This is a genomic window from Candidatus Mesenet endosymbiont of Agriotes lineatus (assembly GCF_964019585.1).
In the GTDB taxonomy this organism is placed as follows: domain Bacteria; phylum Pseudomonadota; class Alphaproteobacteria; order Rickettsiales; family Anaplasmataceae; genus Mesenet.
In genome coordinates this window covers 1,268,775-1,324,358 of the sequence record NZ_OZ026454.1, presented here as the reverse complement: position 1 = coordinate 1,324,358, position 55,584 = coordinate 1,268,775, and the positions used below count along the sequence as shown (strand labels likewise).

71 protein-coding genes, 3 tRNA genes, 1 other RNA gene and 3 pseudogenes (2 of these 78 running past the window's edge) are annotated in these 55,584 nt (G+C 32.6%); 58 read left to right on the top strand and 20 right to left on the bottom strand.

Annotated elements, in window-relative coordinates:
* Together purC and AACL19_RS06230 are read left to right on the top strand one after the other, a co-directional pair.
* On the top strand, positions 1-586 hold the 3' portion of the coding sequence (purC, locus tag AACL19_RS06235; protein WP_339045621.1) for a phosphoribosylaminoimidazolesuccinocarboxamide synthase. The gene continues 143 nt to the left of window position 1, outside the view; only the last 586 of its 729 coding nucleotides appear in the window; its start codon lies off the left edge, out of view; the stop codon is at positions 584-586.
* Between the two features lie 87 nt (positions 587-673).
* Complete coding sequence (locus AACL19_RS06230; RefSeq protein WP_339045620.1) at positions 674-1,576, top strand: P44/Msp2 family outer membrane protein; 903 nt, start codon at positions 674-676, stop codon at positions 1,574-1,576.
* A 221-nt stretch (positions 1,577-1,797) separates the two neighbouring features.
* Here the strand turns inward: AACL19_RS06230 and AACL19_RS06225 are convergent, their stop codons facing one another.
* The 3 genes from AACL19_RS06225 to AACL19_RS06215 form a co-directional block, all read right to left on the bottom strand.
* On the bottom strand, positions 1,798-2,262 hold the full coding sequence (locus tag AACL19_RS06225) for a ClpXP protease specificity-enhancing factor SspB (RefSeq protein WP_339045619.1): 465 nt from the start codon (positions 2,260-2,262) through the stop codon (positions 1,798-1,800).
* 22 nt (positions 2,263-2,284) lie between these two features.
* Positions 2,285-2,616: a transfer-messenger RNA gene (gene ssrA / locus AACL19_RS06220) on the bottom strand.
* Between the two features lie 301 nt (positions 2,617-2,917).
* The gene (locus AACL19_RS06215; RefSeq protein ID WP_410519856.1) at positions 2,918-3,928 is read right to left on the bottom strand and encodes a class I SAM-dependent methyltransferase; all 1,011 of its coding nucleotides are present in this window, start codon (positions 3,926-3,928) and stop codon (positions 2,918-2,920) included.
* Between the two features lie 118 nt (positions 3,929-4,046).
* On the opposite strand from AACL19_RS06215, the gene AACL19_RS06210 reads away from it, so the two are divergent.
* The 8 genes from AACL19_RS06210 to AACL19_RS06175 all read left to right on the top strand — a co-directional run bounded on the left by AACL19_RS06210 (position 4,047) and on the right by AACL19_RS06175 (position 9,428).
* Complete coding sequence (locus AACL19_RS06210) at positions 4,047-4,433, top strand: hypothetical protein (RefSeq protein WP_339045618.1); 387 nt, start codon at positions 4,047-4,049, stop codon at positions 4,431-4,433.
* Positions 4,405-4,731: a DUF2610 domain-containing protein gene (locus AACL19_RS06205; RefSeq protein WP_339045617.1), complete on the top strand. Its 327-nt coding sequence runs from the start codon at positions 4,405-4,407 to the stop codon at positions 4,729-4,731. Before AACL19_RS06210 ends, AACL19_RS06205 begins: the two co-directional genes overlap by 29 nt.
* A 74-nt stretch (positions 4,732-4,805) precedes the next feature.
* Positions 4,806-5,399, top strand: a complete 594-nt coding sequence (locus AACL19_RS06200) for a riboflavin synthase (RefSeq protein WP_339045616.1) — start codon at positions 4,806-4,808, stop codon at positions 5,397-5,399.
* A 77-nt stretch (positions 5,400-5,476) separates the two neighbouring features.
* On the top strand, positions 5,477-6,016 hold the full coding sequence (locus tag AACL19_RS06195; RefSeq protein ID WP_339045615.1) for a hypothetical protein: 540 nt from the start codon (positions 5,477-5,479) through the stop codon (positions 6,014-6,016).
* Between the two features lie 122 nt (positions 6,017-6,138).
* Entirely contained in the window at positions 6,139-7,155 is a 1,017-nt protein-coding gene (locus AACL19_RS06190) for a glycosyltransferase (protein WP_339045614.1), read from the top strand.
* A 54-nt stretch (positions 7,156-7,209) separates the two neighbouring features.
* Positions 7,210-7,677, top strand: coding sequence for a thioredoxin-dependent thiol peroxidase (gene bcp, locus AACL19_RS06185; protein ID WP_339045613.1), 468 nt, complete (start codon positions 7,210-7,212; stop codon positions 7,675-7,677).
* Complete coding sequence (locus AACL19_RS06180) at positions 7,670-8,362, top strand: 16S rRNA (uracil(1498)-N(3))-methyltransferase (protein WP_339045612.1); 693 nt, start codon at positions 7,670-7,672, stop codon at positions 8,360-8,362. The genes bcp and AACL19_RS06180 overlap by 8 nt, the downstream gene beginning before the upstream one ends.
* A 100-nt stretch (positions 8,363-8,462) precedes the next feature.
* Positions 8,463-9,428 (top strand): hypothetical protein, encoded by a 966-nt coding sequence (locus AACL19_RS06175; RefSeq protein ID WP_339045611.1) that lies wholly within the window; start codon positions 8,463-8,465, stop codon positions 9,426-9,428.
* A 234-nt stretch (positions 9,429-9,662) separates the two neighbouring features.
* Here the strand turns inward: AACL19_RS06175 and AACL19_RS06170 are convergent, their stop codons facing one another.
* The 3 genes from AACL19_RS06170 to AACL19_RS06160 form a co-directional block, all read right to left on the bottom strand.
* Positions 9,663-9,827 carry a hypothetical protein gene (locus AACL19_RS06170; RefSeq protein ID WP_339045610.1) on the bottom strand — a complete coding sequence of 55 codons (165 nt, stop codon included), beginning with the start codon at positions 9,825-9,827 and terminating at the stop codon, positions 9,663-9,665.
* A 5-nt stretch (positions 9,828-9,832) separates the two neighbouring features.
* Positions 9,833-10,669: an ankyrin repeat domain-containing protein gene (locus AACL19_RS06165; protein ID WP_339045609.1), complete on the bottom strand. Its 837-nt coding sequence runs from the start codon at positions 10,667-10,669 to the stop codon at positions 9,833-9,835.
* 360 nt (positions 10,670-11,029) lie between these two features.
* Entirely contained in the window at positions 11,030-11,356 is a 327-nt protein-coding gene (locus AACL19_RS06160) for a hypothetical protein (protein ID WP_339045608.1), read from the bottom strand.
* Between the two features lie 275 nt (positions 11,357-11,631).
* Between AACL19_RS06160 and AACL19_RS06155 the strand changes: the two genes are divergently transcribed.
* From AACL19_RS06155 to AACL19_RS06145, 3 genes are all read left to right on the top strand, one after another.
* A complete protein-coding gene (locus AACL19_RS06155) occupies positions 11,632-14,907 on the top strand; it encodes a glycoside hydrolase TIM-barrel-like domain-containing protein (protein WP_339045607.1) in 3,276 nt (1,091 codons plus the stop codon).
* A 73-nt stretch (positions 14,908-14,980) separates the two neighbouring features.
* Positions 14,981-15,136, top strand: coding sequence for a hypothetical protein (locus AACL19_RS06150; protein WP_339045606.1), 156 nt, complete (start codon positions 14,981-14,983; stop codon positions 15,134-15,136).
* 8 nt (positions 15,137-15,144) lie between these two features.
* On the top strand, positions 15,145-15,534 hold the full coding sequence (locus AACL19_RS06145; protein ID WP_339045605.1) for an ankyrin repeat domain-containing protein: 390 nt from the start codon (positions 15,145-15,147) through the stop codon (positions 15,532-15,534).
* On the opposite strand, the pseudogene AACL19_RS06140 reads toward AACL19_RS06145, so the two are convergent.
* The 3 genes and pseudogenes from AACL19_RS06140 to AACL19_RS06130 form a co-directional block, all read right to left on the bottom strand.
* Positions 15,503-16,721, bottom strand: a pseudogene (locus AACL19_RS06140) (IS256 family transposase). The gene AACL19_RS06145 and the pseudogene AACL19_RS06140 overlap by 32 nt on opposite strands.
* A 226-nt stretch (positions 16,722-16,947) precedes the next feature.
* A pseudogene (locus AACL19_RS06135) lies at positions 16,948-17,607 on the bottom strand (phage terminase large subunit family protein); the annotation flags it as partial.
* A complete protein-coding gene (locus AACL19_RS06130) occupies positions 17,604-17,945 on the bottom strand; it encodes a hypothetical protein (RefSeq protein ID WP_339045604.1) in 342 nt (113 codons plus the stop codon). The gene AACL19_RS06130 and the pseudogene AACL19_RS06135, both read right to left, overlap by 4 nt.
* A gap of 307 nt (positions 17,946-18,252) precedes the next feature.
* On the opposite strand from AACL19_RS06130, the gene AACL19_RS06125 reads away from it, so the two are divergent.
* The 3 genes from AACL19_RS06125 (at position 18,253) to AACL19_RS06115 (ending at position 20,381) form a co-directional block, all read left to right on the top strand.
* Positions 18,253-19,179: a hypothetical protein gene (locus AACL19_RS06125; protein WP_339045603.1), complete on the top strand. Its 927-nt coding sequence runs from the start codon at positions 18,253-18,255 to the stop codon at positions 19,177-19,179.
* A 114-nt stretch (positions 19,180-19,293) separates the two neighbouring features.
* The gene (gene rpmE / locus AACL19_RS06120; protein WP_339045602.1) at positions 19,294-19,509 is read left to right on the top strand and encodes a 50S ribosomal protein L31; all 216 of its coding nucleotides are present in this window, start codon (positions 19,294-19,296) and stop codon (positions 19,507-19,509) included.
* 50 nt (positions 19,510-19,559) lie between these two features.
* A complete protein-coding gene (locus AACL19_RS06115; protein WP_339045601.1) occupies positions 19,560-20,381 on the top strand; it encodes an NAD kinase in 822 nt (273 codons plus the stop codon).
* Positions 20,382-20,408: 27 nt separating this feature from the next.
* Here AACL19_RS06115 and AACL19_RS06110 read toward each other — a convergent pair.
* The 4 genes and pseudogenes from AACL19_RS06110 to rlmB all read right to left on the bottom strand — a co-directional run.
* Positions 20,409-20,627: pseudogene (locus tag AACL19_RS06110) on the bottom strand (HU family DNA-binding protein); the annotation flags it as partial.
* Between the two features lie 104 nt (positions 20,628-20,731).
* Positions 20,732-22,423, bottom strand: coding sequence for a 30S ribosomal protein S1 (locus AACL19_RS06105; RefSeq protein ID WP_339045599.1), 1,692 nt, complete (start codon positions 22,421-22,423; stop codon positions 20,732-20,734).
* Positions 22,424-22,462: 39 nt separating this feature from the next.
* Positions 22,463-23,107, bottom strand: a complete 645-nt coding sequence (gene cmk / locus AACL19_RS06100; RefSeq protein WP_339045598.1) for a (d)CMP kinase — start codon at positions 23,105-23,107, stop codon at positions 22,463-22,465.
* A complete protein-coding gene (rlmB, locus tag AACL19_RS06095; RefSeq protein WP_339045597.1) occupies positions 23,104-23,826 on the bottom strand; it encodes a 23S rRNA (guanosine(2251)-2'-O)-methyltransferase RlmB in 723 nt (240 codons plus the stop codon). Before rlmB ends, cmk begins: the two co-directional genes overlap by 4 nt.
* Positions 23,827-23,965: 139 nt before the next feature.
* Here rlmB and AACL19_RS06090 point away from each other — a divergent pair.
* From AACL19_RS06090 to AACL19_RS05905, 38 genes are all read left to right on the top strand, one after another.
* Positions 23,966-24,048 (top strand) — tRNA-Tyr (locus tag AACL19_RS06090).
* An 8-nt stretch (positions 24,049-24,056) separates the two neighbouring features.
* Positions 24,057-24,127: transfer RNA gene (locus AACL19_RS06085), tRNA-Gly, on the top strand.
* 53 nt (positions 24,128-24,180) lie between these two features.
* Positions 24,181-25,365, top strand: coding sequence for an elongation factor Tu (gene tuf / locus AACL19_RS06080; protein ID WP_339045596.1), 1,185 nt, complete (start codon positions 24,181-24,183; stop codon positions 25,363-25,365).
* A gap of 7 nt (positions 25,366-25,372) precedes the next feature.
* A complete protein-coding gene (rpsJ, locus tag AACL19_RS06075) occupies positions 25,373-25,705 on the top strand; it encodes a 30S ribosomal protein S10 (protein ID WP_339045595.1) in 333 nt (110 codons plus the stop codon).
* The gene (rplC, locus tag AACL19_RS06070; RefSeq protein ID WP_339045594.1) at positions 25,705-26,376 is read left to right on the top strand and encodes a 50S ribosomal protein L3; all 672 of its coding nucleotides are present in this window, start codon (positions 25,705-25,707) and stop codon (positions 26,374-26,376) included. Before rpsJ ends, rplC begins: the two co-directional genes overlap by 1 nt.
* 21 nt (positions 26,377-26,397) lie before the next feature.
* Positions 26,398-27,027, top strand: coding sequence for a 50S ribosomal protein L4 (gene rplD / locus AACL19_RS06065; protein WP_339045593.1), 630 nt, complete (start codon positions 26,398-26,400; stop codon positions 27,025-27,027).
* Positions 27,024-27,311 carry a 50S ribosomal protein L23 gene (locus AACL19_RS06060; protein ID WP_339045592.1) on the top strand — a complete coding sequence of 96 codons (288 nt, stop codon included), beginning with the start codon at positions 27,024-27,026 and terminating at the stop codon, positions 27,309-27,311. The genes rplD and AACL19_RS06060 overlap by 4 nt, the downstream gene beginning before the upstream one ends.
* Positions 27,311-28,126, top strand: coding sequence for a 50S ribosomal protein L2 (gene rplB, locus AACL19_RS06055; protein WP_339045591.1), 816 nt, complete (start codon positions 27,311-27,313; stop codon positions 28,124-28,126). Before AACL19_RS06060 ends, rplB begins: the two co-directional genes overlap by 1 nt.
* Before the next feature lie 7 nt (positions 28,127-28,133).
* Positions 28,134-28,433: a 30S ribosomal protein S19 gene (gene rpsS / locus AACL19_RS06050; protein ID WP_339045590.1), complete on the top strand. Its 300-nt coding sequence runs from the start codon at positions 28,134-28,136 to the stop codon at positions 28,431-28,433.
* A 17-nt stretch (positions 28,434-28,450) separates the two neighbouring features.
* Positions 28,451-28,801, top strand: coding sequence for a 50S ribosomal protein L22 (rplV, locus tag AACL19_RS06045; RefSeq protein ID WP_410519883.1), 351 nt, complete (start codon positions 28,451-28,453; stop codon positions 28,799-28,801).
* Positions 28,802-28,805: 4 nt separating this feature from the next.
* Positions 28,806-29,429 (top strand): 30S ribosomal protein S3, encoded by a 624-nt coding sequence (gene rpsC, locus AACL19_RS06040; protein ID WP_339045588.1) that lies wholly within the window; start codon positions 28,806-28,808, stop codon positions 29,427-29,429.
* Between the two features lie 23 nt (positions 29,430-29,452).
* Entirely contained in the window at positions 29,453-29,878 is a 426-nt protein-coding gene (gene rplP / locus AACL19_RS06035) for a 50S ribosomal protein L16 (protein WP_339045587.1), read from the top strand.
* Positions 29,879-29,894: 16 nt separating this feature from the next.
* Entirely contained in the window at positions 29,895-30,095 is a 201-nt protein-coding gene (gene rpmC / locus AACL19_RS06030; protein WP_339045586.1) for a 50S ribosomal protein L29, read from the top strand.
* Positions 30,088-30,342: a 30S ribosomal protein S17 gene (rpsQ, locus tag AACL19_RS06025; protein ID WP_339045585.1), complete on the top strand. Its 255-nt coding sequence runs from the start codon at positions 30,088-30,090 to the stop codon at positions 30,340-30,342. Before rpmC ends, rpsQ begins: the two co-directional genes overlap by 8 nt.
* 11 nt (positions 30,343-30,353) lie before the next feature.
* Positions 30,354-30,713, top strand: a complete 360-nt coding sequence (gene rplN, locus AACL19_RS06020) for a 50S ribosomal protein L14 (RefSeq protein ID WP_339045584.1) — start codon at positions 30,354-30,356, stop codon at positions 30,711-30,713.
* A complete protein-coding gene (rplX, locus tag AACL19_RS06015; RefSeq protein ID WP_339045583.1) occupies positions 30,713-31,027 on the top strand; it encodes a 50S ribosomal protein L24 in 315 nt (104 codons plus the stop codon). Before rplN ends, rplX begins: the two co-directional genes overlap by 1 nt.
* Positions 31,028-31,037: 10 nt before the next feature.
* Positions 31,038-31,568, top strand: a complete 531-nt coding sequence (rplE, locus tag AACL19_RS06010) for a 50S ribosomal protein L5 (RefSeq protein ID WP_339046706.1) — start codon at positions 31,038-31,040, stop codon at positions 31,566-31,568.
* Between the two features lie 13 nt (positions 31,569-31,581).
* Positions 31,582-31,887, top strand: coding sequence for a 30S ribosomal protein S14 (gene rpsN, locus AACL19_RS06005; protein ID WP_339045582.1), 306 nt, complete (start codon positions 31,582-31,584; stop codon positions 31,885-31,887).
* Between the two features lie 23 nt (positions 31,888-31,910).
* A complete protein-coding gene (rpsH, locus tag AACL19_RS06000; RefSeq protein ID WP_339045581.1) occupies positions 31,911-32,300 on the top strand; it encodes a 30S ribosomal protein S8 in 390 nt (129 codons plus the stop codon).
* Positions 32,301-32,313: 13 nt separating this feature from the next.
* Positions 32,314-32,853 carry a 50S ribosomal protein L6 gene (gene rplF, locus AACL19_RS05995; protein ID WP_339045580.1) on the top strand — a complete coding sequence of 180 codons (540 nt, stop codon included), beginning with the start codon at positions 32,314-32,316 and terminating at the stop codon, positions 32,851-32,853.
* A gap of 21 nt (positions 32,854-32,874) precedes the next feature.
* On the top strand, positions 32,875-33,264 hold the full coding sequence (locus tag AACL19_RS05990) for a 50S ribosomal protein L18 (RefSeq protein ID WP_339045579.1): 390 nt from the start codon (positions 32,875-32,877) through the stop codon (positions 33,262-33,264).
* A gap of 8 nt (positions 33,265-33,272) precedes the next feature.
* Entirely contained in the window at positions 33,273-33,788 is a 516-nt protein-coding gene (gene rpsE, locus AACL19_RS05985) for a 30S ribosomal protein S5 (RefSeq protein WP_339045578.1), read from the top strand.
* Positions 33,785-34,246, top strand: a complete 462-nt coding sequence (rplO, locus tag AACL19_RS05980) for a 50S ribosomal protein L15 (protein WP_339046704.1) — start codon at positions 33,785-33,787, stop codon at positions 34,244-34,246. The genes rpsE and rplO overlap by 4 nt, the downstream gene beginning before the upstream one ends.
* 7 nt (positions 34,247-34,253) lie before the next feature.
* Positions 34,254-35,576, top strand: a complete 1,323-nt coding sequence (gene secY / locus AACL19_RS05975; protein WP_339045577.1) for a preprotein translocase subunit SecY — start codon at positions 34,254-34,256, stop codon at positions 35,574-35,576.
* Positions 35,576-36,202 carry an adenylate kinase family protein gene (locus AACL19_RS05970; RefSeq protein ID WP_339045576.1) on the top strand — a complete coding sequence of 209 codons (627 nt, stop codon included), beginning with the start codon at positions 35,576-35,578 and terminating at the stop codon, positions 36,200-36,202. Before secY ends, AACL19_RS05970 begins: the two co-directional genes overlap by 1 nt.
* Before the next feature lie 67 nt (positions 36,203-36,269).
* Positions 36,270-36,638 (top strand): 30S ribosomal protein S13, encoded by a 369-nt coding sequence (gene rpsM, locus AACL19_RS05965; RefSeq protein WP_339045575.1) that lies wholly within the window; start codon positions 36,270-36,272, stop codon positions 36,636-36,638.
* Between the two features lie 17 nt (positions 36,639-36,655).
* The gene (rpsK, locus tag AACL19_RS05960) at positions 36,656-37,063 is read left to right on the top strand and encodes a 30S ribosomal protein S11 (RefSeq protein ID WP_339045574.1); all 408 of its coding nucleotides are present in this window, start codon (positions 36,656-36,658) and stop codon (positions 37,061-37,063) included.
* A gap of 28 nt (positions 37,064-37,091) precedes the next feature.
* Positions 37,092-38,189 (top strand): DNA-directed RNA polymerase subunit alpha, encoded by a 1,098-nt coding sequence (locus AACL19_RS05955; protein ID WP_339045573.1) that lies wholly within the window; start codon positions 37,092-37,094, stop codon positions 38,187-38,189.
* Between the two features lie 7 nt (positions 38,190-38,196).
* The gene (gene rplQ / locus AACL19_RS05950) at positions 38,197-38,580 is read left to right on the top strand and encodes a 50S ribosomal protein L17 (RefSeq protein WP_339045572.1); all 384 of its coding nucleotides are present in this window, start codon (positions 38,197-38,199) and stop codon (positions 38,578-38,580) included.
* A gap of 33 nt (positions 38,581-38,613) precedes the next feature.
* Positions 38,614-38,964, top strand: coding sequence for a YraN family protein (locus AACL19_RS05945; protein ID WP_410519855.1), 351 nt, complete (start codon positions 38,614-38,616; stop codon positions 38,962-38,964).
* 37 nt (positions 38,965-39,001) lie between these two features.
* Positions 39,002-39,556, top strand: a complete 555-nt coding sequence (gene atpH / locus AACL19_RS05940) for an ATP synthase F1 subunit delta (RefSeq protein WP_339045570.1) — start codon at positions 39,002-39,004, stop codon at positions 39,554-39,556.
* 1 nt (position 39,557) lies between these two features.
* Positions 39,558-41,081 carry a F0F1 ATP synthase subunit alpha gene (atpA, locus tag AACL19_RS05935; RefSeq protein ID WP_339045569.1) on the top strand — a complete coding sequence of 508 codons (1,524 nt, stop codon included), beginning with the start codon at positions 39,558-39,560 and terminating at the stop codon, positions 41,079-41,081.
* Between the two features lie 25 nt (positions 41,082-41,106).
* Positions 41,107-41,586 (top strand): transcription elongation factor GreA, encoded by a 480-nt coding sequence (greA, locus tag AACL19_RS05930; RefSeq protein WP_339045568.1) that lies wholly within the window; start codon positions 41,107-41,109, stop codon positions 41,584-41,586.
* A gap of 64 nt (positions 41,587-41,650) precedes the next feature.
* Positions 41,651-42,271, top strand: a complete 621-nt coding sequence (gene ribB, locus AACL19_RS05925) for a 3,4-dihydroxy-2-butanone-4-phosphate synthase (protein WP_339045567.1) — start codon at positions 41,651-41,653, stop codon at positions 42,269-42,271.
* A 9-nt stretch (positions 42,272-42,280) separates the two neighbouring features.
* A complete protein-coding gene (gene gap / locus AACL19_RS05920; protein WP_339045566.1) occupies positions 42,281-43,294 on the top strand; it encodes a type I glyceraldehyde-3-phosphate dehydrogenase in 1,014 nt (337 codons plus the stop codon).
* Positions 43,291-44,049, top strand: a complete 759-nt coding sequence (tatC, locus tag AACL19_RS05915; RefSeq protein WP_410519854.1) for a twin-arginine translocase subunit TatC — start codon at positions 43,291-43,293, stop codon at positions 44,047-44,049. The genes gap and tatC overlap by 4 nt, the downstream gene beginning before the upstream one ends.
* A gap of 126 nt (positions 44,050-44,175) precedes the next feature.
* Entirely contained in the window at positions 44,176-44,676 is a 501-nt protein-coding gene (locus AACL19_RS05910) for a hypothetical protein (protein WP_339045565.1), read from the top strand.
* Positions 44,677-44,853: 177 nt separating this feature from the next.
* Positions 44,854-45,195, top strand: coding sequence for a hypothetical protein (locus AACL19_RS05905; protein WP_339045564.1), 342 nt, complete (start codon positions 44,854-44,856; stop codon positions 45,193-45,195).
* Here AACL19_RS05905 and AACL19_RS05900 read toward each other — a convergent pair.
* Both AACL19_RS05900 and AACL19_RS05895 read right to left on the bottom strand, forming a co-directional pair.
* Positions 45,128-45,802 carry a CADD family putative folate metabolism protein gene (locus tag AACL19_RS05900; RefSeq protein ID WP_339045563.1) on the bottom strand — a complete coding sequence of 225 codons (675 nt, stop codon included), beginning with the start codon at positions 45,800-45,802 and terminating at the stop codon, positions 45,128-45,130. The two genes, AACL19_RS05905 and AACL19_RS05900, sit on opposite strands and share 68 nt — an antisense overlap.
* A gap of 60 nt (positions 45,803-45,862) precedes the next feature.
* Positions 45,863-46,510, bottom strand: a complete 648-nt coding sequence (locus tag AACL19_RS05895) for a Tim44/TimA family putative adaptor protein (RefSeq protein ID WP_339045562.1) — start codon at positions 46,508-46,510, stop codon at positions 45,863-45,865.
* A gap of 132 nt (positions 46,511-46,642) precedes the next feature.
* Here AACL19_RS05895 and secB point away from each other — a divergent pair, with 132 nt between their 5' ends.
* Complete coding sequence (gene secB, locus AACL19_RS05890) at positions 46,643-47,119, top strand: protein-export chaperone SecB (RefSeq protein WP_339045561.1); 477 nt, start codon at positions 46,643-46,645, stop codon at positions 47,117-47,119.
* Between the two features lie 14 nt (positions 47,120-47,133).
* Positions 47,134-49,746 carry an aconitate hydratase AcnA gene (acnA, locus tag AACL19_RS05885; RefSeq protein ID WP_339045560.1) on the top strand — a complete coding sequence of 871 codons (2,613 nt, stop codon included), beginning with the start codon at positions 47,134-47,136 and terminating at the stop codon, positions 49,744-49,746.
* Between the two features lie 41 nt (positions 49,747-49,787).
* Here acnA and AACL19_RS05880 read toward each other — a convergent pair whose 3' ends face one another.
* The 4 genes from AACL19_RS05880 to AACL19_RS05865 all read right to left on the bottom strand — a co-directional run bounded on the left by AACL19_RS05880 (position 49,788) and on the right by AACL19_RS05865 (position 52,994).
* A complete protein-coding gene (locus AACL19_RS05880) occupies positions 49,788-50,987 on the bottom strand; it encodes an ankyrin repeat domain-containing protein (RefSeq protein ID WP_339045559.1) in 1,200 nt (399 codons plus the stop codon).
* A 185-nt stretch (positions 50,988-51,172) separates the two neighbouring features.
* Positions 51,173-51,760: a tRNA (adenosine(37)-N6)-threonylcarbamoyltransferase complex dimerization subunit type 1 TsaB gene (tsaB, locus tag AACL19_RS05875; RefSeq protein WP_339045558.1), complete on the bottom strand. Its 588-nt coding sequence runs from the start codon at positions 51,758-51,760 to the stop codon at positions 51,173-51,175.
* Positions 51,757-52,899: a cation:dicarboxylate symporter family transporter gene (locus tag AACL19_RS05870; RefSeq protein WP_339045557.1), complete on the bottom strand. Its 1,143-nt coding sequence runs from the start codon at positions 52,897-52,899 to the stop codon at positions 51,757-51,759. The genes tsaB and AACL19_RS05870 overlap by 4 nt, the downstream gene beginning before the upstream one ends.
* A 21-nt stretch (positions 52,900-52,920) precedes the next feature.
* Positions 52,921-52,994, bottom strand: a tRNA-Arg gene (locus AACL19_RS05865).
* 111 nt (positions 52,995-53,105) lie between these two features.
* On the opposite strand from AACL19_RS05865, the gene AACL19_RS05860 reads away from it, so the two are divergent.
* Together AACL19_RS05860 and nuoG are read left to right on the top strand one after the other, a co-directional pair.
* The gene (locus AACL19_RS05860) at positions 53,106-53,321 is read left to right on the top strand and encodes a hypothetical protein (RefSeq protein ID WP_339045556.1); all 216 of its coding nucleotides are present in this window, start codon (positions 53,106-53,108) and stop codon (positions 53,319-53,321) included.
* 10 nt (positions 53,322-53,331) lie between these two features.
* Positions 53,332-55,377 carry an NADH-quinone oxidoreductase subunit NuoG gene (gene nuoG / locus AACL19_RS05855; protein ID WP_339045555.1) on the top strand — a complete coding sequence of 682 codons (2,046 nt, stop codon included), beginning with the start codon at positions 53,332-53,334 and terminating at the stop codon, positions 55,375-55,377.
* Positions 55,378-55,411: 34 nt separating this feature from the next.
* Here the strand turns inward: nuoG and AACL19_RS05850 are convergent, their stop codons facing one another.
* On the bottom strand, positions 55,412-55,584 hold the end of the coding sequence (locus AACL19_RS05850) for an RluA family pseudouridine synthase (RefSeq protein ID WP_410519853.1). 730 nt of this gene lie beyond the right edge of the window; only the last 173 of its 903 coding nucleotides appear in the window; the start codon falls outside the window, past its right edge — the gene reads right to left on this strand; the stop codon is at positions 55,412-55,414.

Below are 55,584 nucleotides of genomic sequence, written 5' to 3'. Positions count from 1 at the left end.
CAATAATCATATCAGTGCAGCTTTAATGCAAAAGCTTGAGATAGCTGGAGTTAATACGCATTTTGTCAAGATATTAAATGAAAGAGAACAGTTAGTAAAAAAAGTTAAGATTATTCCACTGGAAGTAGTAATACGCAATTTTACTGCTGGAAGTTTTTGCAAGCGTTTTAACACTTCAGAAGGAATGCGGTTTTCATCACCAATAATTGAATTTTTTTATAAGAATGATAGCGTATCTGATCCCTTAGTGAATGAAGATCACATTTTATATTTTAAGTGGCTAACTAAGGAAGAAATAAATGAGATAAAATCTTTAGCGTTATGTGTAAACAGTTATCTTGCAAATTTATTTTTTGCAATCGACATTAAACTTGTTGATTTAAAGTTAGAGTTTGGTAAATTGATGGCCGGTGATAAGGATAGTAAAATTCTTCTTGCTGATGAGATAAGCCCTGACAATTGTCGCTTGTGGGATATACAAACCAATAAAAAGCTTGATAAGGATTGTTATCGTTTAGAACTTGGTGAAGTGATAGAGATGTATGAAGAAGTGGCAAAAAGATTAGGTGTAATATTTCATAAATAGAGTTATAAACTTTTAGATATTTATTGACATGGAGATGTTAGTTAATTATAAAGTAAAAAAACTATGAAAACTAATGGAAGTAAAATTATGAATATTTCTTATAAAGATTTTTTATCGAAGGGTTTGGTGGTAACTCTTCTTACATTTATTCCCACCCATTCTTTCTCTGCACCTGTTACTCTTTCAAAGTATTTTAGTGCTCATTATCATGGTGAGTTCTTCAATAGCATAGGGGAGTTTGATGGTAAGGAAGACGCAGCTGGGGCTAAGACAGAAAAAATTATTGGTTATTATAATAAAAGTGGTGAAGTAGGTGTGTATAGGCCTGAATATAAACCAGGGCTTGCAGCTAGTATTGCACATGGCTATTCAATAGAACATTCAGATGTTTTTGGAAGTTTTAGGGTTGAAGGTGAGATGCTTTATTCTCAAATTAACGTTAAAGATGATGGTTACGTAGAGAAGGATGATAAGGATAATGCAAAAAGGGAAATGACTAATCAGGTTGAGCTAATACGTGATCTAGCAACTTCAGATGGTGCCGATGGTAATCAAACTGCAAATTGGGTTACCAATGTTAGTAATGATGTAAATAATCGTGAGTATAGAGCTGCATTTAAAATGAAAAATGAAGGTTTTAATAACGTTGCTGCTATGGCTAATGTTTACTATGACTGGCCTTTACAAGGCAATTCTAAAGTTGCCCCATATTTTGGTATTGGTGGTGGAATAACCAGAATTGAGCATTTAAAAGTAGCAGAGTATGCTTTTGCTTATCAAGGCAAAGTTGGCGTCAATTACACTATAGCCCCTAATGCGAAGTTTTTTGTTGGCTATCGTTTCTTCAATAGGCTTGGTGATAAATTTAATAAGGTCAAACCGTTGTATGAAATTCCTGCCGATCCTAGGCGTATGGAATCAACCACTGCAACAATTAAAAATAAATTTGCTGTAGCTGGTGTTGAAGCTGGTTTAATACTTCATTTCTAAAATTAAATTAATCCATTAGTTTTTTGGCAAGGTCACTTAAGTGAGTGTTCTTGCCATTTTTGTTTTTTAATATATCTATAGCATATTTTAAATTAGTGTTTTTTATGGGCAAGGCAATGGTAATTTGTGCTCTGTTGGTAATGTTAAATACTATGCCTAATGATATGTTTTTTCTTTCTGTAACTTCAAGGAAATATGTAGGAAATAAAAATCCTAAAATATTAACTATCTTTTAAAAAGTTATTTAAAAAGATAACATTCTGTGAGCTATTTTGTTTTGCAGTGTTTTGTATTTGTGAGAATAAGAAATGATTTTTTCTCAAAAATATCTCCGCTTCATCTGACAAATTTTTATTAAAATCTACTGAAAAACCGCAGTTCACATCACAATATTTAGTGATTGCTACAAAAGGTACTGCTATTCTTTCTTTTTTACCATGGAATCTTAGAACTACGCTAAAGTTGCAATCACTCACTACTAAATCATCAAATTGATGTTGAAGGACAATGGGCATTTCACTGGGATATTCCTTCTTTAAATAATCTGGTATTACAACGTTGTTTGCATTTGTCAGAAAAGACATCCTAATATGACAGCTTTCTGATTTACTTTGTGACATGATATTAAGTGCATCCCTAATGACCATATACATCATAATATTAATTAATTTATTATATTTACTCATTGAGCATTTACTTAATACAAGTAGGAGAAGACTTCTGTTACCCGGTGCTTCCCCCAAAACCGTGCAAAGTAATAAGTTTATTGTGCTGAATTATGCAGCAGCTGCAAACTCACTTCCTTCACTTGCAAAATTATCGTTTGCACTTAAAAATGAATTCTTTCGGAGATGTCTTCCCGAGCAATGGCTACTTTTTTTACTATGCATGTCGATCCTACTTCGCTCCCATATAAAAATGGTGGAAACGCCGAGAACTGCCCTCGGGTCCATTACACCTATTATAAAGTGCTTTTATCGCTATAGTATTTTTTAAAATACGGTTTTATTATATCTTATTTAGCTCTTTATGTCAATATATGACCCCTTTTATTTTTTCTACTTACAAGATTAGTATAAATGATATGGAGTTTTAGCAACAACTGCCTCTCATTATATACTTTATCACATTAATCTGATACTGTGCTCCCTTCTATTGCTTCTTATGCAACGGTTCGGTTTCCATTCTTTTGATATGCTCTTATTTTTCCCTTCTTTTTAAGATAAGCTCTAGCAACGTTATTGCTTCATATTCTATATAATTTTAGCTCATATATATTAACGCAATAAATATTTTAACATCAGAAGAAATTTATTTTTAACTCATATTGAACTTACTTTTCTAAAAAACCTTGTTTTCGTTAATAGGATAAATAATCATCACTTTAAATAATGTACCCATATTTTCGGTAATTCTTAAAAATCCTTTTAAAATTTGATCTCTTTTTTCATTAGTAACATTCTGCATCAGCATGTTCGTTCTCTCCATTATTCCCAAAGAATACAAAAATTCTCTTTGGGTCATTATTGTTGCTTCTGTGTTTTGCAGGTAACCTTGTAGAGCTTTAAAGTTCACGTGTGCTGTAATATCTGCATCTCCTATATTTTTAAGAAAATCATTATATTTATGTTCTTTTATAGATTGTATAGTACTTCTATATGGTGGGTTTAAATAACCATAATCTATTATTAATGCTGAACCTTTATTTTTTTTTATTTTTCTTTCTATTTCTTTTATTATCTCCATTCCTGTTGGGCATACTTCTACCACTGCACTGTCAGGCAATTCTTCTTTTTGTTCTTTAACTTTCTGTTTTGTAACTTTAAAAACTTCATTTTCGACTGTAATTTTATTTTCATACCACTTACCTTGACTATAAACAAATTGCTTAATAGGTAGAGAATCAAAAAATTCATTGGCAATAAGAAGCGTTGGTTTTTCCGGCAAAGTATGAATGCTATCATGCCAATGCACCTGAAAATTTTTTAAGTTCTGTTTTTGAATGTGCCCTAAAGTTGGGCTAATTTCTACTAAATGTACCGACATAGAATTATAAAACTCTGTGAATTTCTGTGTAACTCTTAGTATGTCATTTACTAGCGTTCCTCTACCAGGACCAAGTTCAACTAAAATGAAATCACCTTTTATTTTTTTCCATGACACCATAAGCCATATTGATATCATTTCGCTAAACAACTGACTAATTTCAGGTGCGGTGATAAAATCGTTGCCAAACGGTACCTTCTTCATGTAATACCCATACTTGTTATGATATAAAGCTATATTCATAAATTCATACATTGATATGGCTCCTTTTTCTTTTATCAGATTTTTAAGGTATGTGTTTATCATGAGCATTAATTATTTTATAAGCATTACGCAGTAGAATAAAATGATAGACTAATTTCATTGTAAGTTTTATAATAAACTATACCAGCCTATTTTATAAACAGAACATTGTATGGTTATTATGTTAAAAGTTAAAGATCCCGTTTATCACGATAGCCTTAAAGGTGGTGTGAATGATAGTATAAACAAGGTAACTATAGAAAATGGTCATCAAGTCATCAACGCTGATGATGGTTTAACTCTGCAAGAGGCATATGATGCACTTGTTGCAATGCTCAATGGTGATTTAGATTTGGTGAAAAAAGTATTATTTTATGCTCAAGAAATAGTTGCTTATGGTGTACACATAGCTCAAGAATCGCAATTGAGTAAACATGATGTCTATAAAATGAGAGATAACCTTAAAAATCTGTCAACACCTACTAATGGAATTGAATTACTGTCCAATGTGCAAAAAGATAATACTGGGCTTAAGAAAAATGGAAAGCGAGCTAGGGGAAGAGGATAATATGTCTCTACCAGATTTTATAAAGAAATTTACAGTACCATGTGATTTTGGTAACCAGAGTGTACCTTTTTCAATATATATAGGTGAACCAAAACCTGATGTTCACCCTATTTATCATCAAGATAGTTGGTTAGCAAGGGAACGTGGAGGAAATATACCAACTAAGATTAAAAATAGCTTGGAAAAGCTGTATGATCTAGCTCAAAAAAATGGTGTACTTTTTTCTGATCTTTGTGTTTATGCTATAACTGTATCAAAGCATGATAACACAAAGCCTAACGACTCAAGCGGTAAATAGATTTTAAGATTGTTGATTTTTCAACAATCTTATGATACGAGGCATTATAACTATATAATCCTCAAAGGTTTCATGTGTTTAAAGGCATAATATATAACATAGGTATTATCACTAGCATTTTTGCAAGAGATAATCTAGATAAACAATTTTGTATTGAATCACCAACTTTAATAGATCTCAAAGTTGGTGATTCAATAGCATGCTCTGGAGTTTGTCTTACAGTTGTTGATATTACGGATAATAAGAGCTTCTTTGTAGATGTGTCAGAGGCTACGCTTAAAGTCACTAATATTAGCAGTTGGCACGTAGGTAAAAGAGTTAACCTAGAGCAGGCAATGAGATTAAGTGATAGGGTTGATGGTCATCTTGTTCAAGGTCATGTGGATGATGTTGCTACTATTTTGGCAGTAGAAGAAAAATTAAATTCTCATGTTATAATATTTAATTATCCTGAAAGATTATCAAGATTCATAATAGAAAAGGGCTCTGTTGCACTCGATGGTGTTTCGCTTACAATTAATTCACTAAAAGAGCATGAATTTTCCGTAAATATTATTCCATACACATGGAATAACACTACATTTAAGTATAATAATATTAATGATAAGGTAAATCTAGAGATAGATTTAGCTGCCAAGTATATCAATAAATATTTAAAAAGTAGATAATAAAGTAAATTTTTCTATAGCTTTATTAGAAAGTATATGTTAGTTATAAAATAATTATAACATAGGGGGGTCTAATAATGAAGGTACAAAAACAACAAGTTTACTCTGAAAATCTTTTAAATAACCTTTTAAATCAAACGGATTTAAAGCGTAAAATTAAAGAAAAGATTAAAAAAACCGAAAAAAAATTGCATAAGTTACTTTCAAATGAACAGCTGCTCAATACTCATATTAATGTTCTTGAAACTCTTCTTATAGCAGAAATAATTGGAGTAGAAAAAAAACAAGAAAAGAGATTACACACATTGCCTTCAGAACAACAGTTGCATGATAAAAAGTATACAGGTATAAGTACAAGTCAAGAAATGGAAGCATTAACTGCAGAGGAAGTTGCAGGTGAAATGATGGAGTGCATAGATATGAGTGTGAACTCAGGGACGATAGATCAAGTGCTACGTGAAGGAAATCATGAGATAATCAGTGCAAACGAGCAAGTACTGAATAAAGAAAATATAGATCCAAAAGAAAAACCTACAGTTCTATATAAACTAAAAATTAGAGATCTAATTAAAAAAAGGATTGATCATATATACAATAGTAACGTTGTTAATGTTTAAATTGACATTATATATACTGAGTTAAGAAAGGTTAGAAGATAGGTATATATTTAAATAAATCTTAATTTTACCTTTTCTTTAATTTTAAATGTATAGCTATACTTTAGTAAAAATACATAGCTATGTTGAATATACTAAGTATAGCAATTCTATTGCTTACTACTGATATAACTATTTTAAAGAACAATGATCATGTTGTTTCAGATGATTTGCCAATATATTTTGTTTGGCTTGGTAGTGATATTCCGTCGAAGTTCTTTTACAACCTTAAGAGAACTGCGGATACAAACAAAACTAGAGATATAATTCTAGTTTATAGCGAAAAGTACTTACTAAAAAATAATAGAAAGAATATTAATAGTATAAAAGCTATCAGTATTGATGATATTAAGGCAAGAGTTGAGTTAGTTAGAAATGATAACACAGAAAATCTCTGGAAGATTGATGTGTATGATATGGAATTGGATAAGCAATATGAACGTATCTACAATCTACTTGATCAAATATTTACAGCAAATTTTTTTGATTATGGTGAAAGAACACGTAGGTATTGCCTGGCTGCTGATTTAACAAAACTTCCACTGATCAATATTACAGGAGGTATTTATTTCGATATTGACACTAAAATTATTGGGCCAATAGGAGATATAAAGAGTAAGAAAGGGTTCAATATTTATTATTACAATGATAATGCTCGTGCATTAGGTAATTTTTTTGTTAAAACCAACAGTAAAAATAGTTATTTTGATAAACTAATGAAAGGATTTTTGATTGATAAAGTAGAAGGCATTGTAACTGGCAAACTAGACATTGCTATAGATCCAGATCCAGTTGATTATCTACGCACTCGTATTTTGCAGAGTTATATGATAGATTACATGAATTCTTATTTAATGTGGGAATTTCTTATGCAAACAAAACTTGTTTGGCACGCTAAACAAAAAGAAGATCATATAGAATGGGAAATGAGAGGAGAAATTTCCAGTGAAAGGTTACATTCAAAAATCTATAAGCCAATGATTTCTGACTACGGTATTGAAGTGCCACCAACTATAAAGCTTTGGATGAAACACGGAGATCGATTTCATATTGATTACAACGATCCAGAACAATTAAGAAAATTAACTAATTTGCCATAAAGTAGTAAAAAAGGTATATACTGTAGAAATTAAAAAATATAAACGAAGTTTGATATGATATTAAAAATAGGAGATAAAGCGCCGGAATTTGAGTTACCTGCAGATAATGGTAAGATTATATCACTTGGTGAATTTTATGATCAAAGGAATTTGGTTTTATATTTTTATCCTAAAGATGATACGCCAGGTTGCACTATAGAAGCTAAAGATTTTAGAGATAATATAGAAGTATTCTCTAGGTTGAATACGGTTGTAATTGGTGCATCAAAAGATAGTATTAGGTCTCATATTAACTTTAAAACAAAATACTCGTTGCCGTTTTGTCTAATTTCCGATGAAAGTACTGAAGTTCTGCAAAAATATGGGGTTTGGGTAGAGAAGAGTATGTTTGGTAAGAAGTACATGGGGATAGAAAGAGCTACATTTTTGATTGATAAATTAGGTGCAATTAAGCAGATTTGGAGAAATGTAAAAGTCAATGGACATGTGCTAGAAATTCTCAAAGAAATAAAAAATGAGTAAAATCAGGCTCTATGTTGATGAAAAATTAGGTCAAGATTTTAGTATATTTTTAAACCCTGCACAAAACCATTATCTCATAAATGTAATGCGTGTTAAAAAGCATAGCAACGTTTTACTCTTTAATGGCAAAGATGGCCTATGGCTAGGTGAGGTGGATATCATAAATAATAAATCTATAGTAAAGCTGAAAGAAACTATTGCTAATCAAGAATATGAGCAAGATTTATCTTTATATTTTGCACCTGTAAAAAGTACTGCTTTGCATAACATATTAAGACAAGCTACAGAGATGGGAGTGACTTCCTTACATCCAGTATATACAGAACACACAGTGGTTAGAAAAATTAACATTGAAAGAATAAAACTGCAGCTGATTGAGGCTGCAGAGCAATGTGAACGTCTAACTGTTCCCAAAATATTTCCTCCTATTTCTTTTACTGAACTTAAATCTATAAATGATAAATATTTTGTACTTTGTGATGAAACTGGTGGGGGACAAAATCCGCATGAGATCTTAAAAGATAAGAAAAACATTGCCTTAATTATTGGTCCAGAGGGAGGATTCTCACCAAAAGAGCTTAGTTTTGCTGAGAGTTTCTGCACTAAAATGAGTTTAGGTAAAAGGATTTTAAGAGTAGATACAGCTGTTGTTGCAGCTTTAGCATATGTTAATTACCATTTTTAAAAGAAAATGCTGCTTAATTCATACTAAATTATAAATTTTTAAAAGATTGATATTTAGTTTTTTTATGTTATTATCAATATAATATTTAAGTTGGGGGAATATGTTAGCAAGAAAAACTTCTGAGTCAGAAAGTGATTTTGAAATATTACAAGAATGTCTTTCTCCTAATACTCTTGAAGAATTAGAAGAATCTTTAGATGCAAGCTCACCTACAGTTCAAGAATACAGTCTTACTGTAGAATTTAAAAAAGTAGTATGCGAAAAAATAAGAGCAATAGGTGAGAAAGGTGAACAGATCAAGCAGCTTTGGCATGATGTTGCTGCAGATAAAAAAGTAAAAAAGGAAGGAAGCGATGGAGAAAATAGACCATTGTTCGTAAGTCTGCAAGCAATTATTGAAAGTACAATTACTTCATTTTTAGAAAAAAAAAGAATTGAGTGTTCCATTGGTGTTATTCACACTCCTACTCCTGCTACGCCTTTAAGAGTTAATCCTGCTCCTAAAGTAGAGGAGGGACTGGTTAAGGAAGAAATAGCCAATGACCCAAAATGCCTACAGACAGTAACTGATAGAGCAATAATAATACGTGAGTATCTCAATGAGGAAGGAGAGTTGTTTTCTGTATATGAAACAGATGTTGATAATCAAGGTAATAAAATAACAGGTATGGATATCTTTTATCATTACGAAGCAGAATATGAAAATCTTCATGGTATAAAATTGAAGACTTTTGAGCAAAAATTTACAGGAGCAACATATGTTTTCGGTAACAGAGAAGGAGATAGTTTAGTATTTTCTTTAAAGGCTTATCAAGCTAATCAAGAACTGAGCGATAAAAAGTGGTGTATTTGGTTTGGATCTATAGATCTAAGTAAAACTAAAACTAGACCTGAAGCCATCGATAAAACAGATAAGGTTGCAAGACGCCTCACAAAAATAAATAACTTTTTACAAGAGAATGCTAAAATTAATATAGTACAAGAATATAAGCAAAAGGTAAGTACAAGTTTAGAGCAAGTGCAAGTGGTAGAACCTTTCAAAGAAGGTGGCCTTGATATTGCTTAATTTTAAATAGCTTCAGAAAATTTGATATACAATCTTGAGGTAGTGTTAACAAAAATTAGTGGTTATTTTTTTATATTAAGTGTTTATTGAAAAAGCTGAATTTAACGTAAGGAAAAAGGTGTTTTACCATAGCAATTGAATGACCTATGTCGATTTTTCTAAGTTTCTGAAAAGAATATTGTAGCCTATTAGAAAAACCTATAAGTTTTATTATTTAATTTTAAAGATTATAGCTCACATCAATCTTGCCTTTTTAACACTTTGTATAGTAGGTGAACCAGGTGAATCAGGAAAATCACGTTCAGAGGAATTTATGTTTAATGTATTAGTAAAAAATCTTCTACACCGAGACATATAAGATACTTCAGAGACATCAGAACCAAATGGGCTAATTGACATTAACATCATATCATGTTAGGAGAATTGCTACATTTATACTGAGGGCTAGATAAAGTTGACCTAGGTAAACTATCTAATAAGTTTGAAGACTCACTTGATGTGCTTGAGTGTCTTTTGCGCTTGCATGTTGAAGATTTAAGAATAGGCAAGCCTACATCTACTGATATATTTGAGGATTTATCGTACTTACAAACTATATTTTTCATTTCCTCCGTAGCTGCAAATGCATTGAATGTTTGCCCGGCATAATTTGTGCGATTATAATCAGCTCCACGTTGTAATAAAAACCTAACTAATGGTGTATGATTATTTTTAGTTGCTATAATGAGAGCAGTATTTCCTTTTTTATCTTGTTTATCAATATTAGCTCCACTACCATATAGTATTTTAGCTACTTCTATATGCCCTTTTATTGCCGCTAAATGCAAAGGAGTAGACCCAAAGAAGTTTATTGCATTTACAGTATTCTTGTCACATAAAACTCCAGTTATCTCTAAATACCCCAGCTCTGCAGCCAGGTGAATAGGAAGATTACCATCTTCATCTTTTTTACATTTAGGTGTACGTAATTCTAATAGAGTAGAAACCATTTCAAGATTATGGGTCAAAACTGCTGAATGTAAAGGAGTCCACCCATAAACACCCTTTGTATTAACTTTAGCTCCTAGTTCTATTAGTACTCTTATTAAATTACAGTGCTGGTATAAAACAGCCTTGTGCAGGGGTGTATGTCCTTTATCATCTTTAATATTAACATCACCACATATTAACTTTAATAGTTCTGTAACTGAAGCCTCATAACCATAGCGTACAGCATAAAAAATCATATCTTTTAGCGTCATTCCCCCTACCCAAGTCTATACTACCCTAAAGATGATGCTATTTTTACAATAGATTCAAGCCTAAAATAATTAAATTTAGATTTGACATAGATAAAAACTATCTACTAAAACACCACATCAAGGTAACAATTTCCATTAATCTTGACAGATTCTAATTTCTCCTTCATTCAAAACTTCCATTACTTTTTTCCTAATGTTGGTATGCTTACCTTATTTATGTAGTAAAGTAAAAAATAGGATTTGAGTAGGTTTTATATTCTATTACCTTTCCTTCACTTCTCTTAAATATTTGTTTGTGTTTCATGTTTTTCTTCAATTTTATTACTCATTTCTTCTCCTTTTTTAAAAGGGGATCTAGGATTACAAGTTAACTCCTTGTACAAAAATCATAGGTCTTTTTTTGTTGTAATAGAAATCTAAAAGTAAATCAAACAGTAAAATCCAAATTCCTCTGGCAACCTGAGTTTTAGGGCTTGTAAAAAAATTTTTAAACTCTTCAGTGCTTTCAGGATTAATTCCATCAATGATGTTTTGTATACCTTCTTTTATAGAATTTCCCTGTTTATGTACGGTATTGTTACTGGATTTACTGATGTTATTTTTAGTAGAAACTTTAGATCTAAAAAAGGCTAAAACTTTTGATATAGCGTTTTTAAGCCATTGCCAGATGCGTTTTAAATAATGCATATAACATTACCCCTCAAATTATATATCATGACTAAAAAGCTTACTTTTCTTGAGCTAAATTAGATTTTAAAATTAATCTTATTTTATCATTAAAATATTAATAAGTAAGCAATATCAAACATCATTCTGTTCTTTATCTTATTGTTATGCATAAAGATTATTTTTTGTTTCCTACCTACTTAATTCTTACTTAAACTTTCAGTAATTTTAACTAAAGGTATTTTTAAACGCCTTTAGTTAATTCACAGAATTTTCATACTACAAATTTCATATTTATGTCTACAGTCATATTATCTGCAATTGGCAGCAGTGTTGGCAGTTCCTTGATGGAAATGATAGGTCAATTTATCGGTGCAGAGCTTGGAGCTGCACTTAGCTCGAAGATAGATAGTGCATTATTTGGTCTTGATAATACAAAATATGGGCCAAGACTCAAAAATTTAAACATTCAAACCTCAACTTATGGAAAGATGATTCCAATCATCTACGGAACTGTACGTGTTGCAGGAAATATGATATGGGCACAACCAATTAAGGAAGTAAGTTCTGAAGATGCAAAAATTGCCAGCATACTTGGGATTGGAAAAACAGGTAGTTACGTAAGCTATAGTTATTTTGCAACTCTCGCAATTGGTATATGTGAAGGAGAAATAGAGGATGTAACTAAAATCTGGGCTAATGATAAACTTTTAACTGCAGATGAGATAAATTTTAAGCTTTATAAGGGTACAGAAGATCAAGAGCCTGATCCGCTTATTGAAGCTACCGAAGGTAGTACACCAGCTTATAGAGGCTTAGCTTATATTGTTATAGAGGACTTTCCTTTGGCAGATTATGGCAACCGCGTACCAAATTTTACGTTTGAAGTTACGTCATTGCCAAAAGTTAACAATTCTTCGGTTGCAGCACGAATAAAAAATGTAAACCTCATACCAGGTTCTGGGGAGTTTGTCTATGATACTAAAATACAGATGAAAATAGCTCAAGAAGACGTAGGCGATAAAAGTATGACTCATGGACCAGCTCAAAGGGTGAATCATCATAACTATAGTAGCGAGACAGATTTTATGCTTTCCTTAAAGCAGCTAAGGATGACCTTGCCAAATGTTGAATGGGTATCAGTAGTTGTAAATTGGTTCGCCAGCAGTCTAGATATAAAAGATTGTAAAATATATCCTGCAGTTGAGTTTCAGTATGATTCTGTAACAATTCCAGATGATTGGCAAGTTGGAGAAACAACAAGAAGTAAAGCCAAGCTTGTCTCAAAAGATAGCCAAGGCAATCTAAGATATGGTGGTACTATTAGCGATGTAGCACTACTTAGGTGTGTAGAGGAATTACACAGTAGAGGTTATAAGGTTATGCTTTACCCAATGCTACTTATGGATACTCCAACTAAACCTTGGCGAGGATATTTAACTGGTCTATCTGAAGATGTGAGTAGCTTTTTTGTAGAGTATAATAAGCTCATATCACATTACTTGACGCTCTTCCAAGATCAAATAGACGGATTTATCATTGGTTCTGAATTTATTGGTTTAACCAAGATAAAAGATAACAGCGGTGATTATCCTGCTGCTATAGAATTTGTAAAACTTGCAGAGCAAGTGAAACAAAAGTTGGGGCGCAATACAATAGTTACGTACGCTGCAGATTGGACTGAGTATCACTCATCAGATGGATGGTATAACATGGATGAGCTGTGGTCTTCGAGATACATAGATGTTATTGGTATTGATGCCTACTTCCCGCTCACTGATGGACGTCAGCCAACCTTCAGTTATACAAAACATGATATAGAGAGAGGGTGGACAAGAGGTGAAGGTTATGACTATTTTTATTTAGATTCAAAAAATAGAGCTGGCAAAACAGATTATACTGATAGCCGCTTTGCTTTGAAGAACATTGAAGAATGGTGGAGCAAGCATCATATAAATCCAGATGGTAAAACAACCAAATGGCAACCAAAAATGAAAAAGATATGGTTTACTGAATATGGCTTTCCTAGCGTTGATGGCTGCAGCAATCAGCCAAATGCGTTCATAGATCAAAGCAGTATTGACAGTAAATATCCGTATTATTCAAAAGGAAACGTAGATTTTTATGCACAAAGAACAGCTATAGATGGCACTTTGGCAAAATGGCATAACTCGGAGATGGTAGAAAAAATGTTCTTATGGGCATGGGATGCAAGACCATATCCTTACTTTCCTGATTTGTGTAAAGTTTGGGCTGATTGTGGCAATTGGCAGACTGGGCACTGGATACAGGGTAAAATTTCATTATTAGGAATAGATACTGTCATAGCAGATATATTACAAAGATCAGGAATAGATCAATTTGATGTAAGTATGCTGAGAGGATTTTTACATGGATATGTCATAAACCATAAGCAACCTCTGCGTTCAATAATTCAAGTTTTGCAAAATGCATACTTTTTTGACATTATCCAGCAAAACCATAAGCTACTCTTTCTTCATATAGGTAGGGAAGCTGACACATTTATTACCATGGGTGATATTGTACCGGATGTGCGCTATAGTGGGCAAAATTTGATTAGTATTGAACGAATAAGTGATCTAGAACTTAACAGTAAAGTTAATGTTATGTATATCAGTAGAATATTTGATTATCAAGTTAATGTAAAATATGCACAACTTCCAAATAGTGGTGGTTTTAATAATGCTACCGCGGTAGAAATACCCTTAATTCTTGAGGAAAATCAAGCACAGAATATAGCTGAAGTTATGCTTTATAATCTTCAGCAGGAAAGGAATATATATAATTTTACTTTGCCAATAAGATACTTATGGCTTTCGCCAAGTGATATTATCAAGATCACAAACGACAAAGAAGAGCATGTTTTAAGGATAACTAAAATAAAAATGGGTAGCTTATCTCTGCAGATTGAAGGAGTAAGCTACAGTAGCTCAATATATCAATTCTCCTTTCCTGCAGTAAAAGGAGAAACAACTAATGTAAATTTGCCTAAGTATTTAAGCGACACTTACTTGAAAATATTGTATCTACCATACGATAAAGATCACATAAAACTAGTAGTTGGTGGAGCAGAAGATAATTGGCGTGGTGCAGTCATATTTATGTCAGAAAATAATGGGCAAAATTATAGAGCTATTGCAAACACTAATCAACCTTCGATCTATGGGTTTGTCATAAACCATTTGGATGAAGGACAGGCTGGAGCTCTTGATGAAAAGAATAAGATAGAGATAGTATTAAGCCATGGAGCTGTTTTAAATGAAGCTAATTTGGCACTTGTAGATGATGAGATTATTGAATTCTATAATGCTGAGCTTATCAGTAAGAACAGGTATAGACTAAGTAAATTGCTTAGAGGAAAATTTGGGACAGAAAAATATATAAAAAGTCACCAAAAAGGCGAAAGATTCGTTTTACTCAATGAACTGATTGTAAGCATAAAAATCAGTCCATCAATGATAGGAAGAGCATGTCTATACAAGGCAGTTACCTATGGAGCATCAGTAGATAATGCTAAAGCATTAGAATTCAAGTTACCAGATAAAATCTGATATACGCATGTTTATATTTGACATGTATAATATGCTTGTTTAGGTATTATTATGAATAATGGAGGGGTGGTTTATGTTAATTGTTTTATTTAATGAAATATCTAGGCTTTTTGTTAATGACGTAGGTCAACCACGGTTTGATCATAAGTCAAAGTATAAAATGAGCTTAGACACAGATGTGCTTGAAGGTGACATTGAGGAAGCTGAGCGAACATTAAGAATGTGCTGAAGAAAAGTATGGTAAGCTTAATGGGTAAGTCAAGGCTAAAAAGGGATATAGTCACTAATGCGCCAAGTGTTATTGAAAATCACACAAGTCAAACATATGAAAATATAGTTCAGGCTCTAAAAAATAACGTTAATAATCAGACCTTATCAAGCCTTAGTGTAGGAGGGTTAAGTGAAGAGGAATTGAATGATAAGGAATATGCTTTTCAACTTTTTGTTAATTATTGCATTAAAAACCATAATCTTGATGCAGTTAAGTTACTTGTGGCAAAGGGGATAGGTGTTAATGTTAGAGGTGGAGATAATAATACTACCATACTACACCATGCTGCTAAGGAAGGAAATTGGGAGTGTTCAACAAACTGTGTCAAAAACTCAACTGAATTTTCAATCTGTTAGGAAAGAAGATATCAAGTTGAGAGATGGTTAAAGCCCAATTTGATATAGGCATAGTCCATTTCTGTTCTATCTTTTTTATAGCACAATATAATTGCTTATACAAGGCATTTGTGCTGGTAAAAGAGCCCTTGGTTTTAGTGAATTTCCTGATTTGTCTGTGCAGTCCCTATATGGGATTGGTAGTATAAACTAGCTTTCTCACCGGATCAGAATACTTAAAATAGCCATTTCCCAATTATTTTGCCAGGATTTCACTACCATAGGATATTTTGCTCCCCACTTTTCTTCCAACTCAAGTAAATAATTTTCAGCTATTTCTCTATTTGAAGCTTGATATATTTTCTTCAAATCACTCATGAAAACTTTTACATCTTTGCTAGCCACATACTTCAATGAGTTGCGTATTTGATGCACTATACACAATTGCACTTCTGCGTTGGGAAATACACTGTTTATGGCTGCAGGAAAGCTTTTAAGCCCATCAACACATGCAATCATGATATCTTCCACACCCCTTTCTTTGAGATCATTCAATACTCCTAACCAAAAATTAGCACCTTCGCTTTCAGCTAGATAAAAGCCTAATACCTCTTTTTTACCCTCTTGATCTATGCCAAGTATATTATATATGCACTTGCTTACGCACCTACCATCCTCTTTAACTTTGAAAAATATTCCATCCATAAAAATTATTGGGTAAATAGCCTGTAATGACCGACTGCGCCACTCATTTATTATTGGTAATAATTTATCTGTAATGTTAGATATTGCTGCTGCTGATATCTTATGGTCGTAAATTTCTTCGATATGCGATGTTATATCTTTATAACTCATACCACTGGCAAACATACTAAGAATTTTTGCTTCAAGCTCAGGATGTAAATTAGTCTGTCTTTTTCTAACTACCTGGGGCTCAAAACTTCCATCTCTATCCCGAGGCGTTATAAGCTCAAATGAGTCTGAATCTGTATTTTGAACTTTTGCCATTTCTGCGATTATTTTCTTCATTCTCATTTGATAGGTGATTTTCTATTTCACCTTCTAAACTTGCTTCTATTGATCAGAGGCGTTAAAGCTCCTCCTTTCCCAGTTAAAGACCTACCTTCTCGTATAGATGATAATATATTGTTCTCCAACTCTTTATAGTCTACTAACCCTGTGTTTTTATTCGATGTTTTTTCGTTCATATGTCAACTCCATGTTTTATATTAATATTACTATTTTTTTTTGTTTGACACAGTTTGTTGAACGTTCTCAGGAAATTTAGAAATTACTAAATATTTAGTACAGCTATACTTTTCTATCACTTCCCATTCTCTATCTTTTTAATCTGTTGGATACTTTCTTCTCATCCTTACTCCATGTTGAATGCAGTATTAAAATACACATTCCTTGGTTTGTGGATAAGCTCTAATTGCGATGTGGGCAAGGCACAAAGAAATAACGTTTATCGGAAGCCTCAAACTCTTTTTCAATTCTGCTAATTCCATGCACTGTTGATCTAAAAAGATCTTTCTCCTCGTAAAAGTGTTAGTACGAGCAATGCTTAAGGATCACCTTCACCCCCCCAGAGTCTCCTGATCAATCTCATCTAAGAATAAGTATTTAACTGGCATAGATCTCAAACCGACACTACTGTTAGCTCCAGTTATTACCACCATGCCTCCTGGGAACTCTTTACTTTGTACTGTATTACCTGAATCTCTTGCTCTTGGATCTTTAACCTTACTCTTTAAACACGGTGTACTTTCAATCAGGGGAGCAAATCTTCCTTTAGACCAACGCTTTCCCATCTCGACAGTGGGTTAGCATTGGCCCTGGAGTTTGATTGATGATATAGCCAATCCAGTTATTTCCAGCTTCTGTTCCTCCAATTTGCGCACCTTTCATAAATTCTCAACGGCAGATGAAGGAGAGAGAGAATCCATGATTTCTTTTAAATAAGGAGTTCTTGCTGTCCGCCATTTCCCTGATTCTGATGATGTCGTTTGTGAAATACTCATTTGCCCACTGTGATACTTTAAGCTGTGGATCGGGTTTTAGTCCATCATAAAAACTACTGCTATAAATCATCGCATTAACACCAAATTATTTGATTGCCATGGATTTTCTAGCTCATCATGATCAACTAAAGTAGCGGGTTCTTTACTGGTCTCTGCTTCTGACAGTACTTTTAAAACCTCCTGCTGACAGTTGTTATCAATTGATCTTTGGATAAGTTGACTTAAAGCCACTATAGCAATTGCTGTGAATACTCCAGCTATGGCGGGATACATTCCTACTACTATAGTAAGAACCACTATCATTGAACCTATAGTTGCAAGAGTGAGAACTGTACAGAGCTTAACCTTTTTATTATGACTATTTCTCTTTTCTATCACTTCTGCACATTTACTAAGCATGTGAAACATCACAGTTCTGCATAATCTATAGGAGTTTTGCCTTCATTATCCCTGCCAATATGAAAATTTATCTGATTATAAATTACAAAAAGCTATAGATGAGGTTAAAAATAACTTATCTGATTTTAAAACACTGCTTAGTCTTGAAGAACATAGAGCTCCACGTGAACTCCAACTTTATATATATGATAATGAGAATCACTACCATAAACATACAGGATCAACTATAAGTTATGGTCATTTTGATCGTGAATCAAACAGCATGCATGTTTACAAGACAACCCAACATTCTGGAAATATAACTTTACAACCAGTAATGAACATTGCACAAAACAAAAGAGTCCTTCCAAAAAAAGAAGTAATAAAGTTAGATGATAATCTACAAATAGATTTATACTACAATAACTTGAACGACAAACAATTGGAAGCAGCTAAACAAGAAATCAAAGATCTTTATCAATTCGAAAATTTAGATGGTATGAAGAACCCTGATATCACTAACATACTTACCATCTTTATGCATGATAACGAAAAAGACTTTTCTGAATATGGAAGCTCACATACAGACTCTTATAATGTAGGTCAAACTAGCGAAGTCGGTACACATATTGCTTATGTATATCATAATCAATATGGTGGTGATAGTTTGCAAACTCAAGTGAGTTATGCGTTATTCTGTTATAATAATGGTCTTAGTGAGAATAAAATATTGCCTGACGTTGTTGAACCCTTAAGTCAACATGTATTAAATCAAGAGAAAACAAATGAAATTGCAAAATTAATTTCTGCAAAACCTAGTAAAGAAGCAATACAAAGTTATGAAGATGATGATGAAGACTATTACGGAAACGAAAAAGATGATGATGAAGGTTTAGGTATGCAGTATGAAATGAAAAATGGTAGTTTGCATATTACGGATGGTGAGACTAACAAGGTTGTCAAGATACCGAAGAAATTTAAATACTTAAAGTTAGAAGAAGATGGTGAAGGGGAGTATAAACTTGTTCTATGTGATAAAAAAGGTCATGCTTTGTCTGATAGTAAAAAATATGCTAAAATAGATGATAAATGTAAGTATATTAACATAAAAGCTGTTAACCTTGATGAAGATATAGAGTTTGATGATTATGATGAAGAAGATCTATTCTTTATTCAACCTGATGGAATTAATTCACAAGTAGCAAAAATACTTGATATTTATGAAGATGAAATAGGTATGTTATTTAATAATGATTTTATTTAAGATACTGATACATATTATCTAATGGGTTAATTGGAAGATAGAGTTGTATAAGATTATTTAATATTATAATATATAAAGTAGCTGCTTTTTAACGTAGTTTATAAGGAGGACAACATGGCAGAAAGTGATATTGATTATCATAAAATTATTATAGTTATGACTAATGGTGAGAGATTTGAAACACGTTCAACCTATGGTTCAGAAGGAGATGTAGTAACCTTAAATATTGACTCGCACAATCATCCAGCATGGACTGGGAACTTAGCTGATGCAGTTAAAAAAACTAGCAAGTTAGCTAAATTTAAAGATAGGTATGGTGATTTGTTTTAAAAGCTTTTTAAAATTTTTCAAAAGTTATAGTTGATACATTTTTTTATATAATGAATAAATATGAAAAGATAGCTTATGCAATAGCAGATTCAGTAAAATCGCAACAGATATATAATTTTCTTAAAAGATCTAGTTTTATTGATATAGAACAGCAAGAACCAATATCTGATATTGACCTTCTTTTAGTCATAGGTGGAGATGGGTTTATGTTACATAGTTTACATAATTATGTGATTGGTAATGGTATACCTGTATATGGAATAAGTTATGGAACAGTGGGGTTTTTACTAAATAAACCATTAGAAGAGACAGGGGTTTTACTAAACGATTCTTTAGAAAGAAGTTTAGTGCATCACATAAATAGAGCAGTTCCAACTGAGCTAACCTTGCTGGAAATGGAAGCTACAGATGTAAATGGTCAAGAATACCATTCTGTTGCTATTAATGAAGTGTCGTTATTTAGAAAAACTAATAGAGTGGTTCATATAAAAATAATTATTAATAATAAATTAAGAATGGAAAAATTGGTTGGTGATGGGGTAATGCTTTCAACCCCAGCTGGTAGCACTGCATATAATTTTTCTGCTGGTGGTCCTATTTTACCTCTAAATTCAAATCTTTTTGCTTTAACTCCTATAAATCCATTTAGACCTAGACGTTGGCGTGGTGCACTATTATCTGATAATGATTTAGTTGAGCTTGAGATTATTGATCCACAGAATCGATCAACAACTATTGTTTCCGACTATACGGAATTTCCTAATATATTAAGAGTAAAAATTTATAAAAACCTAAATAAGCAGATAATTCTGCTATTTGATTGTGATCATTCTTTAGGTGAAAGAATATTTAGTGAACAATTTCTATTTTAATAATTTAAAAATGTTGTTAGGTATACTTTATTTTAATTTAGATGAATTCTTAATTTGAGCAGATAATTTTTTACTACTGCGAAAATAGACTCTTAAATATTGATTATGTAAGTTTGTTGCTTTATCAACCATAAAATTGCAGCTTTTAATTAAAAATGAACCAAATCCCCTGAGTTCAACATTACTGCCGTCTTGAAAATGGTCCACAATGGATGAAAAAAAAATGTTAATAACTGCTACTACATTACTCTTTAATAAAGTTTTTTTTTATGCGCTGAATTAAAGATACTTTTGTTGCCATAACTATTTTAAATTAAAGGTTAGACACTTATACCAACCCACACCTAAATTTAAACTTTACAAGATAAACAAATGCTATATGCCCCAACCTCGGTTACTTCAACATCAATTTTTTGCATTAAATTGAATCCTTTATTTTCTGGCAAATTACTACTTTCAATAAAAATAGTTACACCATCTGCAACCTCAACTAATATGCTTTTCTCTTCTATTTTTAGAACAGTTGCTTTTAATTTATCACCTACTTTAATAGTATTTAAAAATACCTCAAAAGGATCGTATTCAAGTTGTTTTATTCCGAGATTGACCTTAAACCTATTAATGTCAATCCTTAGGATTTTCGCTTTTAATTTATCTCCAACTTTATATTCCCTAATTTCATCTCTATAATCTTTAGACCAACTTAAATCTGCTGCATTTATAGTACCGTATATATCCTGAAAATCCTTAAACTCAACTATTATACCATATTTTGCAATATCTTTTACTATACAAGTTACTACTAAACCTAAACTATACTTATTTGCAAATTCTTGCAGTGGATTTTCAATGCACTCTTTTATACTTAAACCCATTTTATGCTGCTCTGCATTAATGCTTAAAACCTTTACACGTACTTCTTGCCCCTTTTTTAATAATTGACTTACTAATAATTTACTTCTTTTCCAGGTTATTTCACTTAAGTGTACTAAACCCTCAATTCCTTGACTAAGCTTAACAAATGCACCATATTCTTCTTGACGATGTGATATTAACTCCTGTGTACGTATAGCTATATTAGTCACATACCCTACATGCTCACTACCAACAGTATACTTTTCTTCAATCCCCTCCCAAGGATCTTTCTCAAGCTGCTTGATGCCTAGAGAGATTCTACCTTTTTCCCTATCAATCTTTATAACCTTAGCTTTAACATTTTGACCAAGTGAGAAAAATGCTGGAAGATGGGGACGTGACGAACGGCACCAAGTCACATCTGTTTTGTATAGTAACCCATCTATTATACCTATTTCATTGGATTCATGAATTCTTATAAATGCACCATAACTTGCTATGCTTTTTACTTTTCCTTCTACAATATCACCTTCATTCAATCCCTCTAGGAATTTTGCTTTCACCCCTGCATAAGCAGCTTCTAAAATTCTCTTTCTTGATACCACAATATTTGCTTGAGTTCTATCCATCTTTTCTATTAAAAACTTTTGTTTTGTCCCAATTAAAGATTGAAAATCATCAACTTGTTTTATATCTATTTGACTATTGGGCAAAAAAGCCACCAAACTGTCTATATCAACGGAAAAGCCACACTTAATTTGCCTTATAATTATCCCTTCAATTTCTTGACCTGCTTTAGAAGCTTCTTCCAATCTTTCCCATAATTCTATGCGTAAAGCTTTCTCCCGACTTAGAACGACATTCCCATTACGTCCTTCTATTGTCTCTAAATATACCATCACTTTAGAACCAATTGTTACCTCTGATGGTAAACTATCTTTTACATAAAACTCTTTAATTGGTACCCTTCCTTCAGATTTTAGATTAACATCAATTATAAAATCTTCATTTTCAATTTTAACAATCTTACCTTCTATTATTTTACCTTCTTGTATTTTACTTTCTGAAAGAGACCCAAGCAAACCCTCAAAATCATAACTTAACTCTTCGTTATTTAATATACTCTCGTCTATGAATCTGTTGGATAATAATTTATTAATATGTATTGTAGGTTTTAATCTACTCATTTAAAATTAACCTAGTTTTTATTTAACTTAAACTGTAATTTATTTTATTACAAGTATTTTTTTCATAATCTCATTAAAAGCTTGCTCTAACTTTATGTATGAAGAGTCAATATAAATTGCATCTTTGGCTTGTATTAAGGGCGCCACACTTCTGTTTGTATCTCTGATATCTCGCTCTATTAATTTTAATAGTACTTGTTTGTACGTTAGTCTTTTTTTTAACGATATCAACTCTTTAAAGCGCCTCTGAGCCCTAACAGATAGTTTTGCAGTGATAAAGAATTTTATGTCTGCATCTGGGCATACTATTGATCCTGTATCTCTTCCATCTAAAACCGAACCATGAACTTGGGAGTAAGCAAGTTCTCTCTGTACGTCTAATAAGATAGATCTTATCTCCTGTTTAGTTGCAAGTATTGATGCCAACTTGCCAATTTCTTCTGAGTATAGTTCTTTATTGTCATTACCATAGTAGTCATCAATTGTCAAAAAAGGCAATTGCTCTAAAAATTCCTTATTGATACATTGATTCTGCTTGCTTAATTTGAATGCGAGTACTCTATATAATTTTCCAGTATTTATGTGCTGGAAGTTAAAAAGTATAGCAACTTTTTTGGCTATAGTGCTTTTTCCCGAAGCAGCTGGACCATCAATTGCTACTATGAAACAGTTCTTTCTTTTCATTTGTTATATATTGAATACAAAACAATTGCTGCAGCATTAGAAACATTCAAACTATCAATATTAGGTGATATTGGTATCTTGATTAGAAAATCACAGTTTTCTTTAACTAATCTTCTTAATCCTTTATCTTCTGATCCTACAATGATTATTCTCTTGTCATAAAATTTAGAGATTGAATCTAAATTTTGGCTTGCATGACAATCAAGTCCGTAACACCAATATCCTTGTTCTTTTAATAACTTAATAGTTTTTACGATATTTGTAACATACAGTAAAGGTGTAATTTCTAGCGTACCACTTGCAGCTTTAGCTATTGAAGCATTTTCACATGGTGAATGTTTGTAAGTTAAAATCAATGCATCCATTCCAAAACATGCTGAAGTCCTCAAAATTGAGCCTATATTATAAGTATCAGTGATCTGGTCTAGTATTAGAACAGTAGATTTATTTGTAGATTTTTCTATAATTTCCTGCAGTTCAAAATTTTTTAATGGAGCAACTTTAAGTGCTATTCCTTGATGATTAACATGAGATGCTAAAATAGTATTAAATTTGTTAGTTTCTATCACTTTTACATTCTTTGCTTCTATATAATCTCTTAGTTCTTTATAATTTTGCTTATAAAAAGTTGGACTAAGTAATAATTCGTAGCATAACCTGTTTTTATTTTTTAATGCAGAAATACAAGTATGTTTTCCATAGAGCCAAAATTGCTTCATTATAAAATATATAAAATGACACGATTAAATCTATTATATTGGAAAAACCAAAGATTTAGCAATTTTTACATTAATTTCTTGACATAATATGAGCCTTAAATTACTAATATAGGTTTTGAAACTAGGTAATGTTAATTGAGGAGGGGTGACCGAGTGGTTAAAGGTAACAGACTGTAAATCTGTCCGCGTTTGCGTACGTAGGTTCGAATCCTACCTCCTCCATTGTTAGTGCGGGTATAGCTTAGTGGTAGAGCCCTAGCCTTCCAAGCTAGTGGTGTGGGTTCGATTCCCATTATCCGCTCTTTATAGGTTTTATTTTTTTATTTGTTATTTGTTAAAATTTTAGAGGCACAAATGAGTGAAATAGAGGAGAGGAAAGATCATATAAACACAGGGACGATAGGGCATGTTGATCATGGGAAGACGACGTTAACAGCAGCGATCACAAAGGTGTTAGCGAGCAAAGGACAGGCTAAAGCTATAGGGTATGATCAAATTGATAAAGCACCGGAAGAAAAGGAGAGAGGGATAACTATTTCAACTGCACATGTTGAATATGAAACGGAGAGTAGGCATTATGCACATATAGATTGTCCTGGTCATGCTGACTATGTAAAAAACATGATAGTTGGTGCTGCTCAAATGGATGTAGCAATACTTTTAGTATCTGCGGTTGACGGTCCTGAGCCGCAGACAAGAGAGCACATATTGCTTTCAAAGCAGATAGGAATAGAAAACATCATAGTTTTTTGCAATAAAGTTGATGTTGCAGAGCAAGAGATGATTGAGTTAGTAGAGATGGAGGTTAGGGAATTGCTAAGTGAGTATGGTTATAGTGGTGATGATATTATAATAATAAAAGGTTCTGCACTTAAAGCATTAGAGGGCGATGATAGTGAATTAGGTAAAGGTGCGATATTAAAATTAATGGAAGTGTTAGATAGTGTTCCAAAACCTATAAGAGATTTAGACAAGACGTTTTTAATGCCGATAGAGGACGTATTTACAATACCTGGGCGTGGTACAGTAGTAACAGGTTGTATTGAGCGTGGTAAGGTAAAAGAAGGTGATGAGATAGAAGTAGTTGGACTTAGAGAAGTACAGAAAACAGTTTGCACTGGCGTTGAGATGTTTAAAAAGAGATTAGGATGGGGAAAAGCTGGTGACAATGTTGGTATTCTATTACGTGGTGTAAAGAGAGAGGATGTAGAAAGGGGGCAGATTTTGGCGAAGCCTGGTACAGTTACACCACATAAGAGATTTAAGGCTGAAATATATGTATTAAAAGCAGAAGAAGGAGGGCGAAAAACACCATTTGGATCGCATTATCAGCCACAATTTTATTTTAGAACAACTGATGTAACTGGTAGTATGAGGATTTTAGATGGCAAGGAAATTGTTATGCCTGGAGATCAGGTAAGTATGGAAGTAGAGTTACAGAATCCTTATGGAATAGCAATGGAGAAGGGATTAAGATTTGCAATAAGAGAAGGTGGTAAGACTATTGGTTCTGGTATTGTTAATGATATTTTAGAGTAGGTTTTTAATGGTAAATGCAGATAAAAATCAAGTATATATTATTATTAAAGCTTTTGATAGTAAATGTTTGGAGCGAAACGTAGTTAAGTTAGTTTCTAGCTTTAACAAACTTGGGATTAAATTTAAAGGTCCGGTCTACCTGCCAACTAAGCATAAACATTTCACTTTTAAGCGTAGTCCTCATGTTGATAAGAAGTCACAAGAGCAATATAAAAGGGATGGGTCTAAACGTCTGATTCTATTGAATAGCTTTGATTTTAATAATGCTGTGCAAAGATTAGATGACGACTTATCTTTATCAAGTGGTGTGGAAGTGAGTTTTAAAACTAAGGATAAATAATGAATAGAATTAGACCGTTAAATAGAGTTGGTTTACTGATGAAGAATATTGGCCATACAGCATTACCTTTTTTAGGTAAATTAGTTCCTGTCACGCTATTACAGCTTGAGGATACGGTAGTTGTTGATTTAAAGTCTGAAAAATGTGGTTATTTTGCTGCTGTTTTGGGTGTAGGGAATGTAAAAAATATTTCTTATCCCCAGTTAAGATTCTTACGTGGAAAGAACATAGATAATAATTATAAATTATTTGAAAGTAGATTAGTGAGTTTATCTAATATAGAGATTGGATTAAAGTTTAGTGTTGATCATTTTATAGTTAATCAGTATGTTGATATTATAGGTTATTCTAAAGGAAAGGGTTTTGCTGGTGTAATGAAAAGGCATAACTTTAAGGGATTGAGAGCTTCTCATGGTGTTTCTATAGCTCATCGTTCTCAAGGATCTACGGGACAATGTCAAGATCCTGGTAAGACTTTTAAAGGGAAAAAAATGGCTGGCCATTTAGGTACAAAAAGAGTTACAGTACAAAATATAAAAGTTGTTCTTATTGATAACAAAGCTTCTATAATTGCTGTAAAGGGTAATAATGTTCCTGGTTATTGTAATTCTTATATTTTTATTAGAGATGCAAATAAGAAAGTTATGCACGAAAATTTACTCTTAGAATAGATTTTATGGTGTTGAAATAATATGAATTATAAATTAGTTAATTTATACAATGAAGATGTTGGTGAGGTAAGTCTTAATCCTTCAATATTTTCTGTTAGTAGGGAATCAGGCAAGTTAATATTGCATGATATAGTGAAATGGCAATTGTCTAAAAGAAGAAGTGGTACACATAAAACTAAAGGTATAAGTGATATATCTGGTACTACTGCTAAGCCATATAAGCAAAAGCGTACTGGTAGAGCAAGGCAGGGTAGTTTGCGTTCTCCTCAATTTAGAGGGGGAGCCGTTATATTCGGGCCTGTGGTTAGAAGCCATGCTTATTCTCTTAATAAGAAAGTTCGTAAATTAGGTTTTAAAATTGCGTTATCTTTGAAGTATTCTGATGATAAGCTGGTCATTATAGATAGTATTCATCTTAATTCTAGTAAAACATCTGAAATGAAGAAATGCATCGATAGTTTTGAATTTCCACCTTATTCTACTCTTTTAATAGTGGCTGATTATGATGAGGGTATTAGTTTAGCTTGTAGAAATTTGCCTAGAGTTGATATAATTAAACCCATTGGAATAAATGTTCTTGATTTATTAAATCATGATTATATTATTTTTACTGTTGATGTTTTAAGTTATTTGGAAAATAGATTGTTATGATGGATTATTATAATCTTATAAAATCTCCTCTTATCACTGAAAAAGCATCCTTTTTAAAAGAAGGGTTTAATAAATATGCTTTGTATGTAGATGTTAGGGCTAATAAAAAGCAACTTAAAGGGGCAATAAAATCTATTTTTGATGTTGATGTTTTATCTATTAATGTTGTTAAAGTTCCATCTAAAAAGAAAAGATTTAGGGGTGTGGTAGGTAGTAGAAAACAAAAGAAGAAAATCTATTTTTCATTAGCTAATGGTCAAAGTTTAGATATGGTAGGTATGTAATGGGTATAAAGTTATTTGCTCCAGTTACTGCTTCATCTCGTGGTACTGTTTTAATAGGTAAGAATCATTTATGGAAAGGTAAGCCGGAAAAATCTCTTGTGGTTGGCAAAAAATCTACTGGTGGTAGAAATAATTTTGGTAAAATTACTACCCGTCATATTGGCGGTGGTCATAAAAAAAAATATAGAATAATTGACTTTAAACGAAATGACGATACTACTGCTACAGTGGAAAGAATAGAGTATAATCCTAATGGGGCTGCTTTTTTAGCTTTAATTTCTAATCAGAATGGTGTTAAGTCTTATATATTAGCTCCACAAGGTGTTAAGCCTGGTGATAGTGTTGCATCTGGTAATGGTGTTGATATATTGCCTGGTAATTGTTTGCAACTTAAGTTTATTCCTGTTGGTTCTTTTGTGCATAATATTGAATTGAAGCCTGGTAATGGCGGTGTTATTGCTAGGTCTGCTGGTAGTTATGCTAGAGTGTTAGGGTATGAAAGTTCTCATGTTTTGTTAAAATTAAGATCTGGTCAAGTGAGATTAGTACTTTCTACTTGTAGGGCTACTATTGGTATATTATCTAATGCTGATCATAAAAATATAAAATTGGGTAAAGCTGGTAGAAGTAGGTGGCTTGGTATTAAGCCAACTGTTCGTGGTGTTGCTATGAACCCTATTGATCATCCTCATGGGGGTGGTGAGGGTAAAACTTCTGGTGGTAGGCATCCAGTCACGCCTTGGGGTGTTCCTACAAAGGGAAAAAAGACAAGAAAAAAGAATAAATTTAGTAATAAGTATATTAAGCGTTTATAGGTAGTTTATGAGCCGGTCTGCGTGGAAGCCTCCTTTTTGTCATCCTAATCTTTTTAATGAAGTGAGTAAGGTGGTTAAAGAATTGTCGAATGGAGTAGGCAAGGAGAGTAATTCCATAATTAAAACTCGTAGTAGAGGGTCTACTATATTGCCTAATTTTATTGGTTTGTGGTTTAGTGTTTATAATGGAAAGAAGTATATTCCTATATTAGTTGATAGTAATATGGTAGGCCACAAACTTGGTGAATTTTCTCCTACTCGTACATTTAAGGGGCATAGTGGCGATAAAAAGGTAATAAAAAAATAAGATTTGGTGTAGTTATGGTGATGAATGATGTTCCGATGGTTAAGGCTAAGGCAACAGTATTAAAGATTAGTCCTCGAAAATTAAGTTTAGTTACTGATTTAATACGTAAGTATAGTATTACTCAAGCTGTAATGCAGTTGGCTTTTTGTAAAAAAAAAGCTGCTTTTTATGTTAATAAAGTTTTGAAATCTGCACTTGCTAATGCTCAATATAACTATAATTTGAATGTTGATGATCTTTATATTAATAAAATATTGGTTGGTAAATCTGTAACGTTGAAAAGGGTTTGTCCTAAAGCCATGGGAAGAGCTAATAAGATAAATAAACGGTATAGCAATATGACTATTGAATTAAAAAAGAGAGTTTAAAGTTATGGGTAGGAAGGTAAATCCAATAGGATTTAGATTAGGAAAGGTAGCTCAGTATAATGCTTTATGGTTTGCTGAAAAAAAAGAGTATAAGAATTTTCTTTGTAAGGATTTGTTGATTCGTACTTATATTGATAAGTACTTTTGTGATGCTGGGGTTGATGAGGTAGTAATATCTCGTAAGGCTGGATTAGTGATTGTTGCAATATATTCCTCAAGGCCTGGTGTTATAATAGGTAAGGATGGAAATGAGCTAAAAAAAACAAGTCAAGTACTTTCTAAGATGATAGAAAATCCTATTGAATTTAACATTATAGAGGTAAAGAAAGTTGAAACGAATGCGTCTTTAATAGCTAAAACTATAGCTCGACAATTAGAAAAAAGAGGTTCTTCTTTTCGACGTGTTATAAAAAAGGCAGTGCAAAATTGTTTGAAGGCAGGTGGGCAAGGAATAAAGGTGCTGTGTTCTGGGCGTTTAAGTGGTGCTGAAATAGCTCGTGTTGAATCTAGCAAGGGAGGTAAGCTACCTTTAAGTACTTTACGTATTAATATTGACTATGCTTTGTGTGAAGCAAAGACTATATATGGCGTTATAGGTGTAAAAGTTTTTGTTTGTTTGGGTAGTTAAGTTGTTATTTAGTGGTAAATGTGATGTTTATACCGAGAAAGGCTAAGTACAAGAAGGCCTTTAAAGGTCGAGTCAAAGGTAATACCAAAGGTGGTAGTGACTTAGTATTTGGGGATTATGGTTTAAAAGCTGTTGGTGTTGCAAGGATTAATTCTAATCAAATTGAAGCTGCAAGGCGTACTATAGTTAAAGTATTGAGAAGTAATAATAAAAAGTTTAAATTATGGATTAGAATTTTTCCTAATATACCTGTTAGCAAAAAACCAGCTGATGTTCGTATGGGTAAGGGAAAGGGAAGTGTTGAGTTTTGGGTTTTTAGAGTAAGTCCTGGTCGAATTTTGTTTGAAGTTAGTAATGTTCCTATAGATTTAGTAAAAATAGCTTTTGATAAAGCATCTTCTAAATTGCCAATAGGATGTAAGCTTATATCTGATTGTAATATTTTATAAAATTATGGAGGGTGAATTGGAAATAAAAGAAATAAGATTGAAGTCTTCTCAAGAACTGTGTAATATTTTAGCAAATTTAAGGAAAGAGTTTGTAAGTATGGTCTTTCAAAAAAAGCTAGGTCAATTTAGTAATACTGTACGTTTTAGTTTGATTAAGAAATCTATAGCTCGTGTTTTAACTGTTTTAAGTGAGAAGAGAGAGCAAGATAATGTCTAAAAGAATTTTGTATGGTACTATAATTAGCAATAAATCTAGTAAAACTGTAATGGTTTCTGTTTTGAGAGTCACTAGGGATAAGTTATATAAAAAGGTTATAAGAAGATGTAAAAAGTATAATGTTCATAATCCTTATACTGGTGAGTTTTGTAATCTTTACAAAGAGGGAGATTCAGTTAAAATACAAGAATGTAGGCCAATTTCATCTACTAAAAAATGGATAGTATTTAAAGAGGGGATGCATTAAGAGGTATATGTATGATTCAAAAGAACACGTTATTGCAAGTAGCTGATAATTCTGGTGCACGCTTTGTTTTGTGCATAGGGTTATCAAAGGGAAAGAAGTTTGCATCTATAGGTGATATAGTTACTGTTTCTGTCAAGTCTTCAAGTTCTAAAGCAAAGGTTGTAAAAGGTAAGGTGTATAAAGCAGTGGTAGTAAGGGTCAGAAAGTTAGTGCGTAAATTTGATACAAGTGTGATGTCTTTTTCTTCTAATGCTGTTGTTTTAATTAATAATTATGGCGATCCCTTAGGTACTAGGGTGTTTGGTCCAATTAAAAAACTAACCTCTGGTTCTTTTATGAAGTTAATGTCTTTAGCTGTTGAGGTTCTATAATGGGCATGAAAATAGTTAGTGGTGATAATGTAATCGTGATAAGTGGTGATGATAAAGGAAAAATTGGTAAAGTAATCAAGGTGATAAAAGATAAGAGCCATAAAGTAATGGTTTCTGGTGTAAATTTGTGTAAGAAGCACATTAAACAAAATGGAAATAAAAAAGGTGGTATATTAGTGGACGAGTTATCTATTGATATTTCTAATGTTGCTTTCTTTGATCCTAAAAATCAAGTTAGAACTAGAGTGGGGTTTAAATTGTTAGATAATAATAAGGTTAGGTTTGCTAAAAGCTCTGGAGAGGTGATGGATTAATCTTATGTTGGTGTTGCAGGGTTTATATAAAAATAATATAGAATTGTTGTGTAAGAGGCTTGCTTGTGATAAGAAGGAACAGGTTCCTAGATTAGTCAAGGTATGCATTAATATGGGTATAGGTAATGCTGCATTTGATAGTAAGGTAGCTAATTATCATTTTACGATTTTGCGTTCAATATCGGGTCAAAAGCCTGTTTATACTTATGCAAAAAAATCAATTTCTGGATTTAAGATAAGAAAAGGTGAAATTGTAGGGTGTAAGGTAACTTTGCGTAAGAGAAGAATGTATGAATTTTTAGAAAAGCTCATTTATATTACTTTACCTGAAGAGAGGGCTTTTAAGGGTTTGAGTTCTAAACAGTTTGATAATCGTGGCAATATTTCATTAAGTATTAAGGAGCATACTTCATTTTTAGAGGGAAGATATACTGTGGAAGGAAAAATTATAGGGATGGATATTAATATTGTTACAAGTGCAACTAATAATAAGGATGCAAAGGAATTATTATCTATTTTAAAATTCCCTTTTTTTGATTAATAAGAGTGGTATTATGGCAAAAAAATCTGTTATACAAAGAAATTTAAAAAGAATACAAATTTGTGATAGGTACAGAAGTAAAAGACAAGAGCTTAAAGGTATAATAAGTAATAAAAATATTCCTGTTGATCAAAGGTTTATTGCTCAACTTAAGTTATCTAAAATGCCAAGAGATTCTTCTGCTGTAAGAGTTAGGAATAGATGTTTGTTGAGTGGTAGGGGTAGAGGTGTTTATAGGGAATTTGGCTTGTCTCGTATTGCTTTACGTCAGTTATGTCCTTTTGGGTACATTCCGGGAATGTTAAAGTCTAGTTGGTAATTTATGATTATGAGGAGTATGTAATGGCAAATCTATGTGATTTTTTAACAAGGATTCGTAATGCGCAGTTAGCAATGATGAAAATTGTAGAGGTTCCATTTTCTGGGATGAGGGGTTCTGTTTTAAAGATTCTACAAGATGAGGGATACATAACATATTTTGATAAAAAAGAAGTGAGGAGTAAAATATTTAATTTTATTATAGAATTAAAATATTATAACAACATGCCAGTGATTCATGAAATAAAAGCATACTCTAAACCTGGCAGACGTATTTATTCTACAGCTAGGGAAGTTCCTAGATTTTACAATGGGTTGGGCATTATTATTTTATCTACTTCAAAGGGAGTAATATCTGATTTTGATGCAAGGAAATCAAATGTTGGTGGAGAGGTTTTATGTGGTATTTTTTAAGTAGGGATTATTAATGTCTCGTGTTAATCTAGTGCCTGTAACTATTCCTGATAGTGTTGAGCTTAAGTGTTATGGTAATAAATTGTTGTTTCAAAATAGTATAGGAAGAAGGGAATTTATTTTAAATAGCTCTATCCTATATAAGTATGATGGTAATAAGTTGTTATTATCAATTGATAAAAATAATTTTAATAAAAAAATTAATGCTTTATTGGGAACTTATATAAGTAATATTAATAATTTTATTTATGGTATAACTAAGGGCTTTTCTCTCTGTCTTGAAATTAACGGTATAGGGTATAAAGCAGGGTATAATGGTAAGTATTTAACTTTATCATTAGGTTTTAGTCATGATATAATTTATAGGATATCAGAGCATGTTAAATGCGAGTGTATTAAACAAGATATTGTAATAACGGGAATAGATAAACAAAAAGTTCATATGCTTGCATCTGATTTATGTAAGATAAGGAAATTTAATCCTTATAAAGGTAAAGGTATTGTATTAAAAGGTAAGATTATGTTACGTAAAGAGACTAGCAAAAAGAAATAATTTTACAAAATGGAATGATTTATGGGAAATTCTAAAACTTTATTAAGTACATTAAATAATAAAAAGAGAAGAAAGTTGTGTACCCGCGCAAAAATAAAGAAGGGTTATGGCTATCTGCGCTTATCAGTATTTAAGTCAAATCGGTATTTTTATGCTCAATTAATTAATGATGAAGACGGTATTACTGTTGCTTCTGCTTCGACCTTGGAGAAGGCTCTTAAAGTTGAGTGTGGTCGCAAAGTAAATAAAGAATCTGCAAAAGCTGTAGGTAAATTAATTATTAGCCGTTTATCTGGTAAAGATATTTCTAATAAGCAATTGGTTTTCGATAAAGGTCCTTATAGATATGCTGAGAATACTGTTATATCTAAGTTTGTTGAGGTTTTAAGAGAATCGGGATTAAATTTTTAGGTTAATTTATGGTTGTGATGAAAAGTTTTCAAGATGATTCTGGGTTATCGGAATTATTAGTTTCTGCTAAGAGAGTGTCAAAGGTTACAAAAGGCGGACGTAAATTTTCTTTTTCAGATTTGATTGTAGTAGGAGATGAGAAAGGAAGGGTTGGTTGTGGATTAGGTAAGCACTATGAAGTAGCAGAAGCTAAAATAAAAGCTGCAAATTCAGCAAAGAAAAAGTTAATAAGAGTTCATTTGCGTGAAAATAGAACTTTGCATTATGATATTGTAGCTAAGTTTTGTTCAGGTAAGGTTTTATTGAGATCAGCAAAGCCAGGTACAGGGATTATAGCTGGTGGAGCTATAAGGTCTGTGTTTGAAGCTTTAGGCGTAAAAGATATAGTTGCTAAATCTATTGGGTCAACTAACCCTCATAATGCTGTATATGCGGTATTTTCTGCTTTCAATAAAATGTTATCTTTGAGGCAAATTGCAAATAAAAGAGGTAAGAAAATTAATGAAATAATTGGAAAAAGATAGGTTATTGTATGAAGTTAAATATTTTGTTTACAGGTTTGCCTAAGAAAAAGAGAGCAAAACTTTTAGGCAGGGGAATTGGTTGTGGTAAAGGTAAAACTTCAGGTAGAGGACATAAGGGACAAAAGGCAAGGAGTGGTGCTTCAATCAATGGTTTTGGAGGTGGTCAACAGTCTATATTTACACGTTTACCTAAAAGAGGGTTCAAATCAAAATTTAAGCAGCGTTATGCTATTGTTAATATCGGTGATGTTGAACACTTAATCAATCCTGATAAGATGAATGATAATTACATAGATAAGAATGTATTATTTAGGTTAGGCTTAATTAGATCGCTAAGATGTAAAGTGAAATTATTAGGTAATTGTGAATTAAAAAGCAAGTTGATATTTTGTGTTGATGCGGTGTCTAGATCAGCACAAGCTTCAATTGCATCGGTCGGTGGGAAAGTAGAGTTATAAAAAAGTTATGAATTCTAAGGATTTATTAAATAAGTTTGATTTTTCTTTATTATGTAAGGGTGATCTGTTAATACGTTGTCTTTTTACTATAGGGGCTCTTATTATATATCGTTTAGCTACTTATATTCCTATTCCTGGAGTTAATCTTCAATTAATTAATGATTTTTTTTCCAGAAATAGTATTGGTATTTTGGGGGTATTTAATTTACTTTCAGGTGGAGCTTTAGGTAGAATGACTATATTGTCTCTGAATATTGTGCCGTACGTAGTATCCTCAATTATAATTCAGCTTATATTAGCTACAACAAAAGGGATGAATGAGATAAAAAGTAATAATGAACTATGGCGTTGTCGGGTGAATTCTTATGTCCGTTATGTTACTATAATTCTTTGTATCATCCAAGGTTTTGCTATTTTATTGGGGTTAGAGAATATGAACACTGAAAATAATGTAGTTGTGTTATCTCCTGGTTTTTGGTTTCGTGTGATAGGTATTTTTAGTTTACTTGGTGGAACTATGTTCTTAGTATGGCTCGGTGAAAAAATAAATACTAATGGTATAGGTAATGGTATATCTCTTATTATTTTTACTGGTATCATATCAGAATTACATAATGCTCTATCATCTATTTTTATACTTAATAGAGCAGGTAGTATATCAATAATTATGATCTTTTTTATTTTCCTTTTATTTTTACTGTTATTAACCTTAGTAATTTTTGTTGAGCGTTCTTATAGAAAAATTTTTGTTCAATATCCAAGAAAGCAATCTAAGGGCGGCTTATATAATGATAATCATACTTATATACCACTTAAATTGAATATTGCTGGAGTAATACCTACAATATTTGCTAATGCTATCGTTTTAACTCCTATAACAATAGCAAATTTTCATAAGGAATATGCATGGTCAGATTTTATTCTGAGTAATTTTTCTGCTGGTAAAGTTGCGTATGTGGTATTTTATTTAATGCTTATGATATTTTTTAGCTTTTTTTATACTGCTTTTGTTTTTAATCCACAAGAGGTTGCAGATACGTTAAGAAAAAATGGTAATTTTATTCCTGGAAAAAGGCCAGGTAGTCATACCTGTAGTTATCTGCAGTATGTAGTTTTTAGATTAACTTTTTTTGGTTCTCTCTATTTGTGTTTTATATGTCTAATTCCTGAAGTAATAAGGTACTACTATAATATACCTCTTATTTTTGGTGGGGCTAGTTTGTTAATTATTGTGAGTGTTATTATGGATACTATTTCTCAAGTTCAAGCTCATATTTTTGCAAGTAGGTATGATTCATTTATGAAAAAGTCTGAGCTAGTGAATCTTTAATGAATATTATAATTTTTGGTCCTCCAGGTTCTGGTAAAGGGACACAATCATGTGTATTATCAAAAAAATATGGTTTAAATATTATCACTGCTGGTGATTTATTAAGAGCTGAAGTTGTTGCTAATAATATTGATATAAAAGTTAAAAATGCTATTGAATCTGGTACTTTAGTAGAGGATAAGTTTATATGTGACATTATATATAAGCAACTTAAACTGTCTGCTAGTAATTTTATACTTGATGGTTTTCCTAGAAATTTGAATCAAGCTAAGTTTTTAAATAAAGTATTGAAAGCAGTCAATCAAGTTATAAATTATATAGTAGAGTTGCAAATTAGTGATAATGTAATAATAGAAAGGATTGCAAATCGTTTTATGTGTTTTAATTGTGGGAATATATATAATTTAATGTATATTAATGAAATTAATAAGTGTAAGAAGTGTGGCAGTAAAGAAATAAGGCAAAGATATGATGATAGAGATTTAAGTATAGTAAGAAAAAGAATAATGGAATATAAAGTGCAAATGGAAGATTTAAGGAAATATTATCGGGGTAAAATATTAGAAGTTAATGGCGAGATGAATATAGCCCAAGTAAGTGAGGTGATGTATGCTTTTTTTTCTTAGTTTATTTATTGACTTTAATGTGTGTTGTGTTAAGTTATTAGCTTATACTTTTAAGAGTGTTTAATTTGTGCGTAAAGTAAGTAGTAAGGTGGCGGGTGTTGATCTACCATTAGATAAATGTGTTCCTTTTTCTTTAGCTTACATAAAGGGTGTTGGCGTTTCTTCAGGTAATAAAATTTGTGAAGCTTGTGGTATTTCAAAAACCTTACGTGTTTCAGATTTAACTGATGAGCAAATAAATGCTGTTAATGGACATATTAGGGAAAATTATGTAGTTGATGAAAACTTAAAAGACAAGGTTTCTAAAGATATTAGACTTTTAGTAAGTATAGGTTGTTATAGAGGGGTTAGACATAGGATGCATTTACCTACAAGGGGGCAAAGGACCCATTCTAATGCGAAGACTTGTAGGCGTTTGATTACTATTAAGAGGTAGATTGAGAGATTGAGATTATGAAAGAAATATTAAAGAAAAAATCGGTAGCCATAAAGAAAGAAAGGGTGATTGATGGTATTGCATATGTTTTAGTGACCTTTAATAATTGTAAGATTGTTATTGTAAATGCTATTGATAAACGTGTAATAAAATATACTTCTGCTGGTGTTCATGGTTTTAAGGGGGCAAAGAAGTCTACTCCTTATGCAGGAAATACAACTGCTGAATCTATCGCTAAAAGTGCTGTGGAGGATGGTATGAGAACATTGCATGTGGTAATGAGTGGTGCTGGTCTTAGTGTTGGACCGAGTAAAGATGGTATTGTTAAAGCTATGGAAAGTGCTGGCCTTTCAATAATCTCTATTAAATATAAAACTTGTATTCCACATAATGGTCCTAGGTTAAGAAAGAAAAGAAGAGTTTGACTTGTGCTATTAATTTTAAAGGATATTTATGTCTTATGTTGTTGATGATAAGTCTTGTATCACTATAAGTGATAAAAATAGTATTGCTAAGCTTGCTGTAGGCGAAGTGATTGTGAGGGGAGGTTATCATGAGGGAGATGTTATTTTAGACCCACTGGAAAGAGGTTATGGTTTGACTTTGGGGGCTGCTTTTAGGCGTATAATGCTCTCTTCTTTAAGTGGACCCGCAGTATATGGGGTTGAAATTGACGGTGTTTCCCATGAGTTTACTTCAATTTCTGGAGTAAGGGAAGATGTAACTGATATAGTGCTTAATATAAGTAAACTTTGTGTTAGATTGTCTTCTGTGGATAAAAAATGTCTTTACTTGAAAGCAAAGGGTCCATGTGAAATAAGAGCTAATATGATAGAAAGTGATGGTGAATGTACTGTGCTTAATAGTGATCTTTATATATGTACACTAGATAGTAATACAAATTTTAAAATGAAAATATATATTGATAGCGGTAAAGGTTATGCTTCAACTGTAGGGTGTGAAAGAGAAGAGACGGGACTTTTTACCAATTCAATAGGTTTTATTCGTGTTAACGCTCTGTATAGTCCTGTTAATAAAGTTTCTTTTACAGTAGAAAATAGTCGTGTAGGTCAAGTTATTGGTTATGATAAGTTGATCATGTCAGTAAAGACTAATGGCTCTTTATCTCCTAAAGAAGCAGTAGCTTTAGCTGCAAAAATCTTACAAAGGCAGCTTCTACCCCTTGTTGATTGCAACGATGTTGAGCTTACAAAGGTTAAAGATAGTAAAAAACTGCCATTTGATCCTATTTTGCTATCTAAAGTTAGTGATTTAGAGTTTTGTACTAGAGCTCAGAATTATTTAGAAAAAGAAGGTATAGTCTATATTGGAGACTTAGTGCAAAAGAAAGAGTATGATATGCTTAGAGCTCCAAGTTTTGGTAAAAGAACATTAGAGGATATAAAAGATAAATTAGCTGAGAAAGGTTTATCTCTAGGAATGTCTATTCCAAACTGGTCTCCTTCTGATGATATTAAAAAATTCGTTGAAAAGTATTCAGATTTATCTTCTAATTATAATGTGGATACTAAGAAACATGTTGATAGGTAGGTAATTTATGAGGCATGGTATAAATCAGAGAAAACTTAATCGTACTTCCAAGCATAGGTTGGCTATGTTGCACAATATGTCAATGTCTTTAATTGATCAGGAAAGAATTATTACTACTTTACCTAAAGCTAAGGAGTTGAGGCCTTATGTTGAAAGGATTATCACAGTTGCCAAAACGCAAGATAATTTGCAAGGTAGGCGTATTTTATATTCAAAAACAAAAGATACAGTACTTGTTAAGAAATTATTTACCGTTCTATCTAAACGTTATGAAAATCGCAATGGCGGTTATTGTAGAATAATGAAATATGGTTTTAGAAAAGGAGATAATGCTCCCTTAGCGGTTATAGAGCTTGTTGATAGAGATGTTATTACTGAAAAGAAAGGCTAATTTGTCATAATATTTAAATTTATGGGTTTAATAGTGAATAAGATTAATTTACCTAACTGTGTTGGTTATGTTGGTGAGGTGATAGTTTTGCTTTTTTTAAGGTTAAAATTGTACAATATTATTAAACACCGTTATAGGTGCCATTTAGGAGAAATAGATATAATTGCATGTAAGAAAAATAAGCTTCTCTTTGTGGAAGTAAAGACTAGTTTATTTAGTGATGAAATTCCAATTTCTAATTTTCAATGTAATGCAATAATAAGCTCTGCTAAATATTTTGTTAGTCTAAATTCTAAGTTTCAGAAGTTTATATTAAGTTTTGATTTTTGTTTTTTATCATTAAGAAGGTTACCTATTTATATAGAAAATGCTTGGATAGAGTAGTAGATGCTATCTTGGTTATTAGCTTAAGTTTTGTGATATGAGAAAAAATAAGTTTGAAAAACTAATATTGTGCTATGTCTATGCCTTATTTGAATTATCAAATGAAGAACTTGAAGTTGTTGAAAGGGACATACAATTTTTGTTGAATTTTTTCACAAATGAAAAAGAGGTGGTTTTATTTTTTCTAAATCCAGTTAATTCTGCTAAAATAAAAAGTGATGTTATATCTCTTTTAAAAAATCATATGAGTAATACCTTACTAAATTTTATGATCCTGATTGTTAATAATAGACGTTTTTTCTTGTTAGAAACTATTTTTAAGAAGTTTTTAACTTTAATAAAAAAGTTCAAAAATAAAATTGACGTTGTTGTGACATCTACACTTTCTTTAGGTAAAAGTGACATCAAGCTCATTAGTAATTCTATGTCTAGTTTTGGTGAAGTTATTGGTCTCACTAATATTGTTGATCCTTCTATTTTAGGCGGTTTTGTAGTTAAGATAGGTTTTATGGTTATTGATGCTTCTTTAAAAAGTTATTTAGGAAGGTTATTGGAGGTAAGTAAAGAGGCGGTTTTATTAAAGGGAGTTTAATATGAGTATAGATGGCTCTGAAGTATTAAGTGTTATAAAGAAAAAGATTGAACAATATAGTGTACATATAAAATATGAGCATGTTGGTGAGGTTGTTTCAGTTGCTGATGGTATAGCGATAGCTTATGGTTTAGAAAAAGCTAAATTTGGTGAAAGGGTGGTTTTTGCTAATGATATAGAGGGAATTGTTCAAGGTTTAGATGGTGATATTACTAATATAATAGCATTTAGTAACGATTGTAATATTAGAGAAAAAGATGTTGTTAAGTGTACAGGGGACGTTATTAAGACTAATGTAGGCTTTGAATTATTAGGCAGAGTAGTTGATTCTTTAGGTAATCCAATTGATGGCAATGGAGTGATAAAGAGTAACATTAAAATGCCAATAGAGTCAGAAGCTCCAGGTGTAATAGAAAGGAAATCTGTTCACGAACCTCTTCAGACAGGAATTAAAATTATAGATGCATTGATTCCAATAGGTAGAGGGCAGCGTGAACTAATAATCGGTGACAGACAAGTTGGTAAAACAACAATTGCACTCGATACTATAATTAACCAAAGAGATATCAACAGCATAAGTGGTAATGATCAAAAAGTATATTGTATCTATGTAGCGATTGGGCAGAAGATATCTACAATTGCAAGGGTAGTGAACAAGCTTAGGGAAAGTGGAGCACTGGAGTATACCACTGTTGTTGCTGCAAGTGCATCCGATCCAGTATCGCTTCAGTTCTTAGCACCGTATGTTGGTTGCGCTATGGGTGAATTTTTTCGCGATAATGGCATGCACTGTCTTATAATTTATGACGATTTATCAAAGCATGCTATTGCATATAGGCAAATGTCTTTATTGCTTAGAAGACCTCCAGGACGTGAAGCGTATCCTGGTGACATATTTTATATTCATTCGCGTCTCTTAGAAAGAGCTGCTAAAATATCTGAAAAAAAGGGGTCTGGTTCTTTAACTGCACTACCTATAGTTGAAACACAAGCTGGTGATGTTTCTGCATATATACCAACAAATGTGATCTCTATTACTGATGGGCAGATATTTCTTGAATCGGAGTTATTTAATAAGGGGTTCTGTCCTGCAGTGAATGTTGGGCTTTCTGTGTCAAGAGTTGGTTCGTCTGCACAAGTGGATTCTATAAAAAAGGTTGCTGGATCTATTAAATTAAATTTGGCCCAGTACAGGGAATTAGAGGATTTTTCTAAGTTTGGTTCTGATTTAGATTATCATTCTCAAGCTGTATTAGATAGAGGAAGACGTTTAATAGAGCTATTAAAACAGAAACAGTATTCACCTATTCCGGTGGCAGAACAAGCTGCCATTATATTTGCTGGTATAAATGGTTATTTAGATAGTGTAGATATTAGGGATATCAGTAGATTTGAACGTGATTTTATAGCATGTTTGCGTAATAGTTATCCAAGTGTTTTAAAAGTCTTGTCAAAAACTATAAATGACGATATAAAAATTAAAATGTCCGGTATTTTGGAAAAATTTGTATCTGATTTTAATTAATTTAGAATATTTATGGGTTTAAAGTATGGGAACTACTAAATTTCCAATAACTAAGCTTGGTTTAGAACGTATGAAAAATGAGCTTGATGAGCTAAAAAAGGAAAGGCCAAGTATGATTAAAGCAATTGCTGATGCTCGAGATCATGGAGACTTATCTGAGAATGCAGAATATCATGCTGCACGTGAGAAGCAAAGTTTCATTGAAGGGCGTATAGCTTATTTAGAGGATAAGCTTTCTCATGCTGAAGTCATAGATACTAACAGTTTTTTAGGGAGTATTGTTGCATTTGGTGCTACTGTTGAGTTATGTGTAGATGGTGATCCAGGCAAAAAATGTGTTTATACAATTGTTGGTGAGTATGAAGCTGATATTTCAAAACGGCTAATATCAATTACATCTCCTCTGGCTAGTACTTTAATTAGTAAGAAAATAGGAGATACAGTTGAAGTTGAAACTCCTAATGGTGAAAAATTATACACTATAGTAAGTATTGAATTTAAATAAGCTTTATTGACTCTTAATTTGAAGTAAGGTATTACCTAATTAATCTTATAACTTTGGCTTTATAATGAGTTCATTAGAAATCTCCCCTATAGAAGATATACTAGGAGATGCACTGCAAGGAAAGTTATTTATACTTGTTGATGATGAAAATAGGGAGAATGAAGGTGATTTGGTTATCTTGGCAGAGAAAGTTAATGTTGAAGCAACTACTTTCATGATAAGACATGGTAGTGGTATTGTATGTCTAGTGCTAACAAGTTCACGTGTGAGTGATTTAGGGCTTGACCTTATGTCGAGGAGAAATGTTGGTAATTATCACACGGCATTTACTACTTCTATAGATGCAAGATGTGGTATTACAACTGGAGTATCTGCTCAAGATAGAACTCATACGATACTTACTGCTATTGATAAAAGCAGTACAGGAGATGATATTACAACACCAGGTCATGTTTTTCCTTTAATTGCAAATCAGGGTGGTGTTTTAAAAAGGCGTGGTCACACAGAGGCTAGTATTGAAATAGCACGTATAGTAGGGCTAGATCAGTCAGCTGTAATCTGTGAGGTAATGAATCAAGAAGATGGTTCTATGATGAGGTTACCTAACCTTTTGGAGTTTGCTAAGGAACATAAAATCAAATTAACGACTATTGATAAGTTAGTTAAGTTTATGGAAAATTCATAATTTGTAGATATGGCAGTTCGTTTGGGAATAAATGGGTTAGGTAGAATAGGTAATAATATACTACGTGCTGTTTATGAGGTCGAAAAGTACAGCAAAGTGAAGGTTATGGCTATTAATGGTTCTATGGAGGAAGAAAAGCATGTACATTTACTAAAGTATGATTCTGTCCATGGTAAGTTTAAATATAAGGTAGCAGCAGAGCAAGGTGCAATTGCGGTAGAGGATGATAGATTACCTTTTTATCGCGAGCGCAACCCTAAAAACGTTCCTTGGAGTAAGCACGGAGCTGATATTATTTTAGAGTGCACAGGTGCATTTAACAAAAGGGATGAAGCAAAAAAACATATAAGTTCTGGGGCAAAAAAAGTTATAGTTTCAGCACCTGTGACAGATGCTGATGTGACGATAATATATGGTGTAAATAACGACGCTTTAAAAAGTGAGCATGAAGTAATTTCAGCTGGCTCGTGTACAACAAATTGTTTAGCTCCTATCCTACAGGTTTTACATGATAGTATTGGTGTAAGTAATGGTTTTATGACAACTATACATGCTTATACCAATGATCAGAATATTGTTGATGGTAGCCATAGAGATTTGCGTAGGGCGAGGGCTTGTATGCTTTCTATGATACCTACAACTACTGGAGCAGCTAAAACCATAGGTTTAATTATCCCTAAATTACAAGAAAAGCTAGATGGAGTGGCAATTAGAGTACCAGTTGCTAATGTATCTTTGATTGATTTGAAGTTTACTTCAGAGAGAAATGTGACAATCCGAGAGTTGAATGATATTTTTAAAAATGCTGCTAAAAATGAGAAACAAGGAATACTTGCTATATGCGAAGAACCGTTGGTATCAGTAGATTTTGTTCACAATTCACATAGTGCTATTGTAGATCTTATGGGCACACATGTTATTGACTCTACTTTATGTAGGGTTGCTGCATGGTATGATAATGAATGGGCCTTCTCGCTTAGAATGTTGGACATTGCCATTTTATTAGGTCAAATGCTTAAGTGAAAAAAATATCAATTTTGGAACACTTAATAGAACTCAGAAGAAGAGTCATTTTTTCTTTTTTGATTTTTTGTGTCGTTTTTTGCTTCTGTTATTATTTCTCTGACAAGATGTATGGTTTTCTACTTGTACCTTTAATAGACCTTGAAGGAGATAATAGTGAATTTTCTCTTATATATACTGATTTAACAGAAGCTTTTTTTGTTTATCTAAAAGTTGCAGTTATGTCAGCACTGCTGTTTTCTTCTCCTGTTTTTATATGGCAATTTTATATGTTTTTAGCGCCTGGGCTTTATAAAAATGAAAAAGATATTTTATTGCCATATCTAATTGCAACACCATTATTATTTGTTTTGGGGGCTGCTGTAGCTTATTATTATATATTTCCTCTAGCATGGAAGTTCTTTATTGCTTTTGAAAATAGTAGTCCTACAGCAGGTACTATTCCAATAGAATTTATGCCATCGGTAAGTGAATATTTGGATCTTGTTATTCAACTAATGTTTGCGTTTGGTACTGCTTTTCAGGTGCCCATATTGCTTACTCTTATGACAAAAGCTGGTATAATTACTGCAGAAGGTTTAGTAAATAAGCGTAGAGTAGCAATAGTTATAATATTTATAGTTGCGGCTGTTTTAACTCCACCTGATGTCTTAAGTCAAATTGGGCTAGCAATACCAATGATGATACTGTACGAGATTTCAATACTTATTTGTAAGTATATGGAAAAAAAGTCAAAAAAGAATTCTAACAAATAAATATTAAGTTTAACAAAAAAGTAAATACAATGTTAAGATCAGCTAAATCTTATACTAAGATGATGTAAAGCTGCTTTACCTTTGCATATTATATAATTATTATAGCGCAAAATATAGGGGGATACAATGCTAAGTAATGACTGGAGAGTTAGACAACAAGGGTTGTTGCATCCTATAGGGGTAAGAAAAGAAAGGATGCGTGAAAGATTAGAAGCAAGATATGATAGGGCAGCACACATTCCTGGAACTTCTGCGTACAGAAATAGGGAATGTATGGATTCCATAGGTAATGCTGTAAGCAGTTGTTATTGTGGGCCAAAGGATACCAAATCAGGTAAAGTTGCACGGGTGTTATGTGGGCTATCTGTAGCGTCTGTAGCAACTGGCATTTGTGGAATGGGAACAGGTGTTTTACCTTATGAAGTAGGGTATAGTTTGGGGTACGCAGGAATGGCAGGGTGTGGTATAACACCTTGTGTTGGCCATTCTGGTAAATGTTGTAACACTGAAGCATCGTCTTCTAATGCGCAAGCTGCTACACAGCTACAACCAATATCAACACAGCCAAGTGCTAGTATGCACCAAACAAGTACTGCTCCTGTGGCAGCACAGGTTCACAGAAAATAATATTTCAAAACTTTTTTATAAAAACTCAAGATATGCTAGATTGTAGTACTATGTGTTATTATTAGCATATAAAAATCACCTAAATATTTCACATCTCTAAATTTCTAGTCTCCTAAGAGACTTTCATCAATTTCAATTTATTTCTTTAAAAATCAATCTTTATAATGGAGGATTTATATGTCAAATTTAAAATTTGATTCTGGTGTAAATTTTTTTGACCATTTTGAAACTGATCCACTGCTAGATGACATCGAGAGGTATCGTTCACTTTGGAAAGCAGTAATATTACAAGCAATAACTGATTCAATTAGTAGTAATAGAAGAACAGAAATACAACTCGAAAAGAAAAAAGCAACTGCATGGCTGTTTGATTTTAATCAAGATTTTGATGTTGTATGTGAGTACGCAGGCTATAAACCAGCTTATGTTCACAATAAAGCAAGATTCATAATTAAAGAGAAACTGAGTAAGTTGGAGTACGGCTATCAATACCATCAAGAAAATTCCACAGTAATTTAGCTCCAGTTGTTGCTCCTTCATGTGCCTCATTTTTTTGCTTTTTATCTAATTCATCAATTAGATCTGCGCATTCTTCTGAATGCCATTCATCAGCTGTAATATGAACCTCAAAAAACTTTAGGCAATCTTTCATATTATCTACCTTATAGTATTTCTCTAGCCCCTCAATCTTTGATTTTGCAACTTCTGGTACTTGTCGTTCATATGCGTATAGAGCGCCTAACCCTTTAGCATAAGAATCTCTAGATAACTTGTGATAACCATTAACGAGATTACTAGTACCGCCGAGCCAGGTGGAATTTAGTACTGATTCTCTTGTAGCACTAATGCTTTCAGCAAAACGCATCCACAGCTCAGGATGATTTTCCTTACCTCTTTCTTCTTCTATTAAATTTTCAAGCAATACTTGCCTAGATTTTAAATTGTTGCATTGAGAATGAATTGCACTGATATAACAAGGAAAAGCTTGAACATGATGATAATACTGCTGGGCATATTTTTGTAGGGTTGAAAAAGACAGCTTGCCCGTGCTCCATTGTTCATAAAATGGATGATTAAGTAAACTATATTTAGCAAGTTCATTATTAAGATTGTCAATAAAGCTCATGGATAAAACTTTCAATTATATTTATAAATAATACCTAACTTAAAAAAATATGCAATAAGGTTAAGAGATGGAATAATTGATAGAAGTTAAAAACCATTTCGGTTGTGATGATGTTATGTTCTTCTTAAATTGCCATCTGTCCTCAACTTTATTAATTTTTGATATGCTTCCAGAAATAATTTCACCTGATTGATTTTTAGTATAGTTAATTTGCTCAGAACGGAAGTTTACTGCAATGAAAGCTGTATTTTTTATCAATTTAACTTCTACAATTTTTTCTGACTTTATCGACACAATAGTTGATTCATGAATTTCACTCAATTCTTGATGCTTTTTGATTTCCTGCTCAAATAAAGAATATAGATTACTGTCAAGTAAGGATTTCAATTGTTCTAGATTGCCTGTATTAAACGCTTTAATGATTAAATCAAAAGCTGCAGATGCACCTCGCATGAAACTTTTAACAGAGAAGTTTTTATCTTTGCTTTTTATGGCAGCAATGCCAGCCTTTATTAAATCATCATTATTTTGATCAATATAATCAGTTATATTTTCATCTTTATTCTCTTCATCTTCTATTTTAGCACGGTTATCTACAACATTGCTGTGCTGATTTTTAAAACCTAAAATTGGTGCTTTCCCTAAGGAGTGATATAACCTTGAAAAAATGAAAACTGCAATAAGTGCATATACTGCTAGCTCTATCATAAATGCTAACCTTTGTGTAATTTCATAATTATATTGTAATAAATGTACATTAATCAATTACTATTAAATTAATTTGTTATTTAAAATATAAGTGTAATATACTTAGCTTAAGAATGGTTAAACTAGAGAATTATGACAGAAAGAAAATTAAAAATCAAAGGTCAGTATATTAAAGACTTTTCATTTGAAAATCCAAACTCTCCAGCTGTGTTTCAACTTTTAAGTAAATCAGCACCTGATGTTAAGGTAGTGGTAAACGTTGGTTCAGCAAAATTACAGGCAAAAGAAAATGAGGAAAGTAAAGAATCCTTTCATGAAGTGACATTACATGTTGATATAAAAGCAGCTGCTAAAGCAGATGCTAACGAAGTTGATGTTTTTCGTTGTGAGATAAAGTACTGTGGTGTGTTTTTACTTGAAAGTCAAATTGATGAAGAAGAGCTAAAGAGAACCTTGCTGATAGAAGCTCCTAGTTTCCTTTTTCCTTTTGCTAGAGAAATAATAGCAAGAGTAGTAGGAAGTGGTGGTTTTTCTCCTATAATGCTTGATCCAATAGATTTTGCAGCTATGTATGAGCAACAATCTCAAAAAAGTGCCAATCAACCTTAAAAGAAGTAGTTGTAATGAGTAATGTAAATTCTTTAAACACTAAGTTATCGTTGAATATAGCGAATAAATCATATCAGTACTTCAGTTTAAAAGCTGCTGGGGATTTCTTTGGTGTAGATGTAAATAAAATACCTTGCTCGCTAAAAGTGTTGCTTGAGAATTTGCTTCGTAACGAAGATGGAACAAGTGTTACACTGGATGATATAAAAGAGCTGTTAAGTTGCGCTAATGGCCATAGGAAGCACGAGATTAATTATAGACCAGCAAGGGTGCTAATGCAAGATTTTACAGGGGTTCCGGCGGTAGTGGATTTAGCCTCAATGCGCAGCTATATGCATAAGGGAGGTAAAAGGCCTGAGGTAATAAATCCTCAAATACCTGTAGATTTAATTATTGATCATTCTGTGCAAGTAGATAGATTTGGTGATAACCTATCATTTGAAGCAAATGTTGAACTTGAAATAAAGAGGAATTTAGAAAGGTATAGATTTTTAAAATGGGGCCAATTAGCATTTAAAAATTTCCGTGTAGTTCCACCTGGAGCTGGTATATGTCATCAAGTTAATCTTGAGTATTTAGCACAGGTTGTTTGTATAAAGGATAATATGATATATCCGGATACATTGGTTGGTACAGATAGTCATACAACAATGATTAACGCTCTTTCAGTGTTAGGTTGGGGCGTAGGTGGTATAGAGGCAGAGGCTGCAATGCTTGGTCAAGCAATAACTATGCTAATTCCAGAGGTTATAGGTTTTAAGTTAACAGGTAATCTGCCGGAAGGCACAACCGCTACAGATTTGGTGCTTACAATTACTAATATACTGAGAGATAAGGGGGTTGTGGGAAAATTTGTAGAATTTTATGGCAATGGACTTGATAATTTATCTATTGCAGATAGGGCAACCATTGCCAATATGGCACCTGAATATGGTGCAACTTGTGGGTTCTTTCCTATTGATCAAAAAACTTTGGACTACTTATATTTAACTGGGCGATCTTCAGAATTAATAGAAATAGTAGAAGTGTATGCTAAAGAACAGGGTTTATGGCGTACAAACGGTGAGCTTCTTTTTATGGATAGGGTGGAGCTTGATCTTTCTCAAATTGAGCCAGTTATGGCAGGACCAAAAAGACCGCAGGATAAAATTTTTTTATCACAAGTTGCAAAATCTTTCACTGATCTAATTAAGTCAGAAGGAACAAATCATAGAGAAGGAACGCTTAAAAATGGTGATGTAGTAATTGCAGCAATAACAAGCTGTACAAATACCTCAAATCCGAGTGTTATGATTGCTGCAGGTCTTGTGGCACGTAATGCTCAGAAGCTTGGGCTTAAGTCTAAACCATGGGTTAAGACATCGCTTGCTCCAGGATCTAAAGTCGTGACAGAATACTTACAAAAATCTGGTTTGCAAGATAGTTTAAACGCCTTAGGATTCTATTTAGTTGGTTATGGCTGCACAACATGTATAGGTAATTCTGGGCCGTTGGACGATAATATTGAAGCAGGAATAAAAGACAATAACTTAACAGTTGCAGCAGTATTATCTGGAAATCGTAATTTTGAAGGAAGAATCCACCCTTTAGTTAAGGCTAATTATCTTGCATCTCCACCATTGGTTGTAGCATATGCATTTGCAGGTACAGTAAATATAGATCTTACTAAAGATCCAATATGCAAGGATGAGAAAGGAAAAAATGTTTATTTGCAAGATATATGGCCGACAAATCAAGAAATAGAAAACATAGTAAGTGAAGTTGTTACGCGCGATATGTTTGTTCAAAAGTATAAGGGTATTTTCTCTGAAGATGAACATTGGCAGCAAATAAAAACTGAGCAGAGCGTTATTTATAATTGGGATGAGAAGAGTACTTACATACAAAATCCTCCTTATTTTGAGAATTTTTATTCAAAGCAAGGTATAGAAATTGAAAATGCTAAGATACTTGCAATTTTTGGAGATAGCATAACTACAGATCATATATCTCCTGCAGGAAATATTGCTGTTGGTACTCCAGCAGCAAATTATCTACAAAAGCATGGGGTTAATTTACAGGACTTCAACTCCTATGGTGCACGCAGGGGCAATCATGATGTGATGATGCGTGGTACTTTTGCTAACATTAGAATACGTAACGAAATGGTAAGTAGGGAAGGGGGGTATACTAAGTACTCTGGAGAGGAAATGTCAATTTTTGATGCAGCTATGCTCTATAAAAAAGACAATACTCCCTTAGTTATAGTCGCAGGCAAAGAATATGGTACGGGGTCAAGTAGAGATTGGGCAGCAAAAGGTACACTGCTTCTTGGAGTGAAGGCAGTGATTGCTGAAAGTTTTGAGCGTATACATAGGTCAAATTTAGTTGGTATGGGTGTGCTACCGCTAATATTTTGCAGTCAGGTAAATAGGAAAATATTTGATGGCGATGAAGTAGTGAGTATAAAAGGAGAGTTGAAACCTCACGGTGAGGTTGATTGTACTATTAAAAAACAAGATGATACTCTACAAAATATAAAACTGAAATGTTGTATTGAAACTGCAGCTGAAGTTGAATATTTCAAAAATGGTGGAGTACTGCATTATGTTTTGTTGAATATGCAAAAACTTGCTGAACTGCTTTAAATTACTGAGCTAACTTGCTTTGTCATTTTTGGTTTTAACACCTAATTTGGATTATTGTAGGAAAATGTGTGATCAAACTTTTTCCTCTTAGCATTTGTAGTATATGATTCAGATGAACTAGATGAATCCGCATTTAATACTCTTTTAAATTGGTTTGTAAAAGATCCGGAAAGGCTGGAACTTGGACTTGGTAAACCTGTTGCTAATGTGCTATATCGCGATGTTCCAGAAAGGCTGGAGCTTGATGAACCTAGAGTTGCTGACATGCTATGTTGCGATGTTCTAAAAATGCTAGACTTAGGTGAGCTTACACCTAACCTTCTAGATAGAGGTATTGTGTAGACGCTAGGTGTTAATAAATCAGGATTAGGCAATATATTATGTATAGATTTTAAATCAGAAAGAATAGGTCTGCTAGATTGAAGCTTATTTTCTAGTATTTGATGATTAACAGACGAATGATTATTAGGAGGACAGAGTTGTACAATCGCTTTATTGTCAGACTCCATGTCTGTGGATAATGGATGCATAACATTTAATGCAAATGACTTCAGTTCTTCTGAACTTGTAAGATTAAAAAATGTTTCCCCATGTAAGTTTTTTATATTAGGGTCAGCACCATTAACTAACAGTAGTATTGCTATATCTACATAACCTTTACTTGCTGCTAACATCAATGGAGTATTCTGCGCATCTTCTTGTACATCAATATCAGTGTTACACTTTATCAGTAGACCAACTATGTCAGCTCGTCGTGCCAACACTGCTAAGTGTAATGGTGCGCGTCCAGGACAATTTTTGTCATTGATAATCTCTTTTGTTAACAATGCTTTGATTATATCTAAATTACATTGTGCTTGAATTGCTCTGTGAATAGGAAGGGAATAATGACTATAGGTGGTAAGTTTTGCACCCTGCTTTATTAAAAGCTTAACCATATCCAATTGTTCATCTTTTGACATTTTCTTATATGGGTTTTGTTTTGATACTATTGTACTTAGTATTGTCTCTTTAAGTTTATCCTTTGTTTCAAGATCAGCTCCAAGCTTAGCTAACTTTTCAACCATTGGTAAGTTATTGTATAAAGCAGCCAAGAAAATAGGTGTTCGCCCAAGCTTGTCTTGTGCGTTAATGTTCATTCCTAAATCTAGTATTCTAATCAATTTTTTTATATCACCATCATGCACTGCTTCAAGGAGCCGTCTTGTTAACATTTCAAATTTTTCTTGTGAACCAATCATTTTCTCCCCCTATTTGATTTCTAAAATGTTGAGCAGTATGTTGAGCAGTATATTGTATATCAAATATAGTATATTAATCAATATATAAAACTGTATTGAAATTGCAATTGAAGTTGAATATTGTGAAAGTGGTAGGGTGCTATATTATGTTTTGTTGAATGTGTAAAATAGACTATTTTAAATATTTAAATTAAAGGGTTTCTTAAATACAAAATCTTAGCCAGGCCTATAGTATGCCTCCTACTCAGTTTATGACGTACTAGAAGACCTATGTAGCTAGCACCGACTTTTTGCATCTGTATGTCTTGATAAGTTATACAATCACTTAAATCTAAATCATTTTTGTGGATAATTTCAGGCTCCGATATGGGAATAAGCTCATAGTTAAAAAGTTGTGTGTATACAGAGTCATAATTAGCGTCAATTATGGCTCTGATGTTTTTATGACCTGAGTGAGTGCAAAATATTCCATACGCTTGAGCCTCCAGCGTATTTACTCCATAAAGCGGCTTTTGTATAACAAGATTAATACCTTGCGCTGCAGATAAACCAGCCCTCACTCCAGTAAAACTTCCTGGTCCAACAGCTACAGCTATGCAGCCTATTTTGCTGTAGTTATAATTGTGCTTACTAAAAAGTAGTTCTATTAATTTAAATAAAGATTCAGAATGGGAATTATCACAACCACCACTTTCAGTGTATTTATTGTCATTATAATCAATTATTGCTACTGAAGATCTTGTACTTGCTGTATCAATTGCCATTATGATCATTTTTTTAATTTTTTATAAAGTTTGGTAAATAGCATGGCAAATGCACCGTTACCCATAACATTAGCTGAAGTAATAATTGGATCAAGTAACATATAAAGTGTGGTAATAAGCGATAACATCGCCGGAGAAAATTTTAGATATTGTTCTAAAACAGGAAGCATAACTATTATTCCTCCCCCTGGAACTGCAGCAATAGCAAATTTTGATAATAAAAAGAAAAATAGAAAAACAGCGTGATCTGCTATATTTAAAGAATGTTCATTAAAGGATGAAATTATCACTAAAGTTAAAATAATAATAAAAAAACAATCACCAATAAGGTGAATACTTACTGTTGCTGGAATAACAGAAAATATGATATCACGCTCCTTTGTATTTTTTTCACTTCCTACTAAAGTCATAGGCATTGCTGCACTGCTTGACATAGTAGTGATTGCAGTGATAAATGCCGGCAGCATATTGTTAATGCTCATAAGCCAATCTTTTATTTTAAAAGAGTTTGCTGTTCCATATAACAAAAAGACATAAAAATAAGTTACAAAAGTAGTGATAATAAGGCTAATAAAATAGCTATTAAACATGGTTGACAGTACCTGATCATGCAATAATTTAAGTACAAATCCTAGTATAAAAATTGGTATTATTGGTGAGAGAACCCTTTTCAAGAAAAATAAAGCTCCTTTAAGTAATTGATCACCAATAATTTTACCCTTTTCAGGAGAAGCATAAGATAAGATAACACCAAACACAAACCCTAAAAATAAAGCTTGAAAATTTGAAATCATTGTTGGTAACTTGAAATGCCACAAAGGAGAAAGGTCATCTTTTACTTGTGCAATATTTGGTATAACAGAAGTATCCTTAAGTATTATATAGCCAGCAAAATAAGCAAGAAGGCTAGACAATAAATTAGATAAACAAACTGTAAACAATAATAATATAATGAACTTAAAAGTATTAGTTTTTAAATTACTAGAACTACTGAGAGTTAGAGTAAAAACAATAAAGGGTATAACAAATATTAATATTGATTTGATACTTAAGCTAATTGAGTATAGCAATGCTTGAATTTGAGTAGGAATAAAATTGCTAAAAAGCGCTAATAAGGCAATAAGTACAAGAATTAATAACTTTAACATATGCATTAAATTGGATATCACTGCACCCTGAGCGATTCGAACGCCCGACCTTTTGATCCGTAGTCAAATGCTCTATCCAGCTGAGCTAAGGGTGCTAAATTTAGTTTAACATGCTAATTAACTGATGCAATTTTTATTTGGAAAAAGTAAATAATTGACTGTATAGACTTGTAATGATAAATTATATAAAAAACTGAAGGGATTTTATGGCAAAAGGCGGAAAAGTCGCAAAAACTGCGAGCAAGAATAATCCTACACAACGTAATAAGGGTACTGCTAAAAAGTTATATGATGGTAAGTCGATAAAACCTGTGATGTATATAGACAGATCTTGCGGTGTAAGATATGTTGCAGCTCAATATGAAAATGGTAGTATAGTTGAAGATAAAAGTGGTAACCCGCTGAAGTGGTCTAATATTTGAAGTGACTAAAGTGGTAGAAGTTACTATAAATTCTATAAAAGCTGAAGTAGATCCTGGAGTAACTATACTACAAGCATGTGAACTTGTGGGAGTTGAAATCCCTCGTTTTTGTTACCATAAACGCTTAAAAATAGCTGGTAACTGTCGCATGTGTTTAGTTGAGGTGGTAGGTGGTCCTCCAAAGCCAGTAGCTTCTTGTGCTGCAGTAGTTGCTGAAGGTATGACTATCTATACAGATACACCTAAAGTTAAAAAAGCACGAGAAGGAGTGCTTGAATTCTTGCTTATTAATCACCCTTTAGATTGTCCAATATGTGATCAAGGTGGTGAGTGTGATCTTCAAGATATAACAATGGAATATGGTAGAGGGTTGAGCAGATTAGATGAGGTGAAAAGATCTGTTCCTAAAAAAGACTTTGGACCACTAATTGAAACTGCAATGAATAGGTGCATTCACTGTACTAGATGCACTAGGTTCTTATCTGATGTTGCTGGTACATATGAACTTGGTGGCATTGGTAGAGGTGAGAGTATGGAAATTAGTACCTATATACAAAAGCACATTAGTTCCGAGCTTTCTGGCAACATAATTGATCTTTGCCCAGTTGGTGCTTTAACTTCCAAACCTTACTCCTTTAAGGCACGTTCTTGGGAGCTTTCTCACTGCAATACAATAGATGTATTAGATGCAACTTGCAGCGCTATTAGATTAGATTATCGAGGTTTTGAAATTATGCGTGTTCTTCCAAGGACGAATGATGAGATAAATGAAGATTGGATCTCAGATAAAACACGTTTTTCATACGATGGTTTAAGAATGCAACGTCTTGATCGTCCTTACCTTAAGAAGGAAGGTAAATTAAAACCTGTTACATGGGATGAGGCTTTAACTGTAGCAGCAGAGAAATTAAAAGTCACTAAAGCAAATAGGATAGCTGCAATCAGCGGCGATTTAGCAGATTGTGAATCTATGTTGCTACTAAAAGAATTAATGCAGGGTCTAGGTTCTAATAATTTAGATTGCCGTCAAGATAAAGCTAAGCTAATACCCAAAAACAGAGGAGCATACGTTTTTAATACTACTATAGCTGGGATAGAAAATGCAGATTTATGTTTGCTCATCAATACAAATTTGCGTATAGAAGCACCAATAATCAACGCACGTTTACGTAAAAATTATCTAAGTGGAAATTTTATAATAGCAAGTGTTAGTCCTGACATAGACTACTTATATGATGTTGAAAAGTTAGGTGATGATCCTAGTATTTTGGAATCAATAGCAGAAAGCACACATACGTTTTGTCGTGCACTAGGTAATGCAAAAAACCCTATGTTAATTATTGGTCAAGATGCATTGATTCGAGATGATGCCAGTTCAATCTTAACTTTAGCAGGAAAGATTGCAGAAAAGTTTAATATGATACGTGAAGATTGGAACGGATTTAATGTGCTGCATAAGGCAGCAGGTCGTGTTGGTGGTATGGATGTTGGCTTTACTCCGAAAAAGGGAGGAAAGGATGTTGAACAAATATTAAACGCTGCAAACAGTGGAAATATTGATGTTATATATCTGCTTAGTGCAGATGAGATCGATATGTCTTCTTTAGGAAGTGCGTTTATTATCTACCAAGGACATCATGGTGATAACGGAGCACAAAAAGCTGATTTAATTTTACCTGGTGCTACTTACGTTGAAAAATCTGCAACTTATGTTAATACTGAAGGGCGAGCACAGAGAACTAGCGTTGCTGTTCCTCCACCAGGAGAAGCAAAAGAAGATTGGCTGATTATTCAAAATCTTTCTAAATATATTGGTCATTCCCTACCATATGATGATTTAAATGATGTGAGAAAAAAGTTAGAGTCAATCGGCCCGCAATTTCGCAATGTTAACAAAGTCATAAAAAATAAATGGGTTTCCATTGACTACAATATTAATTTAAGTAAGGTTCCTCTTTCACTCAGAGAATTTAACTTTTATATGACTGATCCTATTAGCCGCTCATCACAAATAATGGCAGATTGTACTAAATCTTTTTATAATCAGGGTCAATAATTTAGCAGCGATGTTTATTCTTATGCTGATATTGCTACCCTAAATATTTTATGGAATTTTCCAAATATTCAGGAATTGGTGCTGTAATTGTAATAATTTTATCATTTGGAAGCTTAAAAGAAATAGAATAAGCGTGAAGGTGCACTTTATTTGCAATACCAGCAATAAAAGCATTTTTTCCACCGTATTTACCATCACCAACAATGG

Coding starts and splice junctions, on each gene's coding strand:
- AACL19_RS06125 (WP_339045603.1), top strand. CDS start 18,253: ATGAACATTGCACAAAACAAAAGAGTCCTTCCAAAAAAAGAAGTAATA.
- rpsH (WP_339045581.1), top strand. CDS start 31,911: ATGGCAAATCTATGTGATTTTTTAACAAGGATTCGTAATGCGCAGTTA.
- AACL19_RS05990 (WP_339045579.1), top strand. CDS start 32,875: ATGGGAAATTCTAAAACTTTATTAAGTACATTAAATAATAAAAAGAGA.
- AACL19_RS06225 (WP_339045619.1), bottom strand. CDS start 2,262: ATGAGTAAATATAATAAATTAATTAATATTATGATGTATATGGTCATT.
- cmk (WP_339045598.1), bottom strand. CDS start 23,107: ATGAAAAGAAAGAACTGTTTCATAGTAGCAATTGATGGTCCAGCTGCT.
- rplC (WP_339045594.1), top strand. CDS start 25,705: ATGAATAGAATTAGACCGTTAAATAGAGTTGGTTTACTGATGAAGAAT.
- rplB (WP_339045591.1), top strand. CDS start 27,311: ATGGGTATAAAGTTATTTGCTCCAGTTACTGCTTCATCTCGTGGTACT.
- AACL19_RS06210 (WP_339045618.1), top strand. CDS start 4,047: ATGTTAAAAGTTAAAGATCCCGTTTATCACGATAGCCTTAAAGGTGGT.
- AACL19_RS06190 (WP_339045614.1), top strand. CDS start 6,139: ATGTTGAATATACTAAGTATAGCAATTCTATTGCTTACTACTGATATA.
- rplQ (WP_339045572.1), top strand. CDS start 38,197: ATGAGGCATGGTATAAATCAGAGAAAACTTAATCGTACTTCCAAGCAT.
- rplX (WP_339045583.1), top strand. CDS start 30,713: ATGGGCATGAAAATAGTTAGTGGTGATAATGTAATCGTGATAAGTGGT.
- rpsE (WP_339045578.1), top strand. CDS start 33,273: ATGGTTGTGATGAAAAGTTTTCAAGATGATTCTGGGTTATCGGAATTA.
- rplF (WP_339045580.1), top strand. CDS start 32,314: ATGTCTCGTGTTAATCTAGTGCCTGTAACTATTCCTGATAGTGTTGAG.
- AACL19_RS05895 (WP_339045562.1), bottom strand. CDS start 46,510: ATGATAGAGCTAGCAGTATATGCACTTATTGCAGTTTTCATTTTTTCA.
- greA (WP_339045568.1), top strand. CDS start 41,107: ATGGGAACTACTAAATTTCCAATAACTAAGCTTGGTTTAGAACGTATG.
- AACL19_RS05900 (WP_339045563.1), bottom strand. CDS start 45,802: ATGAGCTTTATTGACAATCTTAATAATGAACTTGCTAAATATAGTTTA.
- rpmE (WP_339045602.1), top strand. CDS start 19,294: ATGGCAGAAAGTGATATTGATTATCATAAAATTATTATAGTTATGACT.
- AACL19_RS06230 (WP_339045620.1), top strand. CDS start 674: ATGAATATTTCTTATAAAGATTTTTTATCGAAGGGTTTGGTGGTAACT.
- rlmB (WP_339045597.1), bottom strand. CDS start 23,826: ATGAAGCAATTTTGGCTCTATGGAAAACATACTTGTATTTCTGCATTA.
- AACL19_RS06150 (WP_339045606.1), top strand. CDS start 14,981: ATGTTAATTGTTTTATTTAATGAAATATCTAGGCTTTTTGTTAATGAC.
- AACL19_RS05860 (WP_339045556.1), top strand. CDS start 53,106: ATGGCAAAAGGCGGAAAAGTCGCAAAAACTGCGAGCAAGAATAATCCT.
- AACL19_RS05955 (WP_339045573.1), top strand. CDS start 37,092: ATGTCTTATGTTGTTGATGATAAGTCTTGTATCACTATAAGTGATAAA.
- AACL19_RS06145 (WP_339045605.1), top strand. CDS start 15,145: ATGGTAAGCTTAATGGGTAAGTCAAGGCTAAAAAGGGATATAGTCACT.
- rpsQ (WP_339045585.1), top strand. CDS start 30,088: ATGTCTAAAAGAATTTTGTATGGTACTATAATTAGCAATAAATCTAGT.
- AACL19_RS06175 (WP_339045611.1), top strand. CDS start 8,463: ATGTTAGCAAGAAAAACTTCTGAGTCAGAAAGTGATTTTGAAATATTA.
- rplP (WP_339045587.1), top strand. CDS start 29,453: ATGTTTATACCGAGAAAGGCTAAGTACAAGAAGGCCTTTAAAGGTCGA.
- AACL19_RS06170 (WP_339045610.1), bottom strand. CDS start 9,827: ATGTCAATTAGCCCATTTGGTTCTGATGTCTCTGAAGTATCTTATATG.
- rplN (WP_339045584.1), top strand. CDS start 30,354: ATGATTCAAAAGAACACGTTATTGCAAGTAGCTGATAATTCTGGTGCA.
- AACL19_RS06155 (WP_339045607.1), top strand. CDS start 11,632: ATGTCTACAGTCATATTATCTGCAATTGGCAGCAGTGTTGGCAGTTCC.
- AACL19_RS06195 (WP_339045615.1), top strand. CDS start 5,477: ATGAAGGTACAAAAACAACAAGTTTACTCTGAAAATCTTTTAAATAAC.
- rpsS (WP_339045590.1), top strand. CDS start 28,134: ATGAGCCGGTCTGCGTGGAAGCCTCCTTTTTGTCATCCTAATCTTTTT.
- AACL19_RS06105 (WP_339045599.1), bottom strand. CDS start 22,423: ATGAGTAGATTAAAACCTACAATACATATTAATAAATTATTATCCAAC.
- ribB (WP_339045567.1), top strand. CDS start 41,651: ATGAGTTCATTAGAAATCTCCCCTATAGAAGATATACTAGGAGATGCA.
- AACL19_RS06160 (WP_339045608.1), bottom strand. CDS start 11,356: ATGCATTATTTAAAACGCATCTGGCAATGGCTTAAAAACGCTATATCA.
- AACL19_RS06165 (WP_339045609.1), bottom strand. CDS start 10,669: ATGACGCTAAAAGATATGATTTTTTATGCTGTACGCTATGGTTATGAG.
- secY (WP_339045577.1), top strand. CDS start 34,254: ATGAATTCTAAGGATTTATTAAATAAGTTTGATTTTTCTTTATTATGT.
- AACL19_RS05910 (WP_339045565.1), top strand. CDS start 44,176: ATGCTAAGTAATGACTGGAGAGTTAGACAACAAGGGTTGTTGCATCCT.
- secB (WP_339045561.1), top strand. CDS start 46,643: ATGACAGAAAGAAAATTAAAAATCAAAGGTCAGTATATTAAAGACTTT.
- rplD (WP_339045593.1), top strand. CDS start 26,398: ATGAATTATAAATTAGTTAATTTATACAATGAAGATGTTGGTGAGGTA.
- AACL19_RS06130 (WP_339045604.1), bottom strand. CDS start 17,945: ATGTTTCACATGCTTAGTAAATGTGCAGAAGTGATAGAAAAGAGAAAT.
- AACL19_RS06115 (WP_339045601.1), top strand. CDS start 19,560: ATGAATAAATATGAAAAGATAGCTTATGCAATAGCAGATTCAGTAAAA.
- AACL19_RS06180 (WP_339045612.1), top strand. CDS start 7,670: ATGAGTAAAATCAGGCTCTATGTTGATGAAAAATTAGGTCAAGATTTT.
- AACL19_RS05970 (WP_339045576.1), top strand. CDS start 35,576: ATGAATATTATAATTTTTGGTCCTCCAGGTTCTGGTAAAGGGACACAA.
- tsaB (WP_339045558.1), bottom strand. CDS start 51,760: ATGATCATAATGGCAATTGATACAGCAAGTACAAGATCTTCAGTAGCA.
- rpsC (WP_339045588.1), top strand. CDS start 28,806: ATGGGTAGGAAGGTAAATCCAATAGGATTTAGATTAGGAAAGGTAGCT.
- AACL19_RS05870 (WP_339045557.1), bottom strand. CDS start 52,899: ATGTTAAAGTTATTAATTCTTGTACTTATTGCCTTATTAGCGCTTTTT.
- atpA (WP_339045569.1), top strand. CDS start 39,558: ATGAGTATAGATGGCTCTGAAGTATTAAGTGTTATAAAGAAAAAGATT.
- rpsN (WP_339045582.1), top strand. CDS start 31,582: ATGGCAAAAAAATCTGTTATACAAAGAAATTTAAAAAGAATACAAATT.
- tuf (WP_339045596.1), top strand. CDS start 24,181: ATGAGTGAAATAGAGGAGAGGAAAGATCATATAAACACAGGGACGATA.
- rpsJ (WP_339045595.1), top strand. CDS start 25,373: ATGGTAAATGCAGATAAAAATCAAGTATATATTATTATTAAAGCTTTT.
- AACL19_RS05880 (WP_339045559.1), bottom strand. CDS start 50,987: ATGATTGGTTCACAAGAAAAATTTGAAATGTTAACAAGACGGCTCCTT.
- gap (WP_339045566.1), top strand. CDS start 42,281: ATGGCAGTTCGTTTGGGAATAAATGGGTTAGGTAGAATAGGTAATAAT.
- AACL19_RS05905 (WP_339045564.1), top strand. CDS start 44,854: ATGTCAAATTTAAAATTTGATTCTGGTGTAAATTTTTTTGACCATTTT.
- AACL19_RS06060 (WP_339045592.1), top strand. CDS start 27,024: ATGATGGATTATTATAATCTTATAAAATCTCCTCTTATCACTGAAAAA.
- acnA (WP_339045560.1), top strand. CDS start 47,134: ATGAGTAATGTAAATTCTTTAAACACTAAGTTATCGTTGAATATAGCG.
- AACL19_RS06215 (WP_410519856.1), bottom strand. CDS start 3,928: ATGATAAACACATACCTTAAAAATCTGATAAAAGAAAAAGGAGCCATA.
- bcp (WP_339045613.1), top strand. CDS start 7,210: ATGATATTAAAAATAGGAGATAAAGCGCCGGAATTTGAGTTACCTGCA.
- rpsK (WP_339045574.1), top strand. CDS start 36,656: ATGAAAGAAATATTAAAGAAAAAATCGGTAGCCATAAAGAAAGAAAGG.
- atpH (WP_339045570.1), top strand. CDS start 39,002: ATGAGAAAAAATAAGTTTGAAAAACTAATATTGTGCTATGTCTATGCC.
- AACL19_RS06205 (WP_339045617.1), top strand. CDS start 4,405: ATGGAAAGCGAGCTAGGGGAAGAGGATAATATGTCTCTACCAGATTTT.